The organism is Solitalea koreensis (assembly GCF_900182575.1).
GTDB lineage: Bacteria > Bacteroidota > Bacteroidia > Sphingobacteriales > Sphingobacteriaceae > Solitalea > Solitalea koreensis.
Map to the genome: position 1 here is coordinate 173,015 of NZ_FXSZ01000004.1, position 57,671 is coordinate 230,685.

The 57,671-nt window shown below is 38.2% G+C and carries 48 protein-coding genes and 3 tRNA genes (2 of these 51 running past the window's edge); 33 read left to right on the plus strand and 18 right to left on the minus strand.

Annotated elements, in window-relative coordinates; translation table 11 throughout:
- The 13 genes from dcd to FN756_RS08100 all read left to right on the plus strand — a co-directional run.
- Nucleotides 1-295, plus strand: partial view of a dCTP deaminase gene (gene dcd, locus FN756_RS08040; protein WP_142603118.1) — the 3' portion only. Its footprint begins 242 nt before the window's first position; the window shows 295 of its 537 coding nt (coding positions 243-537); its start codon lies beyond the left edge, outside the window; the stop codon is at nucleotides 293-295.
- Between the two features lie 289 nt (nucleotides 296-584).
- Entirely contained in the window at nucleotides 585-3,317 is a 2,733-nt protein-coding gene (locus tag FN756_RS08045) for a TonB-dependent receptor plug domain-containing protein (RefSeq protein WP_142603119.1), read from the plus strand.
- A gap of 104 nt (nucleotides 3,318-3,421) precedes the next feature.
- A complete protein-coding gene (locus FN756_RS08050; RefSeq protein WP_394344415.1) occupies nucleotides 3,422-4,174 on the plus strand; it encodes a UDP-2,3-diacylglucosamine diphosphatase in 753 nt (250 codons plus the stop codon).
- Nucleotides 4,175-4,264: 90 nt separating this feature from the next.
- The gene (gene prfA, locus FN756_RS08055; RefSeq protein WP_142603124.1) at nucleotides 4,265-5,338 is read left to right on the plus strand and encodes a peptide chain release factor 1; all 1,074 of its coding nucleotides are present in this window, start codon (nucleotides 4,265-4,267) and stop codon (nucleotides 5,336-5,338) included.
- Between the two features lie 79 nt (nucleotides 5,339-5,417).
- Nucleotides 5,418-5,491 (plus strand) — tRNA-Asp (locus FN756_RS08060).
- Between the two features lie 111 nt (nucleotides 5,492-5,602).
- Nucleotides 5,603-5,676 (plus strand) — tRNA-Asp (locus FN756_RS08065).
- 110 nt (nucleotides 5,677-5,786) lie between these two features.
- Nucleotides 5,787-5,860, plus strand: a tRNA-Asp gene (locus FN756_RS08070).
- A 637-nt stretch (nucleotides 5,861-6,497) separates the two neighbouring features.
- A complete protein-coding gene (locus FN756_RS08075) occupies nucleotides 6,498-7,808 on the plus strand; it encodes an MFS transporter (RefSeq protein WP_142603126.1) in 1,311 nt (436 codons plus the stop codon).
- A gap of 62 nt (nucleotides 7,809-7,870) precedes the next feature.
- A complete protein-coding gene (locus FN756_RS08080; protein ID WP_246085447.1) occupies nucleotides 7,871-8,635 on the plus strand; it encodes an SDR family NAD(P)-dependent oxidoreductase in 765 nt (254 codons plus the stop codon).
- Between the two features lie 9 nt (nucleotides 8,636-8,644).
- Nucleotides 8,645-9,844: a mannonate dehydratase gene (uxuA, locus tag FN756_RS08085; protein WP_142603128.1), complete on the plus strand. Its 1,200-nt coding sequence runs from the start codon at nucleotides 8,645-8,647 to the stop codon at nucleotides 9,842-9,844.
- Nucleotides 9,845-9,889: 45 nt separating this feature from the next.
- Nucleotides 9,890-11,344 carry a glucuronate isomerase gene (uxaC, locus tag FN756_RS08090; protein ID WP_142603130.1) on the plus strand — a complete coding sequence of 485 codons (1,455 nt, stop codon included), beginning with the start codon at nucleotides 9,890-9,892 and terminating at the stop codon, nucleotides 11,342-11,344.
- Entirely contained in the window at nucleotides 11,293-12,309 is a 1,017-nt protein-coding gene (locus FN756_RS08095; RefSeq protein WP_142603132.1) for a sugar kinase, read from the plus strand. Before uxaC ends, FN756_RS08095 begins: the two co-directional genes overlap by 52 nt.
- Nucleotides 12,296-12,949 (plus strand): bifunctional 4-hydroxy-2-oxoglutarate aldolase/2-dehydro-3-deoxy-phosphogluconate aldolase, encoded by a 654-nt coding sequence (locus FN756_RS08100; protein WP_142603134.1) that lies wholly within the window; start codon nucleotides 12,296-12,298, stop codon nucleotides 12,947-12,949. The genes FN756_RS08095 and FN756_RS08100 overlap by 14 nt, the downstream gene beginning before the upstream one ends.
- Nucleotides 12,950-13,020: 71 nt before the next feature.
- Here the strand turns inward: FN756_RS08100 and FN756_RS08105 are convergent, their stop codons facing one another.
- Nucleotides 13,021-14,028 (minus strand): LacI family DNA-binding transcriptional regulator, encoded by a 1,008-nt coding sequence (locus FN756_RS08105; protein WP_142603136.1) that lies wholly within the window; start codon nucleotides 14,026-14,028, stop codon nucleotides 13,021-13,023.
- A 184-nt stretch (nucleotides 14,029-14,212) separates the two neighbouring features.
- Here FN756_RS08105 and FN756_RS08110 point away from each other — a divergent pair, with 184 nt between their 5' ends.
- Entirely contained in the window at nucleotides 14,213-17,560 is a 3,348-nt protein-coding gene (locus tag FN756_RS08110; protein WP_142603138.1) for a DUF5107 domain-containing protein, read from the plus strand.
- Between the two features lie 44 nt (nucleotides 17,561-17,604).
- Nucleotides 17,605-18,969 carry a sugar porter family MFS transporter gene (locus tag FN756_RS08115; RefSeq protein WP_142603140.1) on the plus strand — a complete coding sequence of 455 codons (1,365 nt, stop codon included), beginning with the start codon at nucleotides 17,605-17,607 and terminating at the stop codon, nucleotides 18,967-18,969.
- A gap of 538 nt (nucleotides 18,970-19,507) precedes the next feature.
- Here FN756_RS08115 and FN756_RS08120 read toward each other — a convergent pair.
- Complete coding sequence (locus FN756_RS08120) at nucleotides 19,508-20,359, minus strand: DUF2911 domain-containing protein (protein WP_142603142.1); 852 nt, start codon at nucleotides 20,357-20,359, stop codon at nucleotides 19,508-19,510.
- Nucleotides 20,360-20,696: 337 nt separating this feature from the next.
- On the opposite strand from FN756_RS08120, the gene FN756_RS08125 reads away from it, so the two are divergent.
- From FN756_RS08125 to groL, 3 genes are all read left to right on the plus strand, one after another.
- On the plus strand, nucleotides 20,697-20,948 hold the full coding sequence (locus FN756_RS08125) for a helix-turn-helix domain-containing protein (protein ID WP_142603144.1): 252 nt from the start codon (nucleotides 20,697-20,699) through the stop codon (nucleotides 20,946-20,948).
- Between the two features lie 199 nt (nucleotides 20,949-21,147).
- Complete coding sequence (locus FN756_RS08130; RefSeq protein ID WP_142603146.1) at nucleotides 21,148-21,423, plus strand: co-chaperone GroES; 276 nt, start codon at nucleotides 21,148-21,150, stop codon at nucleotides 21,421-21,423.
- A 117-nt stretch (nucleotides 21,424-21,540) separates the two neighbouring features.
- Nucleotides 21,541-23,178: a chaperonin GroEL gene (gene groL, locus FN756_RS08135; RefSeq protein WP_142603148.1), complete on the plus strand. Its 1,638-nt coding sequence runs from the start codon at nucleotides 21,541-21,543 to the stop codon at nucleotides 23,176-23,178.
- Nucleotides 23,179-23,351: 173 nt separating this feature from the next.
- Here groL and FN756_RS08140 read toward each other — a convergent pair whose 3' ends face one another.
- Complete coding sequence (locus FN756_RS08140) at nucleotides 23,352-23,978, minus strand: SGNH/GDSL hydrolase family protein (protein ID WP_142603150.1); 627 nt, start codon at nucleotides 23,976-23,978, stop codon at nucleotides 23,352-23,354.
- Nucleotides 23,979-24,022: 44 nt separating this feature from the next.
- Nucleotides 24,023-24,721, minus strand: coding sequence for a lipoyl(octanoyl) transferase LipB (gene lipB, locus FN756_RS08145; protein ID WP_142603152.1), 699 nt, complete (start codon nucleotides 24,719-24,721; stop codon nucleotides 24,023-24,025).
- 50 nt (nucleotides 24,722-24,771) lie between these two features.
- Here lipB and FN756_RS08150 point away from each other — a divergent pair, with 50 nt between their 5' ends.
- Nucleotides 24,772-25,137, plus strand: a complete 366-nt coding sequence (locus FN756_RS08150) for a YraN family protein (protein ID WP_142603154.1) — start codon at nucleotides 24,772-24,774, stop codon at nucleotides 25,135-25,137.
- A 1-nt stretch (nucleotide 25,138) separates the two neighbouring features.
- Here the strand turns inward: FN756_RS08150 and FN756_RS08155 are convergent, their stop codons facing one another.
- The 3 genes from FN756_RS08155 to rsfS all read right to left on the minus strand — a co-directional run bounded on the left by FN756_RS08155 (nucleotide 25,139) and on the right by rsfS (nucleotide 28,435).
- A complete protein-coding gene (locus tag FN756_RS08155) occupies nucleotides 25,139-25,834 on the minus strand; it encodes a LutC/YkgG family protein (RefSeq protein WP_142603156.1) in 696 nt (231 codons plus the stop codon).
- 86 nt (nucleotides 25,835-25,920) lie between these two features.
- On the minus strand, nucleotides 25,921-27,996 hold the full coding sequence (ftsH, locus tag FN756_RS08160) for an ATP-dependent zinc metalloprotease FtsH (protein WP_142603157.1): 2,076 nt from the start codon (nucleotides 27,994-27,996) through the stop codon (nucleotides 25,921-25,923).
- A 64-nt stretch (nucleotides 27,997-28,060) separates the two neighbouring features.
- Complete coding sequence (gene rsfS, locus FN756_RS08165; RefSeq protein WP_142603159.1) at nucleotides 28,061-28,435, minus strand: ribosome silencing factor; 375 nt, start codon at nucleotides 28,433-28,435, stop codon at nucleotides 28,061-28,063.
- Between the two features lie 50 nt (nucleotides 28,436-28,485).
- Here rsfS and FN756_RS08170 point away from each other — a divergent pair, with 50 nt between their 5' ends.
- The 5 genes from FN756_RS08170 (at nucleotide 28,486) to lpcA (ending at nucleotide 34,473) form a co-directional block, all read left to right on the plus strand.
- Complete coding sequence (locus FN756_RS08170; protein ID WP_142603161.1) at nucleotides 28,486-29,250, plus strand: biotin--[acetyl-CoA-carboxylase] ligase; 765 nt, start codon at nucleotides 28,486-28,488, stop codon at nucleotides 29,248-29,250.
- A gap of 97 nt (nucleotides 29,251-29,347) precedes the next feature.
- The gene (locus FN756_RS08175) at nucleotides 29,348-31,465 is read left to right on the plus strand and encodes a protein-disulfide reductase DsbD family protein (RefSeq protein WP_142603163.1); all 2,118 of its coding nucleotides are present in this window, start codon (nucleotides 29,348-29,350) and stop codon (nucleotides 31,463-31,465) included.
- Between the two features lie 79 nt (nucleotides 31,466-31,544).
- Nucleotides 31,545-32,519: a 6-phosphofructokinase gene (gene pfkA / locus FN756_RS08180; protein ID WP_142603165.1), complete on the plus strand. Its 975-nt coding sequence runs from the start codon at nucleotides 31,545-31,547 to the stop codon at nucleotides 32,517-32,519.
- 96 nt (nucleotides 32,520-32,615) lie between these two features.
- Nucleotides 32,616-33,836 carry a PQQ-dependent sugar dehydrogenase gene (locus FN756_RS08185; protein ID WP_246085448.1) on the plus strand — a complete coding sequence of 407 codons (1,221 nt, stop codon included), beginning with the start codon at nucleotides 32,616-32,618 and terminating at the stop codon, nucleotides 33,834-33,836.
- 64 nt (nucleotides 33,837-33,900) lie between these two features.
- Nucleotides 33,901-34,473, plus strand: coding sequence for a D-sedoheptulose 7-phosphate isomerase (lpcA, locus tag FN756_RS08190; RefSeq protein ID WP_185955226.1), 573 nt, complete (start codon nucleotides 33,901-33,903; stop codon nucleotides 34,471-34,473).
- Between the two features lie 26 nt (nucleotides 34,474-34,499).
- On the opposite strand, the gene FN756_RS08195 is transcribed toward lpcA, so the two are convergent.
- Nucleotides 34,500-37,082, minus strand: coding sequence for a phosphatidylglycerol lysyltransferase domain-containing protein (locus tag FN756_RS08195; protein ID WP_142603169.1), 2,583 nt, complete (start codon nucleotides 37,080-37,082; stop codon nucleotides 34,500-34,502).
- Between the two features lie 147 nt (nucleotides 37,083-37,229).
- On the opposite strand from FN756_RS08195, the gene FN756_RS08200 reads away from it, so the two are divergent.
- Complete coding sequence (locus FN756_RS08200) at nucleotides 37,230-38,771, plus strand: YifB family Mg chelatase-like AAA ATPase (protein ID WP_142603171.1); 1,542 nt, start codon at nucleotides 37,230-37,232, stop codon at nucleotides 38,769-38,771.
- 91 nt (nucleotides 38,772-38,862) lie between these two features.
- Here the strand turns inward: FN756_RS08200 and FN756_RS08205 are convergent, their stop codons facing one another.
- Genes FN756_RS08205 through FN756_RS08215 form a run of 3 tightly spaced genes read right to left on the minus strand, consistent with a single transcriptional unit; the run spans nucleotide 38,863 to nucleotide 43,122 of the window.
- Entirely contained in the window at nucleotides 38,863-39,768 is a 906-nt protein-coding gene (locus FN756_RS08205) for a carboxypeptidase-like regulatory domain-containing protein (protein ID WP_142603173.1), read from the minus strand.
- Between the two features lie 3 nt (nucleotides 39,769-39,771).
- Nucleotides 39,772-41,904, minus strand: a complete 2,133-nt coding sequence (locus FN756_RS08210) for a biosynthetic peptidoglycan transglycosylase (protein ID WP_246085449.1) — start codon at nucleotides 41,902-41,904, stop codon at nucleotides 39,772-39,774.
- A 3-nt stretch (nucleotides 41,905-41,907) separates the two neighbouring features.
- Nucleotides 41,908-43,122, minus strand: a complete 1,215-nt coding sequence (locus FN756_RS08215; protein ID WP_185955227.1) for a site-specific integrase — start codon at nucleotides 43,120-43,122, stop codon at nucleotides 41,908-41,910.
- A gap of 113 nt (nucleotides 43,123-43,235) precedes the next feature.
- Here FN756_RS08215 and FN756_RS08220 point away from each other — a divergent pair, with 113 nt between their 5' ends.
- Both FN756_RS08220 and FN756_RS08225 read left to right on the plus strand, forming a co-directional pair.
- Nucleotides 43,236-44,312 (plus strand): Mrp/NBP35 family ATP-binding protein, encoded by a 1,077-nt coding sequence (locus FN756_RS08220; protein WP_142603176.1) that lies wholly within the window; start codon nucleotides 43,236-43,238, stop codon nucleotides 44,310-44,312.
- A 46-nt stretch (nucleotides 44,313-44,358) separates the two neighbouring features.
- Nucleotides 44,359-44,649 carry a NifU family protein gene (locus FN756_RS08225; RefSeq protein ID WP_142603178.1) on the plus strand — a complete coding sequence of 97 codons (291 nt, stop codon included), beginning with the start codon at nucleotides 44,359-44,361 and terminating at the stop codon, nucleotides 44,647-44,649.
- Nucleotides 44,650-44,744: 95 nt separating this feature from the next.
- On the opposite strand, the gene def is transcribed toward FN756_RS08225, so the two are convergent.
- Together def and ruvX are read right to left on the minus strand one after the other, a co-directional pair.
- Complete coding sequence (gene def, locus FN756_RS08230) at nucleotides 44,745-45,323, minus strand: peptide deformylase (protein WP_142603180.1); 579 nt, start codon at nucleotides 45,321-45,323, stop codon at nucleotides 44,745-44,747.
- Nucleotides 45,324-45,402: 79 nt separating this feature from the next.
- The gene (gene ruvX / locus FN756_RS08235; protein ID WP_142603182.1) at nucleotides 45,403-45,825 is read right to left on the minus strand and encodes a Holliday junction resolvase RuvX; all 423 of its coding nucleotides are present in this window, start codon (nucleotides 45,823-45,825) and stop codon (nucleotides 45,403-45,405) included.
- 101 nt (nucleotides 45,826-45,926) lie between these two features.
- Between ruvX and FN756_RS08240 the strand changes: the two genes are divergently transcribed.
- The 3 genes from FN756_RS08240 to FN756_RS08250 are packed head-to-tail and all read left to right on the plus strand — an operon-like array spanning nucleotide 45,927 to nucleotide 48,964.
- Nucleotides 45,927-47,054 carry a DNA polymerase III subunit gene (locus tag FN756_RS08240; protein WP_142603184.1) on the plus strand — a complete coding sequence of 376 codons (1,128 nt, stop codon included), beginning with the start codon at nucleotides 45,927-45,929 and terminating at the stop codon, nucleotides 47,052-47,054.
- Nucleotides 47,055-47,088: 34 nt separating this feature from the next.
- Complete coding sequence (gene ricT / locus FN756_RS08245; protein ID WP_142603186.1) at nucleotides 47,089-48,489, plus strand: PSP1 domain-containing protein; 1,401 nt, start codon at nucleotides 47,089-47,091, stop codon at nucleotides 48,487-48,489.
- Between the two features lies 1 nt (nucleotide 48,490).
- Nucleotides 48,491-48,964 carry a gliding motility lipoprotein GldH gene (locus FN756_RS08250; protein WP_142603187.1) on the plus strand — a complete coding sequence of 158 codons (474 nt, stop codon included), beginning with the start codon at nucleotides 48,491-48,493 and terminating at the stop codon, nucleotides 48,962-48,964.
- A 71-nt stretch (nucleotides 48,965-49,035) separates the two neighbouring features.
- On the opposite strand, the gene FN756_RS08255 is transcribed toward FN756_RS08250, so the two are convergent.
- Together FN756_RS08255 and FN756_RS08260 are read right to left on the minus strand one after the other, a co-directional pair.
- The gene (locus FN756_RS08255) at nucleotides 49,036-50,331 is read right to left on the minus strand and encodes a UDP-N-acetylmuramoyl-tripeptide--D-alanyl-D-alanine ligase (protein ID WP_142603189.1); all 1,296 of its coding nucleotides are present in this window, start codon (nucleotides 50,329-50,331) and stop codon (nucleotides 49,036-49,038) included.
- An 80-nt stretch (nucleotides 50,332-50,411) separates the two neighbouring features.
- Nucleotides 50,412-51,872, minus strand: coding sequence for an SUMF1/EgtB/PvdO family nonheme iron enzyme (locus FN756_RS08260; RefSeq protein ID WP_142603430.1), 1,461 nt, complete (start codon nucleotides 51,870-51,872; stop codon nucleotides 50,412-50,414).
- Between the two features lie 295 nt (nucleotides 51,873-52,167).
- Here FN756_RS08260 and porV point away from each other — a divergent pair, with 295 nt between their 5' ends.
- Complete coding sequence (gene porV, locus FN756_RS08265) at nucleotides 52,168-53,349, plus strand: type IX secretion system outer membrane channel protein PorV (protein WP_142603191.1); 1,182 nt, start codon at nucleotides 52,168-52,170, stop codon at nucleotides 53,347-53,349.
- A 5-nt stretch (nucleotides 53,350-53,354) separates the two neighbouring features.
- Nucleotides 53,355-53,831: a 2-C-methyl-D-erythritol 2,4-cyclodiphosphate synthase gene (gene ispF / locus FN756_RS08270; protein ID WP_142603192.1), complete on the plus strand. Its 477-nt coding sequence runs from the start codon at nucleotides 53,355-53,357 to the stop codon at nucleotides 53,829-53,831.
- A gap of 72 nt (nucleotides 53,832-53,903) precedes the next feature.
- Here ispF and FN756_RS08275 read toward each other — a convergent pair whose 3' ends face one another.
- Both FN756_RS08275 and FN756_RS08280 read right to left on the minus strand, forming a co-directional pair.
- Nucleotides 53,904-54,698 carry a TrmH family RNA methyltransferase gene (locus tag FN756_RS08275; protein ID WP_185955228.1) on the minus strand — a complete coding sequence of 265 codons (795 nt, stop codon included), beginning with the start codon at nucleotides 54,696-54,698 and terminating at the stop codon, nucleotides 53,904-53,906.
- Nucleotides 54,699-54,766: 68 nt separating this feature from the next.
- Nucleotides 54,767-54,919 (minus strand): FeoB-associated Cys-rich membrane protein, encoded by a 153-nt coding sequence (locus tag FN756_RS08280; RefSeq protein ID WP_142603194.1) that lies wholly within the window; start codon nucleotides 54,917-54,919, stop codon nucleotides 54,767-54,769.
- Nucleotides 54,920-55,104: 185 nt separating this feature from the next.
- On the opposite strand from FN756_RS08280, the gene typA reads away from it, so the two are divergent.
- Entirely contained in the window at nucleotides 55,105-56,907 is a 1,803-nt protein-coding gene (gene typA / locus FN756_RS08285) for a translational GTPase TypA (RefSeq protein WP_142603196.1), read from the plus strand.
- A gap of 138 nt (nucleotides 56,908-57,045) precedes the next feature.
- Here the strand turns inward: typA and FN756_RS08290 are convergent, their stop codons facing one another.
- Nucleotides 57,046-57,671: the final stretch of a L,D-transpeptidase family protein gene (locus FN756_RS08290; RefSeq protein ID WP_185955229.1), read on the minus strand. Its footprint extends 988 nt past the window's final position; only the last 626 of its 1,614 coding nucleotides appear in the window; its start codon lies off the right edge, out of view; the stop codon is at nucleotides 57,046-57,048.

Genomic DNA, 57,671 nt, shown 5'->3' on the forward strand with positions numbered 1-57,671 from the left:
TACCGAAACTCATGCGCATGTGCCTTTTTTGGAAGGAAAGTCAAGTACGGGCCGCTTAGGGATCGATATTCATGCAACCGCCGGAAAAGGCGATGTGGGCTTTTGTAACACATGGACCTTGGAGATTTCATGTGCTCAACCTGTTCGTATATACGCAGGTATGCCCATTGGTCAACTTATTTATTTCGTTGTTGAAGGTGATATTGAAACCCTCTACAAGCATAAGTTGAATGCAAAATACAACGCCCGAACTGTACAGCCTGTAGAATCGATGATGTGGAAAAATCAGTTTTAAGAATTTAATAAATATATCTGATAGTCAGGCGTTTGCTCCTGTTATTTTACAGGGAATGCTTTCAAGCCTCTTTTAAATTTCGTAAATTTAAAAGAGGCTTTGTTTTTTATTCCTTTAGGCAGTGATAAAGCTTCTTTTTTAAATTTTGTAATACCGCGAATTGCTCTTTCTAAATCGGAACCGAATCTGTTTCAATGAAATTTTTTGGAGCGTAAGTGCGTAATGGTTTTACTGTAATTATTAGATGTAAAATATGGAATAGCTTTTACTGCTTATAACTTGTTAAGGCATGAAAAAAAATCTGATCTATACGATATTCTTGGGTCTGCTTATAATGCTGTTTTCTGCAACACTCCCTCCTGATAATGGCGAGCAGTTGATCAAAAAAATAATGGATAATCTTGCCAATTATCATGAAAAACTTCCTCAGGAAAAAATATACCTACATATTGATAAACCGTATTATGGAAGTGGTGATAACATCTACTTTAAAGCTTATTTGGTGCATGCCAACGATAATACCCCCTCAGAGCTAAGTAAAGTAATTTATGTAGATATGCTTAATGCAGAGGATAAGCCCGTTGAGCGTTTGATATTGAAAAAAGATCACGGTGATTTTAACGGAAGTATTCCTCTTTCTGATTCTATACCCGAGGGCATTTACCGTTTGCGTGCCTACACCAGCTGGATGCGTAATTTTGGAGAAGACTATTTTTATTCTACAAATATAAAAATTGGCAATGCCCGTCTTACCAATATTAAACCAATAATTGACTATGAGTTTGATAAAACTAAAAAGAATCAGGAAGTTACGGCTATAATAAAATTTAATAACGAGCGGGGTGAGCCAATTGTTGGTAAAGAAGTACAGTATGAAATTATTATGGTTGGCCGGAATGGACTTAAAGATAAGACCACTACTGATGCGCAAGGAACGATTGCTATAAGAGTTCAAAATACGAATCACGTTGATTTTCCGCATAAGCATATTAAAGCCACTATTAATTACGATGGATTACCGTTTACAAAAAACTTCTACATTCCTTACTTCGCACCGGATATAGATCTTCAGTTTTTCCCGGAAGGAGGAAGTTTGGTCAATGAATTACCTTGTGTTGTGGGGTTCAAAGCTGTGGATGTACAAGGTAAAGGCGCCGATGTTAAGGGCTATATTTCCGACGAACAGGGCAATAAAATTGTTGATTTTCAAAGCTCCCATTTAGGAATGGGGAAACTTGCTTTCGTTCCGAAAAAAGGCCATCAATACAAAGCCTTTATTAAAGATAAAGCCGAAAATGTACAAGAAGTTTTATTGCCAGAAGCTTTAGATAAAGGTTTGGTTTTAAGTGTTCGAAGCCAGACGGATGAACAGATCAGGGCTGTCATTATGGCAAATCCATCTTTTATTGAAGAAAAACAAAGAATTGTGGTAGTTGGTCTGTCGCATGGAGTGGTTCATTATGCGGCAAGTCAGCAAGTTAATGAGAGTGTTTACCAATTTACAATACCTAAAGAACAGTTTCCGACGGGTATTGCACAGATTACGGTGTTCAATTCCATTGGTCAGCCATTAGCAGAACGTTTGGTATTTATTAATCGGCATGATCAACTGGGTTTTTCCATTAGTACAGATAAGGCTAATTATCGTCCTCATGAAAACGTAAATATGAAGATCATTGTGCAGGACCCTCAGGGTAAACCTGTACAGGGGGATTTCTCGCTTGCTGTTACCGATAATAATGTTGTTCAAGTTAGGTCTGATGCAGCGTCTATTCTTTCCAATTTATTGTTTACTTCTGATTTGCAGGGACATATTGAAGATGCAGGGTATTATTTTGATGGGAAAGAACCAAATGCAGCAGAAGATCTTGATGTGCTATTGTTAACCCAGGGGTGGAGAAGGTACGAATGGTCCAATATTATTGCCGGGATTTTCCCTGAAACCCCGTATCCATTAGAATTAGGTTTGGTAATTGCCGGAAAGGTTAAAACAATCTCTGATGACCAACCGGCTAAAAATGCGGCTGTAACTTTGTTTACGACAAAAAACAAACAACTCTTCCAGGCAACAACTACCAATAACGATGGCGAATTTCAATTTACAGGGCTTGATTTTCCGGATAGTACACGGTTTATAATTCAGGCGAGAAATGAGAAAGGGGGGAAGGCTGTGGATATCGAAATTTTCGATTCTTTTCATGGAGCCTCCATCAAAAAGAGCCTTATCGCCGATAATATTGGAGTGGAGTTAAAAACCTATCTTAAAGCAAATAAGAAAGAATTTGATTTTCGCCGTGAAAAATTGGGATATAAAACGGTACTGTTAAGCGAAGTAGTTGTACACAGTACAAGGCTTCCTAATAATAATAATGCTGTTTTGAAAATTTATAGTACTCCGGATGCAGTTATAACTGCTGAAGATATTAGTAGGTCAAGTGCAATAATGACTGGCAACTTGCTCGATGCCATAAGAGGGCGTGTGGCAGGTGTTGATGTTACAGGCAATACGGTTACCATTAGAGGTGTTCATACTGTTTTTGGTAATACAAGTCCATTGGTTGTATTAGACGGAGCTGAAGTTGATGTAGGGTGGTTGAGGGCAGTTAATCCTATAGATGTTGAATCGATTGAATTTTTAAAAGGCCCTTCTGCCGCTATTTATGGCATGCGTGGATCTAATGGTGTTATTGCTATATATACTAAACGTGGTAATTTTCTTACAGGTGCTTATTCAAAAAAAGGAATGCTTAGTTTTTATCCAGAGGGATATCAGGTGGTTAAGGCATTTTACGAGCCTAAATATAATGTAGAGAAAGAACGTAAAGATAAGGCTCCGGATGCTCGAACGACCATCTACTGGAACGGTAATATTAAAACTGGTAAGAATGGTGAAGCCTTGGTTTCATTCTACACAGCCGACAGTCCGGCATCTTATACCTCAATAATTGAAGGTCTAACGGCCTCTGGTCAATTAGGCCGGGGAATAGCATCTATACGGGTTGATAATTCGTATTCTCCATAGTCTGCATTCGACCGCTCATGCTTTTATATACAAGAGGCAGCACGTATTTGCTGCCTCTCTTGTTATCTTATTTTTTACCTTTGCAGCAATCAATTTTTTTATCATTGCAAGGAAACAAGAAAATTTACTTCGCTTCTGATTTTCACTTGGGAGTTCCCACCTATCAAAAAAGCCGTGAACGCGAAGATCGTATCGTTCGATGGCTCGATTCAATTAGACATGACGCTCATGCAATTTATTTAGTAGGAGATATTTTTGATTTTTGGTTTGAATACAGTTCTGTAGTGCCCAGAGGATATGTTCGTTTGCTTGGTAAATTAGCTGAATTAAGCGATTCAGGAATTAAGCTTATCTTCTTCAAAGGGAATCACGATATGTGGATGTTTGATTATCTGCATAAAGAATTGAATGCTACCATTATTTCCAATGAATTAATTCTTGAATATGGCGGTAAACGCATTTATGTTCATCATGGAGATGGGTTGGGCCCTGGCGATGGCAAGTATAAGCTCTTAAAAAAGTTCTTTCGCAGTCCGTTTTGCCAATGGTTGTTTGCCCGAATTCACCCCAATTTAGGTATTGGAATCGCCGATAAATGGTCGCGTAATAGCCGCATTGCAAATGATCAAAAGGAAGAATTTTTAGGAGAAGAGAAAGAGTGGTTAGTTGTTTTTAGTAAAGAAGTGCTTCAGAAAGAGCATTTCGATTATTTCATTTTCGGTCACCGTCATTTACCGCTCGATATAAAACTTACTGAAAACAGTCGTTATGTTAACCTTGGTGAATGGATTCATTTTAATACTTACGCTGTGCTTGATGAATTTGGAGCACTGGAGCTGAAAACATTTGAAGGTTAAAAGAGTTAATGGTAATTGAATCCTTAAAGATTGAGGAAAATTGGTAACTTTGCACACTTTTACAATTAATACAAGTAAAAAGCATTCAATATGTTAGATAAATTAGAGGCAATCAAATCGCGTTGGAAGGATGTTGAAAATGAACTTTCAAGTCCTGATGTGATGAGTGATATGAAGCGCTTCGCAGCTTTAAATAAAGAATACAAAGATCTTACTCAAATAGTTACAAAGGCAGATGTTTACTCCAATGTAATGAGTAATATAGATGCTAATAAACAAATTTTAGCCACTGAAAAAGACGAAGAGTTTCGTGAAATGGCTAAGGTGGAGTTGGAAGAATTGTTGGTTCAGCGCGATGAGCTGGAAGAAGAAATTCGTGTGATGCTTATTCCTAAAGATCCTGAAGATGCGAAAAATGCAGTTTTGGAGATCAGAGGTGGAGCAGGCGGCGACGAGGCGAGTCTTTTTGCAGGCGATTTATACCGTATGTACTTGCGTTTTTGCGAGGCTAAAGGTTGGAAAACCGAATTGGTGGACGAAACTCCGGGTACTGCCGGTGGTTACAAAGAGGTGGTGATTAACGTGATCGGTGAAGACGTTTATGGTCAGCTGAAGTACGAGTCAGGTGTGCACCGTGTTCAGCGCGTTCCTGCCACCGAAACACAAGGTCGTGTGCATACTTCTGCAGCTTCAGTAGTCGTATTGCCCGAAGCTGATGAATTCGACGTACAGATCAATATGAATGATGTTCGTAAAGATTTATTCTGTTCATCCGGTCCGGGCGGACAGTCAGTAAATACAACGTATTCGGCCGTACGTTTAACGCACATTCCTACCGGAGTTGTTGCTCAATGTCAGGATGAAAAATCTCAGATCAAGAACTTTGAAAAGGCATTGGGTGTTCTTCGTTCCCGTATTTACGAAATGGAGCTTCAAAAGCACCTGGCAGAAACCGCTATGAAACGTAAAACGATGGTGTCAACGGGCGATCGTTCAGCTAAAATCCGTACCTATAATTATCCACAAGGCCGCGTTACAGAACATAGAATTGGTTTAACGATTTATAATTTAGGTGCAGTTATGGACGGCGATGTGCAGAATATCATTGATGCTCTGCAACTTGCGGAAAATGCCGAGCGCATGAAAGAAGGAACGGTTGCATAGTTTTAAAAGAGTCTTTAAATAATTTTGACTTTTAAAATAAAGACTCTATATTTGCATTCCCAAAAACAAATGGGGTAATGGATCGGTAGTTCAGCTGGTTAGAATGCCGCCCTGTCACGGCGGAGGTCGCGGGTTCGAGTCCCGTCCGGTCCGCAAAAAGTTTAAAAAAGATGTTTTTAAACTATGTTTAAAGGGTTTTTCAAAAGAGTGTATATAAGACTGTATATAGCTCGTCTTTGAAGGACTAAAAATAGTAAGTTTCTTGGATCGGTAGTTCAGCTGGTTAGAATGCCGCCCTGTCACGGCGGAGGTCGCGGGTTCGAGTCCCGTCCGGTCCGCTTAAAAGTTTAAAAAAGATGTTTTTAAACTATATCTAAAAGGTTTTTTAAAAGAGTGTATATAACTGTATATAACTCGTCTTTGAAGGACTAAAAATAGTAAGTTTCTTGGATCGGTAGTTCAGCTGGTTAGAATGCCGCCCTGTCACGGCGGAGGTCGCGGGTTCGAGTCCCGTCCGGTCCGCTCAAAATAGCCCTTAGATAGCTTCTAAGGGCTATTTTTATTTTAGTGTATATGATCTGTATATAGATTTTATTCAGCCATAGTTGTTGTATAAGCTCGACCGCTAAAGTTCTCTGGATTTAGCTAAGTCGCATGTTTTTAAAACATCGGGTAAGAAGAATGTTTGTGAACAAATCCGACCTACCCATCTCTCGGAAAACAGTTTGGGGATTTTTTATGAATAGCCCAGCCTTGCTGTAATCAATCCATCACTTCACCTCCGAAAGAAAAATAAAAAAATAATTTTCAAGTAAAGAACTTGTAGGTGCTTAGGTTATAAATACTTTGCGATTTGCTGATATAATCGTTCTTTGTCGCTGGGCCACAAAGCATTTTTTTCAACCATGTTTCCATTCTTGTCGATAATTATATAAGTAGGGACTATGGCAAAACCGTCCCTTCAGCAGATTACCATCTTAATAAAAATTCTCCCCTTATTAATTTTCTTAAAATTAGGAAAACGATTGAATTAATAGTTTCAAACGTTTGCGTAGCCTGATTTCACAACTTGCAGATTTTTTAACTTTTGATTTGTGCTTAATCCAACTTACTTTCATTTTATAAGGGTAGGTTATTACTTCACAACTAAAACGAGTTTATGCAAAATACAGGTAAATACAGATGGTCAATTTGTGCGCTGCTTTTCTTCGCTACAACCATCAATTATATGGATAGACAAATAATTGGCCTGTTGAAACCCGTATTGGAAATGGAGTTTAACTGGACAGAAAAGGACTATAGTTTTATTGTAATGGGCTTTACGGCATCTTATGCACTGGGGCTTTTGTGCTTTGGTCGTTTGGTCGACAAAATGGGTTCTAAAGTGGGTTATACCTTATCCATTGTTTTATGGAGCCTGGCAGCAATGGGTCACGCATTGGCTCGAAATACATTTGGTTTTTTTGTAGCAAGAGCATCATTGGGTGTAGGAGAAGCTGGTAATTTTCCATCAGCAATTAAGGCAGTTGCCGAATGGTTTCCCAAAAAAGAAAGAGCACTGGCTACCGGTATTTTTAATTCGGGCGCTAATATTGGTGCCATTGTGGCTCCAGCCATTATTCCGGTTATAGTGGCTCGTTTCGGCTGGCAGGAAGCGTTTATTTTTACAGGAGCGATTGGTTTTGTTTGGTTATTGTTTTGGTGGTTTTTATTTGAGATACCGCAAAAACACAAAAGCCTAAGTGAACAGGAATTACAACATATACAACAAGACGATGATGAAGTTGAAATGGTTGTGGAAACGAAAAAAATATCAATCAAGCGCTTGTTAAAAATGCCTCAAACCTGGGCCTTTGCAATTGGAAAGTTGCTTACTGATCCGGTGTGGTGGTTTTTTCTATTCTGGCTGCCATCTTATTTCGCTTCTTCGTTTGGATTAGATCTCAAAAAATCAGGTTTGCCTTTGATCATCATATATACAGCTGCTAGTGTAGGAAGCATTGCCGGAGGATATATGTCGTCTTACCTCATAAAAAGAGGTTGGAAGGTTGATCAAGCCCGTAAAAGGACCATGCTGTTTATTGCGCTTTGTGTGTTGCCTATTGTGACAGCACAGTTTACTCAGCAATTATGGGTAATTGTTGGCTTAATAAGTTTGGCTTCAGCGGCACATCAGGCATGGTCGGCTAATATTTTCACTACCGTTTCTGACTTTTTTCCAAAAGAAGCAATAAGCTCGGTTGTAGGTATTGGTGGAATGGCTGGCGCTATTGGCGGAATTGCTTTTCCCCTCCTTGTTGGAAGTTTATTGGATTATTATAAATCGATAGGAGCAATGAATACGGGATATAATATCTTATTTGTTATCTGTGGTTTAGCTTATTTGTTGGCATGGCTGGTATTATTTGTTGTTACGCCCAGATTAAGCAGCAAAAAGGAAGAGGTCCAAGTGTTAACAACAAGCTATTAGTTTACAATTAACCCAATCATTTGACTTGAACTAAGGCTGGTTAAAGTCTTTTAATTAGATATATGATGACAACAAATCCTTTTGATTTAACAGGTAAACTGGCATTAATAACAGGTGGAGGCACCGGGTTAGGAACGGGTATGGCGAAGGCCATGTGTAATGCTGGAGCCAAAGTAGTAATAACCGGCAGAAGAGAACCCGTTTTAGTGGATGCGGTGAAAGAGTTAGGTGAAAATGCTCACTTTATTGTTCATGATATGAATGAACTCGATACTATTCCTGGGCTTGTTGAAAAGGTGGAACAAACTTTTGGGCCGATTGATGTAGTGGTAAATAATGCAGGAATCAATATGAAAAAACCTGCTATAGAAGTTTCTGACGAAGATTTTAATCAAATTATTCATACAAATTTAAATGCGGTATTTGCCTTAACACGTGAGTGTGCAAAAAAAATGTTGCCGCGCAAGCAAGGTTCAATCATCATGATTTCGTCCATGACGGCTATGTACGGTATTGACCGTGTGGCGGCTTATTCGGCATCAAAATCAGCCGTGAAAGGAATGATTATGGGTTTGGCTTCCGAATTTTCACCATTTGGAGTACGCATTAATGCTATTGCTCCGGGGTTCATCGAATCACCAATGATGTTGAATGCAATGGATAATGATCCGCAAAGGAAAGCAAAGGTTTTAGGACGCACCCCCATGGGTACTTTCGGTAAAGCGGAGGATATTGGTTATACCGCGGTTTTCCTGGCTTCGAATGCTGCCCGATTTGTTACAGGTACTACCATTCCCGTTGATGGCGGTAACTCAATTGGTTTTTAATTTTTAAGTATGCAATCTTCAGAAAAAAATAATGTAAATACAGGATTAAAGAGGATGGAGCAAACCTGGCGATGGTTTGGACCGCAAGATCCTGTTTCCTTACAGCATGTTAGACAAGCTGGGGCTACAGGTATTGTTACCGCTTTACATCATATTTCTCATGGTGAAGTTTGGCCGGAGGAGGAGATTTTGAAGCGTAAGAAAGAAATTGAAGATAACGGGTTATCCTGGTCGGTGGTAGAAAGTGTGACTGTTCACGAAAGTATTAAGACTCGTACGGGAAACTATCAAGAGTATATTGAAAAATATAAAACTACGCTGCAAAACCTGGCAAAATGTGGAATCAATATAGTTACCTACAATTTTATGCCGGTGCTTGATTGGACCCGAACATCAATCAACTATGAGATGCCTAATGGCGCTAAAGCGCTGTATTTTAATTGGCTTGATTTGATTGTCTTTGATGTCCATATTCTTCAACGTAAAGATGCAGCAAACGATTATGATGACGAATTACTCGCAAAATCTTCTGCTCGTTTTAAAAACATGACAACAGAAGAGATTGAGCGATTAACCTCCGTTGTTTTGCTTGGTATTCCTGGCGAAGAGGAAATGACGCTGGAACTTCTTCGGAAATCCCTTACGGCCTATGAGCATATCGGGCAAGCTGAACTTCGTGAAAATCTTAAATATTTCCTTCAGGAAGTAAGTCCCATTGCTCAGAAATGTGGGGTAAAACTGGCCATTCACCCTGATGATCCTCCGTTCGATATTCTTGGGCTGCCGCGTGTGGTAAATTCTAGAGAAGATTTTGAGTTTATTTTACATGAGGTGAATATTCCTGCAAATGGAATATGTTTCTGTACCGGTTCATTAGGAGCCTCTTCTCAAAATAATCTACCTGAACTCGTAAAATACATTGCCGACCGCATTCATTTTGTGCATCTGCGAAATGTAAGTAAAGACCAGGAAGGTAATTTTTATGAAGCTGACCACCTGGGAGGTGATGTTAACATGTTTAAGGTGATGAAGGAACTGCTCATCATTCAGCAAAAAGTACAAGATTCAATCCCTTTTCGTTCTGATCACGGGCATCAAATGCTTGATGACTTACACAAGGTTACCAACCCCGGATATTCAGCCATCGGCCGGTTAAAAGGCCTTGCCGAATTAAGAGGATTGGAGTTGGGTGTTGTTAGTGCTATGTAGTCTTTTTAATCGTTTAAATCGACCTGAAAATTTTAAAACAGATCCATGAAAACATTTTTGCACGAAGATTTTTTACTTCCTAATAAAACAGCTCAAACACTCTATCATGAGTATGCGGCAAAGATGCCTATTGTCGATTACCATAATCACCTGTCTCCTGAAATTGCAGTCACTAACAGGCCTTTTGCAAACATGACTGATATATGGCTAAAAGGAGATCATTACAAGTGGAGAGCCATGCGAACAATGGGAGTAGCTGAAAAATATATCACCGGTAATGCAACTGACCATGAGAAATTTATGCAGTGGGCTAAAGTCGTGCCGCATACCATTCGCAATCCCTTGTTTCATTGGTCGCACATGGAATTAAAAAATCCGTTCGGGATAGATAAATTATTAAATGAAGGAAATGCAGAAACGATCTTTCAACATTGTAATAATTTATTGAAACAGCCGGAGTTTTCTCCCCGTGGATTATTAGATAAGTTTAATGTTGAAGTCATTGTAACTACCGACGATCCTTCGGATGATTTACAGTGGCACCGGCAAATGGCAAAAGAGCAGGATAAAGTGATAATGCTCCCCGCTTTTAGGTCAGATAAAATATTTCAGATAAATCAACGTGATTTTCAGGCATACCTTCAAAAACTGGGAAACGCAGCAGGTTTGGCCATTCATTCTTTGAATGATCTTTTTATCGCTTTGCAAAACCGTATCGATTTTTTTGCAGCACATGGTTGCTGCCTGGCTGACTATGGTTTAAGCGCCATTCCTTTTTGCAAAGATTATTCATTTACCAAAGCTGATCTTACCTTAAAGAAGATGATAGAAGGCAACTCTGTTCTTGCTGAGGAGGAGGTGTTAAATTATCAACTGGTGGTATTGCTTGAACTGTGTAAAATGTATCATCAAAAGCAATGGGTGCAGCAATTTCATTTGGGCGCACTCAGAAATGTGAATACACGTTTACTGAATTTACTAGGAGCTGATGCAGGTGTTGATGTTATAAGTAGCTCAGCACAGGTAGAAAGTTTAGCCTTTTTCCTTAATGAACTCGATCAAAATAATCAGCTTGCCAAAACAATTCTGTACAATCTTTCTCCTGCAGATAACGAACAGTTTGCCGCTTTGGCCGGAGCTTTTCAGGGAGATGGGATCCAAGGGAAAGTGCAATATGGAGCGGCCTGGTGGTTCTTAGATCAAAAAGACGGCATTGAAAAGCAATTGGATACGTTATCTAACATCGGTTTGTTAAGCTGTTTTGTGGGCATGCTTACTGATTCACGTAGTTTTCTTTCCTTTTCTCGTCATGAGTATTTCAGGAGAGTTTTGTGTGCTAAACTCGGTCAGGAGATGGAACAGGGAATTTTACCCAATGATATTTCCGGGATAGGGGAGTTAATAAAAAATATCAGTTATTTTAACGCAAAAAAATATTTCAATTTTAAATGTCCAACATCCAAGCTACACTCACCTTTGGTGAACTCTTATTCCGTATAAGTCCAGAGTTAGAGCAGCAAAATGCCGGTTTTTTTGTAGGTGGTGCCGAGCTAAATGTAGCGTCGGCATTAGGCCTCTGGGGGCAGGCTGTTTCCTATTGTACCGTTTTACCTGATAATATATTAACTCGGCAGGTTTTAGCCAAACTTAAAGAAATCGGAATAAATACGGATGCTATTATTTTGAGTGGAGATCGAATTGGAGCTTATTATCTCACTCAAGGCGCAGATGTAAAAAACCAGGGTGTAATTTATGACCGGGCACATTCTGCTTTTTCTCAATTGAAACCGGGCATGATCGATTGGGAAAATGTGTTACAAAATGTAGATTGGTTTCATTGGAGTGCGATCACTCCCGCATTGTCTCAAAATCATGCTGATGTATGCATGGAAGCTTTAGCCTATGCAAAGAGCAAGGGTATCACAACCTCCGTAGATTTAAATTACCGTTCAAAACTTTGGAACTATGGTGTTGAACCTATTGACGTAATACCCGGATTGGTGAGGCATTGTGATGTGGTAATGGGCAATATGTGGGCTGTAGAAAAAATGCTGGGTATATCGGTTGATTCAACAGTTTCATGTGAAAATCAAAATGAAGACGCTGTTTATTTGAAAGCAGGGGAGGATTCGGCCATAAAACTGAAACAGCAATTCCCAAATTGCAAAGCCGTGGCTTATACCTATCGTTTTTCAATGCATGAGAACACCCTTCGTTATTTTTCTTCACTGCACGCCGATCAGTATTATAGTTCGTCGGTTTATACATCTAATAAAATAGTTGATAGGGTAGGGACTGGAGATGCCTTTATGGCAGGATTAATAGTAGGGCTAAAAAATAAAACGCTTTATTCAGATACCTTAAAATTGGCAACGGCTTCGGCTTTTAGTAAGTTTTTTGTTCTGGGTGATTGCAATACAACTCCATTAAAAAATATTCAGCAATTGGTTTATGAAAACTCATGAAATGCAACAAGATACAGTTCAAGAACTTACTAAATCAAAGGTTTTGCCTTTATTTTATCATGAAGGCATAGAGGTCTGCAAGGGGTTGCTAACTGCTTGTTATAATGGAGGTGTGAAAGCTGTAGAGTTTACTAACAGAGGTAAAAATGCATTGGAGAATTTCGCTCTGCTTCGCACTTTTGCATTGGAACATTTTCCCGATATGATTATTGGGGTGGGAACCATTAAAAATAGGGCAGAAGCAGAATGTTTTTGGAAAGCAGGAGCAGCCTTTATAGTAAGTCCTGCATTGGATGAAGAAACGGGTGTTTTTTGTTTAGAAAAAGAACTGTTATGGATTCCTGGCTGCATGACTCCCAGCGAAATAAACAAAGCTGTTCAATTGGGTTGTAGCCTGATAAAATTATTCCCGGCCAATGTATTGGGTGCAGGCTTTTCGAAAGCCATGAAAGACATTTTTCCGGATACAAAATTTATCGTGACCGGTGGAATCGATGCAAAACTTATTGACATTGAAAAGTGGGTGAACAATAATGTTATTGCTGTTGGCTTGGGGAGTAGTTTAATTAAAAACGATTGGATAGCCGATAAAAGGTTTGATGAGATAACACGAACATTACGGGAGATTTGTATTCAATAATAAATCCGGATTATTAATAGCCCTGTGTCATGAACTGGAAGCGATTAAATTGCAAGTCCAGATTTAGATGGTTAATACTCAATAAGCTCACATTCTAAATTAATATTTTGATAGCCTTCCTCTTTTGGTCCATTCATTAACTTTAATAAGAGCACAATAGCCTGTTCTCCAATTTTATACGGTCGTTCATCCAGCGAGGCTAGTGGTTTTTCATCAAAATATTCAAACATTGGCAAATTGCCAAAACCAATGAACTCCATTTTTTTTTTATTGGTTGGTGATTGTTTCCTCAGAAACTGCATTGCGTCAAGCACCATATAGTCTTTAAAGCAAAGAACTGCGGTAGGCGGTTGATCCATCTGTAGTAGTTCTTTCATTGCTTTTTGGGTTCCGGCTTTTGTTAGGTCACATACTTTTATTAAGTCTGCATTGTAGGCAATATTATTTCTCAATAAGGCATCCTTATAACCTTCATAACGATGTTCACTGGTTAGTAAAGAATCGGGCCCTTTTAAATGGGCGATCCGCCTATGGCCTTGAGCTACCAAAAAATCAACTGCTTTAGCCGCTGCCTCATTACCATTACACGATACCCAGTTACGTAACATTACTCCTTTAGGTTGTCGAACAAAATATACTACCGGTATTCCTGCTTTTTCTAATGCATTAAAGTGATCGTATGACGTGGTTTCTTTGGAAACAGCAACGATAACACCATCAACCTGGGCACGTTGCATGATATCTACCAATTCTTTCTCTCTTGTTAAACTTTCATGTGATTGAGTGATAAATACATTGTAGTTGTTTTTCAATGCGTAATCTTCAATCCCGTTAACTGTAAGCGTAAAAAACTGGTCGATAAGTGTTGGCAAAATCACTCCGATAATCGATGATTTTTGCTTCCTTAACTGTATCGCTGCCTGGTTAGGCACATAATTGAGCTCCCTGGCCAGTTTCTGCACCCTCTCTTTGGTTGTCAAACCAATACTAGGGTGATTATGTAATGCTTTGGAAACGGTTGAAACGGAAATATTTAAATTTTTGGCAATTTCTTTAATGGTAGGTGCAGATCTCTTCATGGCCTTGTTTAAAGTACGAAAGATAACAATTTAAAAAAAATACGAAAACGTTTGAAATAGCCTATTCAAACGTTTTTGTAGCCTAATTCCACAATAACGGATTGATCAGGTTTTGATTTATGATTAATCAACTTACATTAAGGTAAATTTTAACCATTTAATAAGGATTCTAACAATTTGTTGTATGAGTGATCAAGTTAAAGTCTGGGAGGAGGATGTCCTAATTCCAACCTATCCTATTGGAAACCCTGAAAAGAACCCTATGTTTTTAGAAAAAAGGGTGTATCAGGGTAGTAGCGGTGTTGTTTATCCACATGCGGTAGTTGAAAAGATTTATGATGAGAAGACCGATAAAACATACAAAGGGGTGTTCCTGGAGAATGCTTATGTGAAAATCATGGTACTGCCCGAATTGGGAGGAAGGATTCAAATGGCGTATGATAAAGTAAAACAGCGCCATTTTATTTATTACAACCAGGTGATCAGGCCTGCTCTGGTGGGCTTAACCGGTCCTTGGATTTCCGGAGGTATTGAATTCAACTGGCCCCAGCACCACCGTCCCAGTACATTTGAACCAGTAGACTATACTATTGAGGAGAATAAAGATGGCAGCAAAACAGTATGGGTCAATGAAGTTGAGCGCATGTTCCGTACGAAGGGTATGGCCGGTTTTACACTTTACCCGGATAAGGCATATATTGAGATCAAAGGCAAGTTATACAATCGTACACCTTTTCCTCAAACCTTTTTATGGTGGGCCAATCCTGCAGTGAAAGTGAATGATCATTATCAATCTGTTTTTCCGCCAGATGTGTATGCTGTCTTTGACCATGGCAAGAGGGATGTGTCTTCATTTCCAATTGCAAAGGGAACCTACTACAAGGTGGATTATGCACCAGGGACCGACATTTCCCGATATAAGAACATACCGGTACCCACTTCGTATATGGCCATCACTTCAAAATATAATTTCATTGGGGGGTATGAGCATGATACTCAGGGTGGTTTATTACATATAGCAAATCATCATATTTCTCCAGGTAAGAAACAATGGACCTGGGGGCATAGCGAATTTGGACAAGCATGGGACCGGAACCTTACTGATGAAGACGGTCCATATATTGAACTGATGACAGGCGTATTCACGGATAACCAGCCTGATTTCTCCTGGCTGCAGCCTTATGAAGAAAAAACCTTTGTTCAATATTTTATGCCATATAGAGAAGTGGGTATGGTGAAGAACGCGACAAAGGAAGCTATCGCTGGACTGGAGATCAATCAAAAGGAGGTTACTATCAAACTTTATCTCACATCTCCATATAAGCAGGTGAAGGTTGCATTACTTCACTTGCAACAAGAATTGTATAGTGAAGTGATTAGCAGCTCACCAGAGCAACCGTACTTAAAAACAGTGGCACTGGCCAAGATGATAGCCCCGGAAAATATCAAACTTGTTATTACTAACCTGGAAAACAATAAAGTGCTGGTAAGTTATCAACAAGAGCAAGCCGTTGAGCAGGAAATTCCTTCTCCAGCCCAGGCAGCAAAGAAGCCGCAGGAAGTGGAGAATAATGAGCAATTATACCTGACCGGGTTGCATATTGAGCAGTACAGGCATGCAACTTTTGCTGCAACAGACTATTACGAGGAGGCACTCCGCAGGGATGATAAAGACATTAGATGTAATAATGCATTAGGATTATGGTTTCTACGCAAGGGACAATTTGCAAAGGCCGTACCTTATTTCAGAAAGGCAATTGCATCGCTAATACAGCGGAATCCCAATCCATATGATGGAGAGCCGTACTATAATTTAGCCTGGGCGTTGAAAATGCAAGGTAAAAACGAAGAGGCATTTGACTCTTTTTATAAAAGTGTTTGGAACGATGCATGGCAACATGCGGGCTTTTTAAATTTAGCAAGAATTGCCTGTATCAAAAGTGACTTTGAAGAAGCTCTGGAACTTATTGAAAAATCGCTGATTAGGAATTATCATAGTCATACGGCAAGGCATGTGAAGGTATTCATATTAAGAAAGCTGGGCAGAGTGGAAGAAGCCTCAGTTTTGATCGCTGAATCATTGTCAATTGATCCTTTCAACTTTGGATGTTTGTTTGAAAGGTACTTACTATTGTCCGCAGATGGTCAAACCATGGAAGCTGAATTTGCCTTGAATCAACTGTTGGAAGTGAGCCGCAATTGGGTGCATAATTTTATTGAATATGCATTTGACTATGCGCATGCGGGGTCATATGAAGAGGCCTCATTGTTGTTGCAGGTTCACCTCAGGAATAGCACAGAGCACTATCCAATGGTTCATTATTATTTAGGTTGGTTTGCTTACCAGCAAGGTCAGACGGAAGAGGCGATGGCTTGTTTTAAGCGGGCAGATTTACTGAAACCTGATTTTTGTTTCCCAAACCGAATAGAAGATGTTCCGGTGTTGCAGGCCGCCATCGCACTCAATCCAAAGGATGCAAAAGCCCCATACTATTTGGGCAATTTCTGGTATGATAAACGCCAATATCATGAAGCTATCGAGTGTTGGGAATACTCAGTACAGATCGATGATCGTTTTCCAACCGTGCACCGCAATCTTTCACTGGCTTATTACAACAAGTTGAAGGATCCTGAAAAAGCACTTGTTTCTTTAGAAAAAGCCTTCTCATTAGATCCTACTGATGCCAGGGTATTGATGGAGTTGGATCAATTACATAAGAAACTGAATACACCACATCAACAACGTTTAGAGCTTTTGGAAAATTATTTGCCAATAGTAGAGTTTCGTGATGATCTATACCTGGAAAGAGTGACACTTTGTAACCAACTGGGCAACTTCAGAAAAGCGAAAGATTTAATTGCTGCTTATACTTTTCATCCATGGGAAGGTGGCGAAGGAAAGGTTGTAGGTCAATATCTGATTTGTCATATTGAGCTGGCAAAACTGGCTTTAAATGCGGGAGATGTTAATGAGGCCCTAGAACTGTTAACGCAAGCAGAAAATTACCCGGTAAGCCTGGGTGAAGGGAAATTATATGGAGCCCAGGAAAATGATATTCATTATTTGAAGGGATTGGCTTACGAACAATTGAATGAGAAAAAGAAGGCTGAGGAATATTTTCAAAAAGCTACGGAAGGGATCAGCCAACCAGTTCAAGCTATATTTTATAACGATCCGCAACCCGATAAGCTCTTTTACCAGGGGCTTGCCTGGATGAAATTGGGTGAACATGAAAAGGCTGTAGGTATTTTCAATAGGCTGATCAGTTTTGGGTTGGATCATATCAATGATTCCATCAGTATAGATTACTTCGCAGTTTCGCTACCCGACTTGTTGGTATTTGATGCCGATTTAGATCTTCGTAACCGGATCCATTGCCTCTATTTAATGGGACTTGGTAATGTAGGTTTGGGCAATCATACCAAAAACGCTGAGGCCTGTCTTAATGAGGTGTTGAGCCTGGATGTCAATCATCAGGGTGCTGCTATCCATAAAAGGATGATCAATTTTATTTCCCTTGTCGAACAATAATAATGCTTGTCAAGTATTGATGTAATTAAAATAAATGTCATTATATGAACAATACGCTTTTACTAGATGAACAACCTGTTCGTTTCAATAACGCCTATATAATAGGTATTTCCTTTATATCCGCTTTAGGGGGATATTTGTTTGGATTTGACTTTGCCGTTATCTCAGGGGCACTTCCTTTTTTGCGAACCGAGTTTGCTTTAAATGCCTGGTGGGAAGGTTTTTTAACAGGATCCCTGGCTTTAGGTTGTATTGCCGGTTGCATTATTGCGGGATCCCTGGCTGACCGTTATGGGCGCAGGCCCGGATTGATGCTGGCTGCCGCTATTTTTGCTCTTTCTTCTCTGGGTATGGCATTTTCAGTCAGCCTGTCCATGTTTGTTGTTATGCGTTTTGCAGCAGGAATCGGGGTAGGAATGGCATCTATGTTAAGTCCAATGTATATTGCTGAAATCTCACCGGCTAGCATCAGGGGGCGGAATGTTGCCATTAACCAGTTGACCATAGTGATCGGTATTTTAATCACCAACCTGGTAAATTATTCATTATCTGACAATGGGTCTGAGGCTTGGCGTTGGATGTTTGGACTGGGTACCATACCTGCTTTGTTTTTCCTGGTAGGTGTCATTTGGTTGCCGGAAAGTCCGCGGTGGTTGGTAAAAGCAGGTAAGGATGCACAAGCACAAAAGGTACTAGGTAAAATAGGAAGTGAAGGTTTTGTAAGCGGAACCTTGTCTGATATAGAAGCATCTTTGCAAGGTGTAAAAAAGCAACCTTTTGCTGCGGTATTTAATAAAAGTGTTCGGCCGGCAGTTTTGCTGGGCATCACTCTGGCTGTGTTTCAGCAATTGTGCGGTATTAATGTTGTTTTTAATTATACTTCAACGATTTTCGAATCTGTTGGTGCAGACCTTGACAGGCAGCTTTTTGAAACGGTATCTATTGGTGTCGTGAATCTGATTTTTACACTTGTGGCCATGTGGCAGGTGGATAAGCTTGGCAGACGCCCATTGATGCTGTTTGGTTCTTTAGGGTTATCGGTTTTATATGTCGTGCTGTCTTTCGCATTACAGTTCCAGGCCAGCGCAGCATTGGTTTCTTTGTTCGTGTTGTTGGCTATTGCCACCTATGCAACCTCACTGGCGCCGGTTACCTGGGTGTTGATCTCTGAAATCTTCCCTAATAAAATACGTGGCATGGCTTCCTCTGTTGCAATTGTGTCTTTATGGAGTGCTTATTTTATCCTGGTGTTTACATTTCCAATCCTGGCTGAAAAACTGGGTACTTATGGACCTTTTTACTTGTACGCTTGTATTTGTTTGTTAGGTTTTCTGTTTGTCAAATCCAAGGTGAAAGAAACAAAAGGACAAACATTAGAAGAGTTGGAATCAACAATGGTGACACATTAATATATGAATATGCTGGTTTAATGGCTCTATATAGCGTTTGACGACGGGGTTAGGGAGTCATTAGACCGTTTTTACTTATATGACAATATTCATCTATTCCCGGTTTGGGATTATACCAGTTTCGCTTAAGCGAGCCATGGAAATTGCTCCAAACTAATTTGAAACTTAGACGGATGGATACGGAGATAACTCTGATGTCTCCGAATAAAACAATGTAAAAGAATGTTTACGCTGCAACGATTCTTGCAAGGTTTAGGGGTAAAGAACTGGATCAGTTAATTAATCGCCTTGTCGGGGAAAGGTCTTTTGGCGAAAAGCAGGAAGTCCACAAGTACAAGGAAGAACAAGGCTTGTATGATCTTTCATGGAATTACGAGAGGTTCAAAAGTCTAAAGAAACCGCTGTGTGCGAGAGTATACACGGTGGAGTGAGAGGGAGTAATCTCCCTCCCTGCTCGATTTTGGGCTAATCAGCTAATAAAAAAACGTCGTAGTACTTTGGTGTGCTGCGACGTTTTTAAATTTTATGAAATTTAGGGTTATTTCATTGTTTTGGCCTCAGCAATTAATTTGTTATTAAGTGTAACATAGTCATCGTTCTTGTCGGCGGCAGCTTTTGTTTTTGATACTTCTGCGGTTTCAATTGCGCCTTTATAATCCTTCAGCTTTAGTTGGATTTTGGCTTTAAGGTGATAGATCCAATAAGCATCAGGTTGAGTTTTTATTGCCTCATCGGCCCAAACAAGCGCTTGTTTCAGGTCTTTATTATTCTCGTAGTAATAATTCGCTGCCTGAAAATAAGGTTTTTTCTCACCCTTCATAGCTTCAGTAATGTTTGCCATGATTTTACTGTCAATTTCGGCAGTTACGGTAAAATACACCTCAACATTATCCCATCTTAAATCAATATCGGTTGAGCTAGGCTTAACATTATCGAACGTTATACTAAAGGTTTCAACGCTAGATGGTAGCTTGCGGGTTTTTGCTTTAAAACGCAGTACATCCTCTTCTTGTTTATATACTGTCCCCCAGTTTTTAACTCCTTTATTAATGATTATTTCCCATTCATTTTCACCTGGGATAGTGTATAATGCATATTCGCCGGCAGCAATAGCATTGCCGTTCAATTTTACATCTTCACCAAAAATAATTTTGGTGGCATTATTGGCTCCTGTTCTCCATACTTTGTTATAAGGCACTAAATCGCCGAAGATTTTTCTTCCTTTAACTCCAGGTCTTGAATAATCAATTTCAATGCTTGAAAGAGCGAAGTCTTGTCGGATTGATTGTGCAGGACTTGGTTGCGGCGTTTTAAGGCCTTGTGCTTTTGCAAAGTTTAAGCCGCATAGTACCAATGTTAATGTGGCTAGATTGAAAATTGTCCGTTTCATTTTAATGGCTGATTGTTTAGACTCTAAGTTAACAAATTTGATTTACTCCGTTTTGCTAATGTTCATTAAGAAATGATCGGATTTTTTAATAAATGCATAAGTATGAGAAACTCATTTCAATATGCATTTATGTAAAAGGTGGTAAATGTGGGGGAGATTATTAATGCTCAAATTTATTCAGAAAAACATGGATGTTAAAAAATAAAATTTCAAAATGTCTTTTTTGTAATTCTTTATTTTTAATTTATTGATAATCAAACTATGTATTCTTTAGATTATTGATATTTTTAAATTTTGTGCTATTTTCACGAAGTTTGAATAGTTAAATTTTAGTGAGATGAGTATGATCTTAACCGATTTCGAGTACCTTGAAGAGACAGATACTAAATTTAAAAAAACACTTGCAATGGAAATTAAGCGTGCAAGAGAATCAAAACGACTTACCCAAAAGGAATTTTATTCCGCAACGGGGATCAACATCGCCAGAATTGAAACAGGGAAACAACATATTTCAGTTAAAACACTAAGAGTAGTTTGTTATACGCTTGACATTTCTTTGGGAGGGCTATTTAACTGCGTAAGGTGTTAAGCTATCTTAACGTTTTTCCTAAACCGCTACCTGGTCGATCTGCGTTTCTTACTGTCAAATTTTCATCTAGCTCAAAACTTCTTTAATGCGGCCTGTCATAAAACTGACAAAATTTTCAAACAAGGCTGACATTCGGGAGGTGGCATGGTTAGTGATAAGCCTTGTGCAAACTTCAATAAAATTATAATATATATAGACTATGGCATTAAATATTAAACCTATCGGAGACAGAGTGGTTGTTGAACCAGCTCCTGCAGAAACAACTACTGCCGGAGGAATCATTATTCCGGATACCGCTAAAGAAAAGCCTCAAAAAGGAATTGTAGTAGCAGTTGGTGCAGGTAAAAAAGACGAGCCTATGACTGTAGCTGTAGGCGATACTGTGCTTTACGGTAAATATGCAGGTACCGAAGTTACCTTTGAAGGTAAAGAACTTCTAATTATGCGTGAATCTGATATCTACGCAGTTATCTAAATTTAGTATTGAAATATGAGTAGTGAGTAGATGCATTACAGTGCAAAATCCATCATTCTTAATACGCATATCGAAATTCTCCAATCAATTCTGAAAAATTTCAATTCGAAATAAAAAATGGCAAAATTAGTAAAATACAATGTTGACGCGCGTGATGCTTTAAAACGCGGTGTTGATACTTTAGCAAATGCAGTTAAAGTTACTTTGGGTCCTAAAGGCCGTAATGTAATTATTGATAAAAAATTCGGTGCTCCATCAATTACTAAAGATGGTGTTACGGTAGCGAAAGAAATTGATTTGAAAGACCCAATCGAAAATATGGGTGCTCAAATGGTGAAAGAAGTTGCTTCAAAAACTGCTGATATTGCAGGTGATGGTACTACTACTGCAACCGTTTTAGCTCAAGCAATTGTTACTGCAGGTGTTAAAAACGTAGCTGCTGGTGCTAATCCGATGGATTTAAAGCGTGGTATTGATAAAGCGGTTACAGCTGTTGTAGCAAGCTTAAAAGCTCAATCACAAGTTGTAGGTGACGATAACAAAAAGATTAAACAAGTTGCTACTATATCAGCAAACAATGACGAAGTAATTGGTTCATTGATCGCTGAGGCAATGGATAAAGTGAAAAAAGAAGGTGTTATTACTGTTGAAGAGGCAAAAGGTACAGATACTACTGTCGAGGTAGTTGAAGGTATGCAATTCGATCGCGGTTACCTTTCTCCATATTTTGTAACCAATCCAGAGAAAATGGAAGCAGAATTGGAAAATCCTTTCATCTTGATTTACGATAAGAAAATCTCTTCAATGAAAGAATTACTTCCGGTTTTGGAAAAAACAGTTCAAACTGGTCGTCCATTATTAATCATTGCTGAAGATCTTGAAGGCGAAGCTTTAGCTACATTGGTAGTTAATAAAATCCAAGGCCGCTTAAAAGTAGCTGCAGTTAAAGCTCCAGGTTTCGGCGATCGTCGTAAAGCGATGTTGGAAGATATTGCTATTCTTACTGGTGGTACTGTTGTTTCGGAAGAACGTGGTTACAAATTAGAAAATGCTGACCTTACTTACCTAGGACAAGCTGAGAAAGTAGTTATCGACAAAGACAACACTACAGTAATTAACGGTGGTGGTAAAAAAGATGACATTCACGCTCGTGTTGGTCAAATCAAAGCACAAATCGAAACTACCACATCTGATTACGATAAAGAAAAACTTCAAGAGCGTTTAGCTAAATTGGCTGGCGGAGTTGCAGTTCTTTATGTAGGTGCTGCTACAGAGGTTGAAATGAAAGAGAAAAAAGACCGTGTGGATGATGCATTACATGCTACTCGTGCCGCTGTTGAAGAAGGTATTATTGCTGGCGGTGGCGTTGCTTTAATTCGTGCTGTTGCTGCTTTAGAAAACCTTAAAGGCCTTACTGAAGATGAAACTACAGGTATCGCTATCATTAAGCGTGCTATTGAAGAGCCTCTTCGTCAAATTTGTGAAAATGCAGGTATTGAAGGTTCTATCGTAGTTCAAAAAGTAAAAGAAGGTCAAGCTGATTTTGGTTATAATGCTCGTGAAGATCGTTACGAAAACCTGATCGCTGCTGGAGTTATCGATCCAGCTAAAGTAACTCGTGTTGCTTTGGAAAATGCAGCTTCAATCGCTTCAATGTTATTAACTACTGAATGTGTTTTAGCTGACGAACCTGCTGAAGATGCTGGTCATTCTCATGCTGCACCAGGAATGGGCGGTATGGGCGGAATGATGTAAGGGTTCTCCTAAAGAGGCTATCTCAATAGTCGAACTAACCAGTTTTTGTCATGTTGAGCGGAGTCGAAACATCTGTTTCATAATGATGTTACAGGCTCTTCGACTCAGCCTTTGAGATAGTTCTTCAAAATAAAAAACTCCCTTTTGGCGATGAGCTTAAAGGGAGTTTTATTTTATTTCAATAACTTTTCTAATTCGGATTTAACGACAGGCTCTAATAATTCCGCCCATTTTTTGTACATCTTACCTGAAAAATGAAGATTGTCAGGAGCAATATAACTGTCATCAGCAGTTGCTAAATATGATGTTGGTGTAATGTTGATATAATGAACTCCAAAGTTTAAAGTCTCCTCTTTATTTACCGCATTAAATTTGTTGATAGCATCAGTAATGACTTGTTTATCCCGGCCGTCATTGGCAAAAGGAGCAACGCTCCAATCTGGTATGGAAAGAACAAATACTTGTTTTTTGTTTCCTCCGGAAAGTTTATTGGCAATACGCAACAAACGTCGGAAATCATGGCGATACGCATCGATACTTCGGCGTCTGTATTGATTATTTACGCCGATAAGTAAAGTTACGATATCAAATGTTTGTTCAGGCTTAGCTTGTTTGATATCGGCAATGAGCTCATCTGTAGTCCAGCCGGTAGTAGCTATTATTGATTTGAGGTTAAGATGAATACCTTGTTGATTCAGGAGATCAACCAATTGAACAGGATAGCGATCTTTTTCTTCAACAGCTTCACCAATAGTATATGAATCTCCAAGAGCAAGATAAGTAAAGGTGTGTTGAGTCATAGTTTAAAGCTAATAAAAGTGAATTTAGGAGAGAACGTATATTCTTAAACGAGTTTCATTTCAAAAAGCTCACAAAGTTTGGTCTTTAGTATTTCTTTAGTTTCGTTAATATCAACTTCCCGGCTGAGTTCTTTGTTAAGTGAAGTAACGGCTTTATCGCTAATTCCACAAGGAACGATATTGCCAAAATAATTCAAATCGGCATTGACGTTGAATGCGAATCCATGCATCGTAACCCAACGACTACAGCGTACACCCATTGCGCAAATTTTACGTGCAGTCCAGGGATTGTTAGCATCAATCCATACGCCGGTTTGTCCTTCTGAACGGCCAGCTTCAATGCCATACTCTTTTAAGGTTAGAATGATGGCTTCTTCCAAATAACGCAGGTATTTATGGATATCAGTGAAGAAATGATCCAGATCTAGAATTGGATATCCTACAATTTGTCCGGGGCCATGATAAGTAATATCACCGCCACGATTTATTTTATAATAGGTTGCATGTTTTTCTTCCAATCCCTGCTCATTTAATAGCAGATGTTCTGGTTTACCACTTTTGCCCAGCGTATAAACATGTGGATGTTCACAGAAAATCAAAAAGTCTTCAGTTGGTAATTGCGATTCAGGCTTCGTTCGATTTTCGGTTTTTATGCGAACTGTTTCAGAAAAGAGAGTTTCCTGACGTTCCCAAGCCTCTTTATAATCGATTAATCCCCAATCTTGAAATTGTACTTCTTTCATTTTCGTAAAAATAACTTAAAACTTATAACTTAATACTTTCAGTCTACTCTATGGCACAACACAATGAACTCGGAAAAGTTGGCGAGCAACTTGCTAAAGATCACCTTATCTCAAAAGGTTATGCTATTTTGCAACAAAATTTTAGATACCAACATGCTGAAATTGATTTAATTGCACAAAAGAAAACTGAATTAATATTTGTCGAAGTAAAAACACGCACCGGTAATTTCTTCGGTAATCCAGAAGATTTTGTGTCCTATCAAAAAGAAAAACTGTTTGAATTGGCTGCTAATGAATTTATTCAACGTTTAGGTCATGAAGGAGAATGCAGGTTTGATATTATCTCCATTACTTTTAATAAGCATGATGATTCATACAAATTGCATCATATTGAAGATGCTTTTTTTCCGAGATAACCTATTCTTGTTCCTGCTGATAGTCTTCTGTCTGCTCTAATTTGTTCTCAGGATTATCAATATCATCGATTAGAAAAACATAAAACTCTTTGGGGCCATGTGCTCCCAAAACCAGCGTTTTCTCAATGTCGGCAGTACGGCTAGGGCCGGTTGTTACAGTTATGTTAGATGGAAGGCGATCGCTGTACTTCTCTTTCACAAGCGCGAATCCGTCTTTTAAATCAAGCACTAATTGCGAAGTATAAGCCAGTACAATATGTACATGGGGATAAATACTTAACCTGCGACCGCTTTGTTGACCACTCGAAATTAATACACTCCCATTACGCGCAATCAAAGCTTCACAAAGGGTAATCCCTACTTCTGCTTTTTCAAAATTTTTATCATTCGCTATGAAAGGATACTCGTATTTGCGTAATAAACGTTGTAGTTTGGTGTCCCAGCAAATAATCTTCAACCAATCCTTTTCTTCTGCAAGGCCGATAATGTTTTCAATAAAATGAATCTCATCTTCACAAAATACAAAATTACCTGCCACTTTTGTCAGTTCCTCGGCAAACATTACCTCAAGCATTTCCTTGTTTTGGAGATAAAGAGGGCTTTCCTCATAGTTTGAATGTGGGTTATCTCGTTTTTCAAGTAAGGCCTTACGAATATTTTTGAGCATTCGCTCTCTTGGAGTAGTGGTTGGCTTCATTAAGATGATATTTTGTGTAAAAGTAATTGAACAACTTTAGAGTTAAAATAGTAAATAAAAAACGCCCTTGTTAGGGCGTTTTTTATTTATGCTTGTTGTTCTTCTTCTGAGTTAGGAATTTCTATTTCAAGAGCAACCGATGGAGGAATTACTTCAGGCTTTTCTTCTTCGGCGATTGCGCCATTTACATACTCATCATAAGTAGTTCTGTTCGTAAACGGACGTTTGCCTAATAATTCTTCAAGATCACTCTGGAATAGAATTTCTTTTTCTAATAGCTTTTGAGCAAGTTTTTCTAAGCCTTCACGTTTTTCGATTAATAGATCTTTGGTTCGGGTGTAGATTTTATCAATTAGATTTCTCACCTCTACATCAATCATTTCGGCCGTTTTGTCAGAGTATGGCTTGCTAAAGTTGTATTCTCCTTGCGGATCGTTGAATGAAACGTTACCAATTTTGTCGTTCATACCATAAATTGTTACCATGGCATAAGCTAATTTGGTGATACGTTCCAGGTCATTCTGTGCACCTGTTGATATCTTTCCGAAGCTAATATCTTCAGCAACACGTCCACCCATGGTCATACACATACCGTCGGTAAGTTGCTCGGTGGTGTATAGGTATTGCTCTTTTGGTAAATATTGAGCATAGCCAAGAGCTGCAACACCACGAGGTACAATTGATACTTTTACCAATGGATCAGCATGTTCAAGGAACCAGCCGGCAATGGCATGCCCCGCTTCATGATAAGCCACGATTCTTTTCTCTTCAGGAGAAATAATTTTATTTCGTTTTTCCAGTCCGCCGATTACACGATCAATAGCATCCTGGAAATCTTTCATGTCAATTTCCTTTTTGTTACGACGAGCAGCTATTAAGGCCGCCTCGTTACAAACGTTCATGATCTCAGCACCTGCAAAACCTGGGGTTTGAGCCGAAAGCTTTTTCGCATCCACATCGCTACCCATTTTTAATGGTTTTAGGTGAACTCTGAAAATTTCTTCACGACCGTTTAAGTCAGGTTTGTCAATTGAAATTTGACGGTCAAAACGTCCTGGGCGCATTAAGGCTGAATCCAGTACATCCGGACGGTTTGTCGCTGCCATGATAATGACTCCAGAATCTGTTGAGAAACCATCCATTTCAACCAAAAGCTGATTTAAGGTGTTCTCGCGCTCATCATTGCCACCCATGATTTGATTTTTGCCACGTGCACGGCCAATAGCATCGATCTCATCAATAAAGATAATACAAGGAGCTTTATCGCGAGCTTGACGGAATAAATCACGCACACGTGATGCGCCTACTCCTACAAACATCTCCACAAAATCAGAGCCGGAAAGGGAGAAGAAAGGCACTTGCGCTTCACCTGCAACGGCTTTAGCTAACAAAGTTTTTCCTGTTCCCGGGGCGCCAACTAAAAGTACACCCTTTGGAATTTTACCGCCAAGGCTGGTGTATTTTTTAGGATATTTCAGGAAGTCAACAACTTCCATTACTTCTAATTTGGCTTCTTCAAGGCCGGCAACATCGTTAAATGTGATATTGACTTGTGACTCTTTGTCAAAAAGAGTAGCCTTGGATTTGCCAATATTGAAAATTTGTCCGCCCGGACCGCCACCTCCGCCTGTCATTCGGCGCATGATAAAAATCCAGAAAACAGCAATTAACGCAATCGGCAAAATCCATTGAATTAAAAAACTCAACCAAGGACTTTCCTGTTTCTGTTTATCCTGAATTTTAACTTGGTCAGCTACCGGAAAATCTTTTTGTACTGATTCAATTTTATCTCTTACCCCTTTGTAATCAAAAGTGGTAAAAACATAATGAGGGCCAGTGTTTGATCCGAAAGTGCTGCGTGAACTTAGGTCTTTATACTTATCATTATTAAGTCGATCTTTTTTGATATATACATAAAACTCGTAAGCATTATTTCCGGTTTGGTATACATCAACTTTTTCAACGTCATGTGATTTTAGCATTTTGCTCTCAAAATCTTCATAGGAAGTATTGACAGGTGAATTGCCAGGATATAAAAGATTAAAGCCAATGATCATGGCCAAAATGATACCGTAGATCCATAATCCATTGAATTTTGGTGTTTTAGGAAGGATCTTTTTCGGCATTTTATCCTTTTTTGATTCCGAATTGTTCTCTCTCATTTAAATTAATATGCGATATGTAACGTTGAATTAAATAACTAATGTGAACGGTTTTTGTTTGAAGTTATGCGCTTTGGAAAGTTTTGATTTCTGCATCGCCCCATAATTCTTCTACACCATAAAAATAACGTTTTTCTTTGCGGAAAATATGTACAACAACGCTCACATAATCTAGCAATATCCAATCGGCTGTTCCAAACCCTTCCTTTTGCCAAGGTTCTTCTTTAAGAGCTTTGAACATTTCATGCTCTATTGAATCTGCAATAGCTCGTACCTGAGTGGTCGATTCCGCATCGCATATAATGAAATAGTCGGTAACTGAACTTTTTATGTTGCGTAGGTCTAGCCTAACAATGTCGTTCCCTTTTTTTTCCTGTATCCCGTGAATGATGATCTCAGACATAACTTGTGAGTCATCAGTTCTTCTGCTTTTTACCATCAAAAAAAACTAAATTTGAAACTTTAATCGCGTAAAATAAATACTAATAAATGCAATTTACTACTAATTCTGCATTATTTTTTGGTCAAAATCTTATCACACTTAGTGAGGTCGATTCTACAAATAATTATCTAAAGCAGCTTCTCGCAAATACTACGCCACTGCCCGAAGGTACTGCAATTATGGCAGAGAATCAATTTCAAGGCAGGGGACAGATGCAAAACAAATGGTTTGCCGAACCGGGTAAAAATCTCACCTTAAGTTTTTTAGCATGCCCAAGCTTTGTTACTGTAGGTGAGCAGTTTAATTTAAATAAAGCAGTGAGCCTTGGCGTGACAGATTTCGTAGGTTCAATATTAGGTAATCGTGTTAAAATAAAATGGCCTAATGATATTTTTTATGGAGATACGAAATTGGGAGGGATTCTTATCGAAAACTTTTTGTCCGGTTCATACCTCAAACAATCGGTAATCGGTATTGGACTCAATATTAATCAGGATCATTTTCCCGACGGAATTAACGCCATCTCTTTTAAAACTATAACGGGAAAAGACCATCAGCTCATTCCTTGTTTCAATGCATTAAGTTCTGCCCTTGAAGCGCGATATTTGCAACTGCGTTCAGGTAATCTGGCTTCTATCAATACTGATTATCTAGGTAGGTTGTTTAGGATAGGAGAAAGGCATCTTTACCGAAGCGTTGATGACGTTTTTGAAGGTGAAATTATTGGTATCAATTCTTTGGGGCAACTCCAAGTTTATGCGAATGAGGAGGTTAAAGAATTCTCCTTTAAAGAGATAGAGTTTGTATTGTAATCTAAATCTTACACAAAGGAGTTGAATTTTTATATATTTTGCAGCCGATTTAGCTTTTAAGCTATTTAAGGTTATTGAAACTAAACTTTAAACTTTAATGAAACGATTATTTCTTTTTTGTGCGATGCTATTTTCCAGCATCTCACTTTTTGCTCAAATTGAAAATCCGGTTAATTGGTCATATTCAAGTAAATCAGGTAGCGGGGATGAAGCAGTATTGATTCTTACTGCAAAGATTGATGGCGGATGGCATACATACTCTCAATTTATTGGGGATGGCGGTCCAGTGCCAACTTCTTTTAAATTTAAGCCGTCAAAAGATTACGAATTGATTGGTAAGGTAGTCGAGAAAACTACGCCTCATTCAGGGTTTGATAAAACTTTTAATATGAATATTGCTTCCTTTGAAGGTCAGGCGGTGTTCGAGCAAAAAGTTAAACTCAAAACGCCTAAAACTAAAATTTCGGGAACTCTTGAGTACATGGTTTGTAATGACCATCAGTGCTTACCTCCAGAAGAAGTTGAGTTTTCAATCAGTGTAACAGCTGATTTATCCGCATTCAAAGCAGCTCCTGCTCCACAACAAGCTGAAAATAATTCACAAAAGCCTGAGGTTGTTAAAACTGAAGAGGTTAAGCCGGAAGTAGCGAGCGTAAATACTGACACTGCACAAGTTGTTGCTGCAACTGCAGTAGTAAGTGATTCTTCAAAAACAGATACTAGTTCGACAGCTATCATTGCTCCTGTTGTACAAAAAACGGAAGAAGGTGGAAAGAAAAGTATGTGGGGTATCTTATTACAAGGATTTCTATTTGGTTTTGTAGCCTTATTGATGCCTTGTATTTTCCCAATGATACCTTTAACTGTAAGTTTCTTTACAAAACGCAGCGCTTCTCGTGCTGAAGGTATTAAGAAAGCAGTTATTTACGGTATCTCAATTATTGTTATTTACCTGGTTTTAGGCCTTGGTATTACTTTATTATTTGGATCGAGCAAATTGAATGAACTGGCAAGTGATGCCACGTTTAACCTTATTTTCTTTGCTATCCTTGTCGTTTTTGCAGCTTCATTTTTTGGAGCATTTGAACTTTCATTGCCAAGTTCATGGGCTACCAAAGCAGATGAAAAAGCTGACAAAGGTGGTTTAATCGGGATCTTCTTCATGGCAATGGCGCTTGCCTTGGCATCATTTTCATGTACAGGTCCATTGATTGGAACATTATTGGTAAGTGCTGCTAGCAAAGGTGAGTTATTAGGGCCATTTATGGGTATGCTTGGTTTCTCAGCTTCTTTAGCAATTCCATTTACTTTATTTGCAATTTTTCCTAACTGGCTAAGTACTTTACCTAAATCAGGTGGATGGTTAAATTCAGTAAAAGTTGTATTGGGCTTTATTGAATTGGCATTTGCCCTTAAGTTTTTGTCAAATGTTGATTTGGCTTACCACTGGGGAATTTTAGATCGTGAAGTTTTCTTAGTTCTTTGGATTGTGATTTTTGCCATGTTAGGATTTTATCTTTTAGGTAAACTTAAATTCTCTCATGATAGTGATGTTCAATTCATTTCTGTGCCTCGCTTGTTTTTAGCAATGCTTTCTTTGGCATTTTCAATTTATATGATACCAGGTCTATGGGGAGCGCCTTTGAAGTCAATTAGTGCTTTTGCGCCACCAATGGGTACTCAAGATTTCGATTTAACTACACTGTCGGCTGGAACAAGTGCTCAACCGGTACATTCTGTGAAAAAGTACGGTGATGTTTTCCATGCTCCACATGGTATTGATGCATTTTTTGATTATGAGGAAGGTTTAGCTTATGCAAAGAAAACAGGTAAACCAGTTATGCTTGACTTTACCGGTCATAGCTGCGTAAACTGTAGAAAAATGGAGGCTAATGTATGGTCTGATCCTGAAGTGTTGAAACGTATTAAAGAAAACTATGTGTTAATTTCTTTATATGTTGATGACCGTACAGCATTGCCTGAAAATGAGCAGTATACTTCTAAATTTAGCGGTAAGCAAATTACGACGGTTGGTAAAAAATGGAGCGATTTACAAGCTACTAAGTACAATACTAATTCGCAACCTTTATATGTGTTAATTGATAATAATGGGAATGAATTAGTAGCGCCACAAGGCTACAATCCTGATATTGCCAATTATGTGAATTTCTTAGATAAGGGTAATACAGCCTTTACTGCAGTAGCTAAAAAGTAGTTTTTAGAAATTTTATATATCTTAGCCTTTGAGTTAAGTGTACCCTGTACGCTTAATTCAAAGGTTTATTTTTTTATATATGATCAAGAAAATAGGAGTTTTTACATCAGGTGGCGATGCTCCTGGTATGAATGCCTGTATTAGGGCAGTAGTGAGAACGGCAATCTACCATAATATAGAAGTAGTTGGAATTATGCGCGGCTACGAGGGAATGATTAATGGAGAGTTTATACATCTTGAAACTGAGTCAGTAGCTAATATCATACAACGCGGCGGTACGATCTTAAAAACTGCACGCAGCAAGGATTTTATGACACCGGAAGGCCGGAAAAAAGCATACGATCAATTGAAAGCTAATGGAATTGATGCCATAGTTGCCATTGGTGGTAATGGTACATTTACCGGGGCTGCTGTTTTTGAAAAGGAGTATGGAATTCCGGCTATTGGTATCCCGGGTACAATTGATAACGATCTTTTAGGTACTGATTTTACCATTGGTTTTGATACCGCCATTAATACTGTAGTTGATGCAGTTGATGCTATTCGCGATACGGCTGAATCTCACGACCGTTTATTTTTAGTAGAAGTAATGGGCCGTGATTCAGGACAAATTGCTATGGCATCGGGTATTGGTTCTGGGGCAGAAGCCATTTTAATGCCTGAGGTAAAAGGTGATGCTGAAGAGTTGTTTGAACGTTTGGCAAAAGGTACTCGTAAAAAGTCATCCAAAATTGTGATTGTTGCTGAAGGTGACGAAGCTGGAGGCGCATTTGGATTGGCCGAACGCGTAAAAGAGCGTTTCCCTAACTATGATACAAGAGTTTCCGTACTTGGTCATATTCAACGAGGTGGTTCGCCAACCTGTCATGATCGTATGTTGGCAAGCCAGTTAGGGTTTACAGCCGTTGAAGCCTTACTTCAAGGTAAAAAAGGAGCAATGGTGGGTATAATAAATCAAGAAGTAGTTTATACTCCGTTCTCTGAAGCCATTAAAGATACCTCATCAAAACTTAATCCTAATGTATTAAGGATGATCGAAATTTTGTCATCATAGACAAAAGAACAAGGACTTTTCTTGGTCATTAGTCTTGAATCCTGGTTCGCTTTAAACGAGGCTGAGCATTTAAGTAGAAGCAATTATCTTATTGATATGAAACGTAAAATAATATTATTTGCGGTTGTGCTACTTATGAGTTCAGCCTTTTTTGTATACCTCAATAATCTTCAAAAAGGCGAAACGGCCAGCGGAACACAAATAGGTATTACTCTAAAAGTAGTGCTAATAGCTAAGGGACTTCAATCACCGGTTGAGATGGCTGTGCCCAAAGATGGTTCGGGCCGGATGTTCATTGTTGAGCAATTGGGCCGAGTCAGAATTATTCAAAATGGGAAGCTTCTTGTTGCCGCCTTTCTCGATCTGCAGGATAAAATTGTTCCGATGAATGATCGATACTCCGAACGTGGTCTTTTGGGTATTGCTTTCCATCCTGATTTCAAATCGAATAAAAAGTTTTACGTCTACTATAGTTCGCCGTCTGGTCATTCAGGGAGTAATCATAAAAGTGTGATTGCGGAATACAAAGAGTCGGTGGGTAATCCGAATCTGGCAGAAAGCAGTGGCAGAATTGTATTTGAAATAGAAGAACCCGAAGCCAATCACAATGGAGGGCACATGGCTTTCGGGCACGATGGCTATTTATATGTGGGTTTAGGAGATGGAGGAGGTGCAGGAGATGAGCATGGCGAGTTAGGAAATGGACAGAACCTGCAAACATTGTTAGGTAAAATCATCCGAATCGATGTAAACACTTCTATAGGCTACAATGTTCCCGCTGATAATCCTTTTATAGGTAAAAATGCCCGGCCAGAAATTTGGGCCTACGGTCTGCGTAATCCTTGGAAATTTTCATTCGATCGTGTGAACGGACGTTTGTTCTGCGCGGATGTTGGGCAAGATAAATATGAAGAAGTAGATCTTATTGAAAAAGGGAAAAATTATGGCTGGCGAATCATGGAGGGTTTACATTGTTACAATCCATCCAACAATTGTAACCAGTCGGGTTTAACTAAACCTATTTATGAATATGATCATCAAACCGGGATAAGTATTATCGGCGGTTATGTTTACAGAGGTAAAGCAATTCCTGACCTAATGGGCAAGTATATTTTCGGCGATTGGACCGGACCGGTTTTCGCCCTTGAAAAAGAAGCAGGAATATATACTGTAACGCAGCTGTCGCTGATGGGTAAACCTAAAGACACACGCATTTTAAGTTTTGGAGAAGATGAAATCGGAGAACTCTATTTACTCACCAGCGATGATACTCAGCCATTAAGTGCCAAAGGGGCTGTTTACAAAATTATTCGATGAATTAAGAAAGGCTTCTAAGTAATAAAAAACTTAATTTTGTCTATAACAAATTACAATTATCGCTTTGGACAAGATAAAAAACCATTTCGAAGAGGCTCTTGATGTATTGAGCGAATTCGTTTCTAATGAGAAAAACTTTGAAACAATTGTTAAAGCCGGTTTTTTAATGACCGAGGCTTTAATGACCGGTCACAAGATTATTTCTTGTGGAAATGGAGGCTCTATGTGCGATGCAATGCATTTTGCTGAAGAACTTTCGGGGCGATATCGTAATGACCGCAAAGCGTTAGCTGCAATTTCAATTTCTGATCCTTCACATATGAGTTGTGTCGGAAATGATTATGGTTATCCTTTTGTATTTTCAAGGTACCTGGAAGCACTGGGGAATAAAGGAGATGTGTTACTGGCAATCAGCACCAGTGGGAACTCTGAAAATGTGATTAATGCCATCAAAGTGGCAAAAGTTAAAGGTATTTCTGTTATAGGTTTAACCGGAAAAGACGGAGGTAAAATGGTCGACTTGTGTGATGTTGAAATTCGTGCTCCGTATTCTCAATTTGCTGATCGTGCTCAAGAGATTCACATTAAAGTGATCCACTCTTTAATCGATTATGTTGAAAGAAATGTAATTGTGTAGTCAACAGGTTTTGGAGATGTAAAAACTCAGGGCTTCATTACTTTTGATAAGGCCCTGGGCAATTGAAGTAAATCATAGCTATGCTCATATACCAGGTACTTATCCTTCCACATCGGATCAAACTTCTCCTTAAAATCTCGTAGGCCCTTATACTGACGAAACTGCTGAATTTTTTCATAGGCAAATTTGATCGTTTGCTCAGGTAAATCTTTCGCTTTTTCAATACCCGACATTGGTGCCAGGCCTAAGTTGAGTGAGGAATATTGTTTGCTTTTGCAATAATTAATCAGCTCAATAATGAGTACATCCATATTCCCTCCCGGCGCGTCATTGGTTTTGCGAATCAAATCATAGGTTGCTTCTCCTTTTACATAATCTGGAATGATGTTGAGGAAAGCAACTACTTTTTCTTCAGAATTCTCAAGCGTAATGATGGTTTGGTTTTTGAGCTCATCCCAGTCAAACATTCCTTGTGAAAAAATCAATTCTTCTCGTTCCATTGTTTCTAACCACTCATCAGAAACAAGTTTTAATTTCTGCAAAACACCATCTTTTACCGGTGCTTCATAAATGGTAGTCTTATACCCCTTGTTTAATACGCTATTTACGGCGTTTCGTAGTGATTTCCGGGCTTTCCCTTCAAGCGTAAATGCTTCAAGGTCAAGAATGGCCTCTTGCCCGATGAGGAGTGACTTTTTTCCTAACGATTGAAATGGGCCCAAATGCAATTCATCAACTCTGTAATAGGCGGGCTTTAATCCGTTTGTTTTACAAAAACGCTCAAATTCATTAAGTATTGATGTTTTGATATCACTATTATTTTCGCACACAGGTTCTTCAAGCACAATAGCGAAGCCATTGGCTATGCGATAGGCAACAAAGCCTTCATGCTTTAAGCTAAAAAAGAAAAGTTTATCAGAGTACGTTTTGAAATAGTCAACAGCTGAATCTCCGAATTTAAAAATGAGTTGCTGTGCCTTTCTATATTCGTTCTCATCAATTTTTGTGCTTAAAATAAAGGGTCTGAGGAAAGCATAACAAACTAAAGTAATAGCGGCCACTCCTAAAAGATTAATGCTGTCGAGAAAGAAATGAGCAAACTTAGTATGGGGAGTTATTCCCTCTGCGTTCAATAGAATGAAATTATCAAAAGTACTTAGTATGGATTGCTGAAGGCTAAAATCAATACCGAAATGCTTTTTATCAAGGAAGTAAAACCCGATTACTCCATAAATAACTACTGACAAAAAAGTAAACAGGGTAGTTTGTAAACTTATATTCTGAAGTTTTCGATTGCCGATTATATAATATTGTTCTTTTGTAAGCATCAACGCCACTAATACTGAAAATGCGATAATAGCTTCTTCATAATCAATAGCTTTGGTAAGATGTCCGAACAAAGAAAGTACGCTCAAAACGACAGCAAAATACCAGGCATTTTTTAATCCTTTTAATAAAAAGGTCGACGTTATGATAAGTAATAGCCCAAAAATTAATACTAAATAATTGGAAGCATTGATGGTATCCATCGGTAGCCAGTTTTTTAGTAAATGAACCCTGTCTTTTAAAGCAGGGGTAAGTACCGAAATGATGTTCACTATGCCTAATGCAAAAATGAGAATAGCCGGAAAAATTCGTAGCAATACGTTTCCTTTGGTGAGCAAAAAAATTAAAGTTCCTGCCAATAAAGGCAACCAAAATTCAAACAGACGATATAATAATGTGATCGATAAAGCCTGAGCAGGAGTATAGCCGTATCTGCTAAGAATAAATGTTACAGAAATTTCTATTGCACCCATGCCCCTTAGAAATGGAGAAATAATAAGAAAAAGAGTGGCGATTATGTATCCAACTATTGCAGCTTCTAAATTAGGAGTTACGCCAATGGCTAACATCGCAACGTATAAATGTACTATTCCAACAAACTCTATGAGTACGGAGATGAATATGGTGTTGAACAAGTTCGACTTGGAGAAATGTTCAAGAACAGTTTCTTGCCACATCACTTCTAATTCAGGGCTATATTTTAGAGCGAGTTTATAAAGCCATCCTTTCTTCATGAACGAATATGTGGATCCTCCTAAAATAAGAAGTAGGGCAGCCAATCCGCTGAAAGCGCCAATTTCATTGCCGGCTAGTTTATGGTTTAAAAAGAGATAGATTAATACGGGTAAGGCCACAATTAATACCGAAAGTATTCCGATAAAGCCATAGATATAAGAAGCGAAATTGATCTTGGTGTGGCTTACATTGTTATTCTCAATTTCTTTTGTGAAGAAGGCTAATGAAGTTACTCCGCCTCCCGGTAAAAAAATACTAATGAGGTTACGTTTTAAAAAAAGTTTTAGGGAGAGAAAGAATGGGACGTTAGTCCCTACCGTTTTAAAGCTATAAACATACATGGTCGCTTGTAGTAAGAGGTAAACAATGGTGAAAAGTATACCTAAAATCAAGTACTGCCAATTACTTGAATGCAATGTAACGCCTACGTCACGTAATTCTCCATGTTCATGTTTTATGAAATAGATGGCTAGTAAAATGAATAAAAAGCCTAAAATTTCTTTCCAATAGAACGTGTTGTTGCGAAATTTTTCACGAAAGCGATTCATCAGAGGTTAATTAAAATTGATGTAAAACTGTTTAATAGAAATGAAGTTAACATGAATAAAACAGCATGAATATCTAATTTACAAAACTCTGTCTTTTAATTTCTCTTTAATTTATTTACCTTTTACTTAAATACATCTATCGTACTTATGCTTGTAAAAACTTATGGAAGCGCCGTTTATGGGGTTCAAGCTATTACAATTACTGTTGAAGTTAACGTTTCGGGTGGAACAAAGTATTTTATTGTTGGCTTGCCCGATAATGCAGTTAAAGAGAGCTATCAGCGAATTGAAGCGGCACTTAAAAACACAGAGTTTCATATGCCACGCATGAAAATAGTGGTGAATATGGCTCCTGCTGATATTAAAAAAGAAGGTTCAGCCTATGATCTAACTATTGCCACGGGTATTCTTGCTGCTTCAGGGCAAATAGTTGAGCCCGAACTTGTTGGAAAATACATTATTATGGGTGAATTATCGCTCGACGGTAGTTTACAAGCCATCAAAGGCGCTTTACCTATTGCCATTCAAGCCCGTCAAGAAGGTTTTAAAGGTTTTATTCTTCCAAAAGAAAATGCCAGAGAGGCAGCCATTGTTAGCGGACTCGAAGTTTATGGAGTGGAGAGCATTGCCGAAGTGGTAAAGCTGTTAAACGGAGAATCTGATTTGGTGCCAACTATTGTTAATACCCGGGAAGAATTTCTTCAGAATATCAATAATTATGAGTTTGATTTTTCCGATGTAAAAGGACAAGAAAATATTAAACGTTCTTTGGAAATAGCCGCCGCCGGTGGGCATAACCTTATTTTAATTGGTCCGCCGGGAGCCGGTAAAACGATGTTGGCTAAGCGCTTGCCAACTATTCTTCCTCCGCTTAGTTTGCATGAAGCACTTGAAACCACAAAAATTCATTCGGTTGCCGGTAAGCTACAGGCCTCCGACGCACTGTTAACAATCCGCCCATTTCGATCCCCACATCATACTGTTTCAGATGTTGCCTTGGTTGGAGGAGGAGGGAATCCGCAGCCTGGTGAAATTTCTTTAGCTCATAATGGGGTACTTTTTTTAGATGAATTGCCTGAGTTTAAGCGTACGGTTTTGGAGGTAATGCGTCAACCATTGGAGGAACGCCGCGTAACCATTTCAAGGGCAAAGATCTCGGTGGATTATCCTTCAAGCTTTATGCTGGTGGCTTCAATGAATCCTTGCCCATGTGGCTATTACAATCATCCCGAAAAAGAATGCGTTTGCGCTCCCGGTGTTGTTCAAAAGTACCTTAGCCGTATCTCCGGACCATTACTTGATCGCATTGATATCCATGTGGAGGTTACTCCAGTTTCTTTTAATGAACTTTCCGATGAACGAAAATCAGAGCGCAGTTCCATTATACGCGAGCGGGTTATCAAGGCTCGTGAAATACAATCAATACGCTTTAATGAAGAAAAAGAAGTGTACTGTAATGCGCAAATGAGTTCAAGAATGGTGCGACAGATTTGCAAAATCTCAGATTCAGGACAATTGCTGCTCAAAACAGCAATGGAGCGATTGGGGCTTTCTGCTCGTGCCTATGATCGTATTCTTAAAGTTTCAAGAACGATCGCTGATCTTTCTGAAAGTGATTCGATTTTGGAAGAACATTTAGCGGAGGCTATACAGTTTAGAAGTTTAGACAGAGAGGGTTGGGCAGGATAAAATGACCCTGCCTAAAGAAATTTAATGGGCAGGGTTATTTGTTGTTATAAATCTATATGGACTGAAAATTTTCGTTCTATTTCAATAGCCATTATTTATCGGCAATGATTTCAACACCAATCATATAAGAGTATTTTTCCTGACGTTTCCAAATGTCACCTGAATACTTATACCAAGAGTAAATTGGTGCAATCTCTTCACGCTTTTCATATCCTATAGCAGGGGCCGGATAATGTTTCAAAATAATTTTTTTATCGTCGTCAGTAGTTGCTGAGGTTGTAACTTCCCCTGCATAGTATTGTGTTGGTAGAATTTCCAGAACCACAAAAAAACCATTCCAAGGCACGTCTAAATTATATTGGGAAACATCAACAGTAACCCATGCGCCGTTTTTAACGGCATGGCCAATGATAGCATCTTTTAATAGTTCTTTTCCGGGATAATCATGACTATCGTCTTTATGCAATAATTTTACCCGGAAAGGAGCGTCTATAACTCCGTTTTCGCATTGCTTGATATAAAATTTAACCGCTTTAATGGTGCCGGTCATGTTATTGTCATTGGGGAAGTACAAAGCATGGTCTAATTCCGGATAGGGACAAAATTTGCCATAACTTGAATTTTTAAGTGTGCCGAGATAGACCTTTTTGGCTTTAGCTGCGGTTACGACGACGTCCTTAAGTTCATATATTGCCGGTGCTATTCCAATAATATTGACTTCTCTCGACAATGATTTAATTGCAATAGTTGACGAATTGTAGCCCAATGCAGAAACTACCAAAGCCTGATCTTCTAAAGCAGCAGGAATCTTAATTTCAAAATCTCCAAGTTTTGATGTGGAGTAAATTAATTTAGAGTTTGTAATAGTTAATGTTGCATTGGCAATAGAACGATTTTCATTATTTTTTTCAACTACTTTACCTTTTATGGTAATCTGGGCGTTTGCAGCCTGTGTAACCCATAAAAAAAGTAATGTTAAGTAAACTATTCTTTTCATTGGCTATTGTTTTTTTAATTGTTCTTCTTTCCGCCTTTTGCGACGTTCAGCTTTTGTTTCTTTAGGTTGTTCGGAATCAGATTTTTCAATAGTCTGGGTTTTAATTATTTCTTGTGTTTGTTTTTTAGGTTCTAATTCTAATTCTACAGGAGCCGGATGGTCTTGTAATATTTGTTGTTGGGAGTCATTTTCATCCCCCTCTTCATTCATGGTACTATCACTCAAAACAGTGGTCTTAATTACATAATTTCGAGCCGGACCTCTTAATTCCACGTTGTACATGTCCGCCTTGTCGCTTTCGGTAATTTGGCCACGTTTCAACATTAAGCCGCTAATTAAGTTAAAATAGTATCCGCTGATACGCGGTTTTAAACTTCCATCGGGAAAGAATTGGCGTCCATATCGTTTAGGGCTAGGAATAATGCTTGCTAAGAACATTGATTCGCCAAGATTTAATTCCGCGGGTGTTTTTGCAAAGTAAAACTTTGAAGCTTCCCCAACACCATACACGTTCGGCGCCCACTCAATGATGTTAAGATACACTTCGAACATACGTTCTTTACTTGTTAGTCGCAAATTTTCAATTAGCCAAACAATCAACATTTCTTCAACTTTTCGAGCAACTGTTTTTTGACGGCTCAGATAAACATTTTTGACAAGCTGCATTGAAATTGTACTGCCTCCGCGTTTAAAACTTTTTGCTTTATAATTAGTAGCAATCGATTTGCGGAATGCTTCTTCATAAAATCCTTTATGACTGAAAAAGGCTGCATCTTCAGCTGTTAATATAGAATTTTTTAAATATGGAGAAATGTTTGCGTAGCTTGTAAAGTTTGGATTTGAAGGGCCAATCATGATGTTACGCATAGGTTTGCCATACTCATAAGGCGTATATACAAATGGCTGATTGATTTTTTGAAGATTGGTTTTGCCAAATGCTGTGATTCTGAAATCTTGTTTATCAAGGCGAGAATCTAAGCGAACAGAGTCAGGATTCGTCTCATCTAAGTAAAAATTAAAAGTATATTTTAATTTGCCACTTACCTTTATTCCTTCTAATGATTCAAACATGCCTGTAGGGAAGGAGTCAAAAAAATCTTGTCCGTTTATCCAATCGGTTTTCAGGTTAAGCTGGTAATTTTTGGTTGGTCGCAACGTGTACTTTATATATGGATGGGCTTCCAGTTTTTTCAGATGAATAGTCGATAAACTGTCGAGGGCAATGTAATTCTTTCCAATGATCATCGCCGCATCGATTGAGCCATATTCAATTTTAATATCATTGGAAGCAATTTTAGGATGATTTATTAGAAGATTTCTAATCGACCAAGCTCCTGTAATTGTAAGATTATCTCTTCTATAATCAATATCATCCATTCGGGTGGCAATTGTATCAAAGTTCATTTTGATACCATATTTCTGTTGCAAGTAAGGGAACTCCACTTTCTTGCCCTCTGCATAAAATTTAACATCAAGCTCATTTGAACCCGGGTTAACTTTGCCATTCAGATGCCAAGTGGCTTCTCCTTTATTTAATATAAAAGTAGAACTAAGCTTTTTATTGTCAATCAGAATTTCTTTGGCTAAAACATCCGTATGGGCACTATCGTCGGTTATCGAAGCATTAAAGTTTTTCACTGAAAGATTATTTGGAATTTTATTTAAGGCTGAGTTAAGAATACGATTGGCTAGTTTACCCAGGTCGAGTTCATGTTTTACTGTTGTGTCTTGTTTTTTATCTTTTAATAAAAAATCAAAATTCTTAACCCCTTTCCTGCTCACTAAATTGAATATTCCGTCATTCAGTATTACTTCTGAAAGTTTTACATTGCCGGTAAGTAAGGGTAGAATTCGTACGCCAACTTTAAGGTCATGAATATGTAGCAGTGTATCTTTGCCAATTGGCACAACACTGATTGCATTCATTTGGACGGTACTTAAACCGGTAAAGTGAGGATTGTTTATTTTGATATCCAGATCGTTTTCGCGACGCTCTTTGGCAATCACTTTAGCAATTGTACTTTGTAGTATTGACTCACGTTTGTTATAAGCGATGACGGCTGCCACACAGGCTACTAAAAATAAAAAAAACAGGATGATAAACATCCAACGATATCTCTTGAAAAATACTCTCAAAACTTAAAAATTTTTCTTGTTCCAGCAATCAATCATTTCAAAGTCTTTCATAGGGTTACTGAAATAACTGTACTCCAGAAGTGCGTTGATGGTTTTTTGGCCAAGTACTTGAACTAGAAGCTCAGGACGCATTCCTGCTCGCAAAGATAGTGCTGCAAAGGTATATCTTGCTGTATCGGTAGTAATTAATTCGTGTTTAGGCTTGGTTTTTTGGATAATCTCTTCGCCTTTATAGATATTGATTTTTACAGGCGCATTGATTCCTGCCATTTTACCCAGGGTTTTAAGATGTTTATTAGCATAAACATTTTGAACTAATGGGAAACAATATCCTTTTTCTGGTTTATATTTTTGGAGTATATGTCTGGCATAGTTATTTAACGGAAGACGGGTTTTGATATATGTGTACTGATTGATGATAATTATCCGATCTTCAATCACATCATCTACTTTTAATTTTATAATTTCTGAATACTTAAGTCCCGTAAAGCAGCCGAATGCAAAAATATCGCGCACAATAGCCAGCTCCTTATTAAGGCTAAGATTGATATTGTATAAACGTTCCAGCTCTTCATCTGTGAGTGAAAGCTTTAAGGCATCTATGGTTTTTGTTCCAAAGCTTTCAAAATCACTGTTTTTGATCAAATTTTTTGAAGATGCATAATAAAGAAAAGCTTTGAGTGATTTAATTTTTTTGCTGATCGTGTTATTGGTGTTATTGAGCGTACGCTCTAAAAAATTAACAAATTCAGCATAGAATTGCGCCGTAAGGTTTTCAAAATTGAGTCGGAAATCAGCAGCATCTTCAAACAGTTTAAGGTCTTTAATGAGTGTTTCGTATACGAAAACAGTACTTTCTTTTTTTGTTTTTTTGGATTCTTCGATAAATAGCGCGAGTTCCTCAAAAAAATGGCTTCCGGTTTTGAAAAGATCGTTATAAAAAGCCTCTTTGATTTCTTGAATACCGGCATCTTTACGGCTTTTGAGTATATGCTGGCAGGCATTCAATAGCTTTATTTTTTGAACCGATAAAATATGATTCATTTTTTCAGTTTGGCCATTCATTTCAGCAACTTTTTGCTCTTTGGTATTCCAATGTTCTGCCTTCACTTTTAATCCTGTGAAATGCTTAAACCGTTTGCCCTTGTGCTGGAATATGAGGTATATAGGTAATAAGTTATCAATATCTTTCATTTCTGGACGCACACAAAAGTTCATTGTAGCCATTGTTAGTCAGGATTAAGGTTGTAGTTTGGGGAGTTTAAACAAAGAACAATTTATCACGTTTTTTAGTTAGTTTTGGCCAATTTTATAAACATATTAACATTCTTATGTATACAAGTGAACAAGTTTTGGCGGCTCTGAGCCATGTGGAAGAACCTGATCTGAAAAAAGACCTTGTTACCCTTAAAATGATCGAGGATATTAAAGTTGAAAATAAGAAGATCAGTTTCTCGGTTATTCTTACTACACCAGCTTGTCCTTTGAAAGAAATGATAAAAAATGCATGTACCAATGCCATTCATCATTTTGTTGATAAAGATGCTGAAGTAGTTATTAATATGACATCCAGAGTAACTACTAAGGGCACAAATACTTTTCCAAATATTAAGAACATTATCGCTGTAGCTTCAGGTAAAGGTGGCGTTGGAAAATCAACGGTTGCTGTGAATTTAGCCTTAAGTCTGGGAAAAAAGGGGGCAAAAGTAGGATTGATTGATGCTGATATTTATGGCCCGTCACTACCTATCATGTTTCATTTGGAAGGAGAGCGGCCAAGCATTGCCGTTGTTGAAGGGAAAAACAAAATACTTCCTATTGAGAAGTACGGAATAAAACTGCTTTCTATTGGTTTTTTTGCAGATCCTAATCAGGCTATTCCATGGAGAGGACCAATGGTGTCGTCAGCTATTAAGCAATTATTTAATGATGCGGAGTGGGGTGAACTTGACTATTTAATAGTCGATATGCCTCCGGGAACGGGTGATGTGCATATCACTGTAGCGCAGGGGTTCCCGGTTGCCGGGGCAGTAATTGTTACGACTCCTCAAAACGTTGCCTTGGCCGATGCGAAGAAAGGAGCAGGTATGTTTCGAATGGAAGGCGTAAAAGTGCCCATTTTAGGCGTGATTGAAAATATGTCGTATTTTACTCCTGCTGAATTACCGAATAACAAATATTATATTTTTGGACAAGACGGCGGTAAAAAACTAGCGGAACAATTTGATGTTCCATTTTTAGGGGAAATTCCGTTGGTTAAAGCGGTAAGTGAGGGAGGCGACTCTGGAGAGCCGATCTCCTTGAATCAAAATCACCCTCTTTCTCATGCATTCCTAGATATCGCAGAGAAAGTAGCTCAGCAAGTGGCTATACAAAATGCTGTGGCAAACAAAGAATTAGTAGGATAATAATTTTTATTATCTTTGTATTTAGTCTAAACAAGAGTTTGATAAAATGAGTAACGCAGAATTGTTAACAAGAGTTGAAGGTGCATTGGATCAAATCCGCCCATATTTAGAGGCTGATGGTGGAAATGTGGAGGTGTTGGAGTTAACAGGCGATCATGTGCTTAGGTTAAAACTAGTTGGTGCATGTGGCTCATGTCCGATGAGTATCATGACCTTGAAAGCAGGCATAGAACAAGCTGTAATACGGGAAGTTCCAGAAATTACTTTAGTTGAAGCGGTGAATATTACTGATATGGATGATCCCAATGCTGTAATGCCTCAACAAATGCAAAATTAATATAGCCAGCTGAGCGAATATAAACAAGAAGAGCCCGATTCTATTGAATAGGGCTCTTCTTGTTTATGCCTGGTCTTTATTCTTGATCACTTAAACTATCTCCCTTTTTTTCTTGCAGGAAACTTCATTTTATAATCAACTTTAATTGTTCCTTTTGAAATAGCATCCAATCGGCCTTTAATCATCGCTTTTTTCAGTGGAGAAAGGTAATCAGTAAACAATTTACCTTCAATATGATCATACTCGTGCTGAATTATACGAGCGGCAATTCCAGAATAATCTTCGGTATGTTCTACCCAGTTTTCGTCAAAATAATTAATCTTAAGGTTTGCATGACGAGAAACATCTTCTCTGACTTCCGGAATGCTTAAACAGCCTTCGTTAAAAGCCCATTTTTCACCATCTTGATCTATTATTTGTGCGTTGATAAATACCTTTTTAAAGCCTTTTAGTCTTTCGCCTTCTTCCCCCTCTTCTTCGAATGGGTTTGCATCAATAATAAATAAACGAATGGAAAGCCCAATCTGTGGTGCGGCCAAACCTACGCCATGTGCATTGTACATGGTCTGAAACATGTTGCTGATCAGCTCGGATAAGTTTGGATAATTTTTATCGATTGGTAAGGCTACTTTTTTTAAAACAGGGTCGCCGTAGGCGATAATAGGTAATATCATTTTAAAATTTAACTATCATGTTAGAACTAGAAAGCACGCTTTCCTAATAATTGCTGCAAAAGTACATAAAACTAGGGAATTAGAAGCCAAACGAGCGTTTATCAAGATAGGTTTGTAAAATAATTACTGCGCTAACAGTATCAACAAGGCCTTTTTTTTCTCGATCGGATTTTTTTAAACCACATTGGGCAATGCTGTGACTGGCCATTTTGGAGGTAAAACGCTCGTCAATTCGCTCAATTTTTATTTGAGGAAACTGCTTTTTCAACATGTTAATGAAAGCTTCCACATGTCGGGTTGATTCTGAAGGAGAACTGTCCATTTGTTTAGGTTCTCCAACAATGAAATGAGTAACCTCTTCTTTCGAAAGGTAATCTTTTAAAAATGAAGGAGCATCTTTAGGATGAATCGTCATCAAACCGGTTGCAATAATTTGTAAGGGATCAGTAACTGCAATGCCAAGGCGTTTGGTGCCGAAATCGAATGCCATTAATCTTGCCATAGATTTTTTTACAAAAATGCTAAATTATCGGAATACAATGTCTTTTATCATATTCATAATGTTGTTAGGAAATAGAACTTAGATTTTAGAACTTTACCAACATGCAATTCAAAGACATTGTAGGGAATAAAACCGTAAAAGAACAGTTAATTCGGTCGGCAGCTGAGAATAGGATCAGTCATGCACAGTTATTTTTAGGTCCTGAAGGTTCCGGAAGTTTGGCCTTGGCTGTTGCTTACGCGCAATATATCGCTTGCGAAAACAAACAGGCTGATGATTCATGTGGCGAATGTTCATCGTGTCGCAAATATACTAAGCTCATACACCCTGATCTTCATTTCTCGTATCCATTTATTGCCAATAAAACCAATAAAGTGGAAACCTGCGTTGATGTAATTGAAGAATGGCGCAAAGCCATTGCCGCAGAGCCCTATTTAACCCTTAATAATTGGCTCGGATACCTGGATGTAGAAAATAAACAGCCTAATATTAACATTGCTGAATGCCATTCTATTATTCAAAAGTTAAGTTTAAAACCATTTGAATCAGAATTTAAGGTCCTAATCATGTGGTTGCCTGAATTTTTAGGTTCAGAGGGTAATTCGCTGCTTAAAGTAATAGAAGAACCATCTCATAAGACATTATTTCTGCTCGTTGCTGAAAACCGTGAGCAAATACTGAATACCATACTGTCTCGTACTCAATTAATCAAAATTAACAAGCTCTCAAAGAATGATATTGCCGATTATTTCATAGAAAAATTCAACTGTGATAAATCCAAGGCCGGTAAAATTGCATACTTGGCAAATGGTAATATGGCTACGGCACTGGATGTGTTTAACGAAGAGGAAAGTGAAGAAACAGGATCATTTGCTGATTGGATGCGATTATGCTATAAAGGTGATGGCCCAGCAATGGTAAAATGGGTGGAAGGTTTTTCAAAAATTGGCAGAGAGAAACAAAAAAACTTTTTACGTTACGGATTAAATATCATTCGCGACTGTTTATTGGTGAACAGTAACTCCAATAATTTAATTCATTTAGAAGGAGCAGAGCTGGATTTTGTTCAAAAGTTCTCAAATTTGATTAACTTGAACAACGGAGGTAGCCTTATTAGAACTTTTGAAGAGGCTATCTACCATATTGAACGCAATGCTAACCCTAAAATCTTATTTTTAGATGTATCTTTGCAAATTAACCGTTATCTAAAGCAACAATCGGCGGCTTAAATTAAACGCTGATTTCAATATATAAATAGAAAATATGGGATGTAGTTCTTGCTCTTCAGGCGGATGTTCACCTGCCGGTTGCAAAAGCAACGGTTCGTGTCTGACCGATGGAGGATGCAGTAGATTAGATGTTTACGACTGGCTGTCAGATATGGACATGCCGGCTAATTATAAGCCTTTTAATATTGTAGAAGTTCGATTTAAAGGTTCTAGAAAGGATTTTTATATCAACACCAATAATGTTTATCTCGAAGCAGGTGAGCTGGTTGTTGTTGAAGGAAATCAAGGGGGGTATGACATCGGGCATATTACGCTGACCGGGGAGTTGGTGCGTATGCAAATGAAAAAGAAGGGTGTAAAAGACGATGCTGAGTTAAAAAAGATTCTTCGCAAAGCAACTCCTGCAGATGTCGAAAAATGGACGGCCTCAAAATTACTTGAGAATGAAACCATGCACAAGGCTCGTAAATTAGCCTTGGAACTTAATTTGAGTATGAAGCTTAGTGATGTTGATTATCAAGGTGACCGTTCGAAAGCTACTTTCTATTACACTGCAGATGATCGCGTGGATTTTCGTGAATTGATTAAAAGGATGGCCGAGTCTTTTAAGATTCGTATTGAAATGCGTCAGATTGGTATGCGCCAGGAAGCAAGCCGTTTAGGCGGAATTGGTTCTTGTGGGCGTGAACTTTGTTGTTCAACTTGGTTAACAGATTTCAAAACCGTATCAACGGCTGCCGCCCGTTATCAAAATCTTTCTTTAAATACACTGAAACTCGCCGGTCAATGTGGAAAACTGAAATGCTGTCTTAATTATGAATTAGATAGTTATATTGATGCATTGAAAGATATTCCAGAGAATGTTGATAGGCTAGAAACAGAAAAAGGATATGCTAAACTTCAAAAGACTGACATTTTCAAAAAAGTAATGTGGTTTAGTTTCATTGGCCAAGAAAACTGGATTCCTTTAGACGTTAATAAGGTTAAAGAAATCGTTCAGATGAATAAGATGGGTAAAAAACCTGCCGATCTGAAAGAAATGGAATTGGTCGTAAGCGCACCAAAAGTTGCAGTACATGACTATGAAAACGTAGTCGGTCAGGATTCGCTAACCCGACTTGATGAACGTAACAAGAAGAAGAAAAAGAAACGCAGTAAAGGTAAGGGTGGAAAAGATGTAAAAACTGCGGAAGGGCAAGTTGAAAATCCTGTGGTTGTAAAACCTCAAAATACGCCAAGACCTCAGCAAAGTACGCCAAGGCCCCTGCAGAGTACGACACCTAAGCCTCAACAAAATACAGCAAAACAACCTGGACAAGCATCCGCAAATTCAAGTGAATCTGCTGTAAATAATCGATCGCGGAGGCCACAAAACAGAAATCGTTCTCGTAATAATAACAATAGCAAACCAAATAGTAATAATAAGACAGAATAGTATGTCATTTCGTTTCTTTAAAGCTTTTTCATTGATTTTAATCACATCAATAATTAGTGTTTCATGTTCGGATTCAGCTGTTTTCGATGATAACAAGAATATTGATAGAAAAGGTTGGTCTTTTCATGATAAAGCTGATTTTAACGTTAAAATTGAAACACCGGGTATTTACAATGTGTTTTTGAACCTTAGGCATACTGATGATTATCGTTATTCAAATATTTTCCTGCTGATGTCTGTTCAAGCGCCTGGTCAGAAAGAAGTTGAAAAACGAAGGATTGAAGTGAAATTAGCAGAACAGGACGGTCATTGGCTAGGCAATGGATCTGGTAATTTATATGCTCGTAGAGTGTTTTTAACAGATAAAATTAATTTCTTAAGGCCAGGGGAATATCATTTTGAATTAGAGCAAAATATGAGAGATGAACCCCTTTTAGAAATTGCAGACATAGGAATTCGGATTGAAAAGAAATAAACAGGAGGATTCCAGATATCTTTTAACAATATTCCATAAAAAAGTCCCGTGATAATTTCACGGGACTTTTTTTATAAGTAATCTATCAATGTTTCTAGTTTCATTCCCCGAGAACCTTTTACTAAAATAAGCTGGTTAATTGGAGGATGAGATTTGATTGCATCAAGAGCTTCATTGGTCGTTTCAAAGTAGTTGAATGACTCGTTTTTCTTTACAGCATAAAAATCTTTTCCAATAAGGTAAACATTTTTAAAACCGTTAACTAAAAGTTGATCAATTATTTTTCGATGCTCTTCCTTGCTGTATACTCCCAATTCAAACATATCAGCTAATATTAGCATTTTATCGCTTCCTTCAGTTTTAGCAAAATTGCCAATTGCGGCTTGCATACTGCTAGGGTTGGCATTGTAATAATCGCAGATTAAGACATTCTTTTCGGTGTGTTTAACTTGTGATCTGTTATTTGTTGGGATGTAACTTTCAATCCCTGTCTTAATTTCCTTTTCAGTTAGTTCAAAATAGTGTCCAATACAAATGGCTGCAAGTATATTTTCAAAGTTATAGTCACCAACAAGGTTAGATTGAACTTTTTGCCAGTCGTTGGATGTGCTATCTTTCCATTCCAATGTCACTTCTTCTCCTGGTAATGTTCGTCCTGAAACATAATTATCATTGTTTTTGCCATAAAAAACAATGTTTTTTAATTCAGATCCCATTTCTACCAGATTAGCACTGTCGCGGTTAATAAAAGCAATTCCTTCATTTTTCTTTAAGTGGTCAAAAAGTTCTTTTTTCCCTTTTTTTACGCCTTCTTCACCACCAAAACCTTCAAGATGAGCTCTTCCTACATTGGTAATAATGCCATAATTAGGATTGGCAATAGCGCTTAGGCTTGCAATTTCACCTTGATGATTGGCTCCCATTTCTATGATTGCCAATTCAATGCTAGGGTCGATTGACAAAATTGTAAGAGGAACCCCAATGTGATTATTTAGATTTCCTAGTGTAGCATAAGTTTTAAACTTTTGAGAAAGAACCGAGTTAAGGAGCTCTTTTGAGGTAGTTTTACCGTTTGAACCGGTTATTCCAATAAAGGGAATGTTTAACTGGCTTCGGTGGTAGTGCGCTAAGTCTTGTAAGGTTTGTAATACATCCTCTACCAAGATATAATGGTCATCCACCTTATACTGTTTGTCGTCAATTATTGCATAAGAAGCACCTTGCTGAATAGCTTGGTTTGCAAATTCATTTGCGTTAAAATTGTCTCCTTTGAGTGCAAAAAAAATACATCCCGCAGTGATTTTTCTTGTATCAGTAGAAATAAGTGGATGTTTTTTATAAAGCTCGTAAAGTTTTGGAATGGTCATGCTGGAAAAATAAGAGCTAAATATAAACAAAAAAGGCTTTCCAATGCAGGAAAGCCTTTTTTGTTATAAATTAATTCTTCTTATTTAGATTTGAAAGAAGGTTTGTTTTTGGTTTTACCTATAGAAGGAGGGCCAACACGACCCATTGCACAACGGAATCCGATTTCAGCTGAAGCTGAATCTTGAGCCAAAAAGCGACGAGATCCAGGTGTTAACCAGTATGCACGGTCGTTCCAAGAACCACCTTTGTAAACACGTGATTTATTTGTAATCAATGAAGTAGCTGGGTATCCGTACATTTCCATTGGGTCATCCTGACCACGTACATCATCCTTCTTAACGATATGTTTACCATCAACAGTTATTTTTACCGTATCAGGAATACGAGGAATGCGACCTAAACTGTCTTTTTTAACATAGTTGCCATTTTTTTCTTTGGCCTTGATTTTAAATTCATTACCACGGAATGGATTTAAATCACTAACATCTTCGAATGAAAGAGGGCGATAAACGTCTTGCACCCATTCGTTCACATTTCCGGCCATATTGTATAAGCCAAAATCATTAGGCAAATAACTTTTTACAGGGGCAGTAATGTCAGCATCATCATTTAAATAGCCGGCAACACCACTATTGTCACCTTTTCCACGTTTGAAGTTAGCCAAAAATAAACCCTGAGTTTTTCCATGTGCACTACGTTGAGTTAAGCCATTCCAAGGATAAATCTTTCTTTCTTGAATGTTTTCGTATTTAACATTCCCTTTTAGAGAAAGAGCTGCATATTCCCACTCTGCTTCCGTAGGTAAACGATATTCGCCAGGGAGCATAATGCCATCAGACATACGCACCGGACGAGTTTTATTAGCTGCTCCTGGATCCAGATTTTTCACTCCTTTGCCAACCAAACCTTCATACTGCCCAGCATAGTAAGAATCAGTGGTGAAATTATCAGCACCGGCCTGGTTAGTATTAGGTTTCATAATTCCTTTACTGATCAGAATCTGCTCATTTGCGCGATCTGTTCTCCAAATGCAATAGGCTTGAGCCTGATCCCAACTAACACCTACAACCGGGTAGTCTTGAAAAGCGGGGTGGCGTAAATAATTATCGACATAAGGCTCATTATACGCAAGAGGGTTTCTCCAAACCAATGTGTCTGGCAAAGCTTGCTGGTAAACCTGAGGGTTATTTTTGTAAACGCGGCCCAACCAGTATAAATACTCTAACCAATCAATGTTGGCTACCTCAGTTTCATCCATATAAAACGAAGTAACAGTTACTCTTCTTTCAGAGTTGTTGTTTTCATAGGCCAAATCTTGTTCAATAGATCCCATTACAAAAGTACCACCTTCAATGGGAACTAAGCCTGGCCCGATTTTGTCATTTTTGTAGGGCACTTTTTGAAAACCACCGTTTTTTGAGTCGTTGTAATTCCATCCTGTAGTTGAAGATTTACTTTTGTTGAGTTTACTGCAACCCGTAAATGCTATTGGCAACGTTAGGACCGACGCCAGTATCAGGAGTTTAGTAGATTTTTTCATCATCACTTATGCAAATTGGTTTTGATTTAAAAGGATTCAAATCTATGATTTAAATTGGTAGTATAAATTTTCTTATTCAATTATACTGTTTTTTGCTGAAAATGGTTGCAGTAATAGTAAAAGTTATATTTTAGTCTTTTATCAAAAGTATTTTACTTTTATTGCAACTTATTTCATGGACGCTCTTGGTTGAATTAATGATGTTTACTTCAGGTATATATAATTAAAGTTGCGAATTATGTGTGTTGATTATAAGTGGGTTAAGTCACAGCAATCTATGGGCCAGTATTAAGATATGGTTAAATTATTAAAACAAATAGTTTTTTTCGGGACGGGTGTTTTTTGTTCGCTCATTAGTGTTGCAAATGCTCAAACTATTGATGGAGGAACTCAGCCGGATGGTAAAGCTCGTAATTCAATTACAACTGCAGTTCCTTTTTTGCTAATTTCACCTGATTCTCGAGCAGGAGCAATGGGAGATGTTGGTGCTGCAACTACTGCAGATGTAAGTTCAATGCACTGGAATCCGGCTAAATATGCTTTTGCAAAAGATGGGTCTGGGGTAGGTATAAACTATAGTCCATGGTTAAGGTCTCTGGGCGTCAATGATATTAACTTGGCCTATATTTCTGGTTATCATCGTTTTGATGATCAGCAGACCCTCGCCGGTTCGCTTCGTTTCTTCTCACTTGGAGATATTACATTTACTGATAATTCAGGGAACCCTTTTCAGCAAATTAATCCTAGTGAATATGCAATTGACGCTGCTTACATTCGAAAATTAAGTAATCTGTTTTCAATCGCAATGGCGGCTCGTTACATTCACTCAAATCTTGGTTCAGGTAATTTTAACGGAAATGAGATAAGCCCAGGAAATGCTTTCGCTGCAGATGTTGCCGTTTATTATAATAAAAACACTATTTTTTTGAATACAGATGCCAACTTGGCTTGGGGGGTAAATATTTCTAATATTGGGACCAAAATGCAATATGGTGTTCATAAGAATTTTATTCCGACTAATTTGAAAATTGGAGGATCATCAACATTTAATTTTGATGAGAAGAACTCTCTGGCCATTGCACTTGATTTCAATAAACTTTTGGTTCCTACCAATCCAATTTATGATAGTGAAGGGAATATAGTTGCAGGTAAGGATCCTGATAAAACGGTTCCCGCGGCTATTTTTGGATCGTTTACAGATGCTCCTGGCGGTTTTAAAGAAGAGCTAAATGAGGTGAGCATTGCAATGGGATTGGAATATTGGTTTAATCATTTGATTGCCCTTCGCACAGGGTATTTTTACGAAAATCCTCAAAAAGGGGACAGGCGTTATTTTACCTTAGGAGCAGGTATTCAATACAACTCCATTAATTTTGATTTCTCCTATTTAGTACCGGGAGCTACTAAAAATCCACTTGATAAAACCGTAAGGTTCTCAGTTTTATTTAATTTTGGAAAAGATAAAACTGGTAAATAATAGAAATGAAGATAAAAGTAGGCTTTGGCTTTGATGTCCATCAGTTAGTTGATGGACATCCTTTTTTTATGGGAGGAGTGCATTTGGAAGCTCAAAAGGGGGCTTTTGGCCATTCGGATGCAGATGTGTTATTGCATGCAATTTGTGATGCCTTATTGGGTGCGGCTAATCTTCGCGATATTGGATTTCATTTTTCTAATAAAGATGAGCGTTGGAAAGGCATCAGTAGTCTTGTTTTACTCAAGGAATGCGTTAAAATGTTGACAGAGAAAGGATGGACAGTTGGTAACATTGATGCAATGATCTGTTTAGAAGCACCCAAAATAAATCCACATATACCTGCCATGCAAAAAAATATTGCTGAAGCGATTGGGATTGAAGTTGAAGATGTTTCTATTAAAGCAACAACAAATGAAACGATGGGATTTATTGGAAGACAAGAAGGAGTGGTAGCTTACGCCGTTGTGCTGATAAATAAATAATGATATGATGACTGAATGAGAGAAGGGTCGAATATTCGAATACATCATTCGGTCATTCAGTCGTTCTCTCATTTAGTCATTATGAAACCCTCTTTGTCTCATCGCTTCAAACGCTAAAATAGCTGTAGAGGTAGAGACATTAAGCGAATCAATTTGACCACGCATCGGGATTTTGATTTGTTGATCAGCTTCATTTAACCATTTTTCGCTGAGACCTGTGGCTTCGGTTCCCATTACAATCGCGCAAGCAGAAGCAAGATCGGTTTCGTGATAAAACTCCTTGGCTGTGAGCGCAGCTGCATAACTTTTAATATTTTTTGTTTTCAACCAATGCAATACTTCTTCGCTGGTTGAGGCAACAATTTGCGTAGTAAATGCGCAGCCTACGCTTGATCGTATGGCATTGGGATTATAAATATCTGTTTTAGGGTCGCAAACAATTACGGCATCAACTTGGGCGGCATCGGCGGTACGAAGAATTGCGCCTAGATTTCCGGGTTTTTCTACCGCTTCTAAAATGATAAGGAAAGGAGTTTTATTTAATACCAATGTGTCGAGCGATAAATATTTAGGTTCAGCAACTATCACCAAGCCATCTGAACCCTCGCGGTATGCTATTTTGTCGAAAACATCTTTACTGATGTAAAAAATATCTCGTTGAGCTACTCCTTCTATTTTTTCATCTCCCCATATTTCAGGACAAACAAATAAGGTTCGGATTTTAAATCCTGCACTAATAGCTAAACCTAATTCGCGGTTTCCTTCAAAAACGATCAGGTTTTGGTTTCTTCGTTCAGAAGATTTTTCCTGAAGTTTAAGTACATTTTTAATTTTAGGGTTGTGGGTAGACGATATTAGATCGATCATGATTCAAGAAGTAATGCGCAAATGTAAGAAGGAAAAGGGAAGATAGGCACTGGGAATAGTATGGAAATCTATTTCTTTTCAATTTCAGAAAAATCCACACCACATTTACAGTTAGCCCCGCATTTCTTATTTTTAGGCCTTACTGTTCGGTAGAGAATTCTTCCCACATAAAGCAACGCTGCTAAAAATAAAATTCCGACTATAATTTCCTGAAAATTCATGTTGCAAAGTTATTGAGATTTAATCTAAACTAGAAACGACGGGGATAAACAATTGTAGCTTAATGTCATAAATTTCAAAGGATTTGTCATTGCACATGAAATAAAATCCTTATAATCTTATAATCAGTTTAATCCGTCATTAAAAAACACTACCTTTGCGGCTGATTTTAGAATACCCTATTTTCATGCAAAATATAAGAAACATTGCGATTATCGCACACGTTGACCACGGTAAAACTACTTTGGTTGACAAGATTTTACACACTTGCTCTCTTTTCCGTGATAACCAGGAAACTGGCGAGTTAATCCTTGACAATAACGACCTTGAACGTGAACGTGGTATTACCATTGTTTCTAAGAACGTTTCGGTAAACTATAAAGGAACTAAAATTAACATCATTGATACTCCTGGTCACGCCGACTTTGGTGGCGAGGTTGAGCGTGTGTTGAAGATGGCTGATGGTGTATTGCTATTGGTGGATGCTTTTGAAGGCCCAATGCCTCAAACGCGTTTCGTGACACAAAAAGCGCTTGCTTTAGGTTTGAAACCGATTGTGGTTATTAATAAGGTAGATAAAGAAAACTGCCGTCCTGATGAAGTACATGAAAATGTATTTGAATTATTCTTTAACCTTGAAGCTACTGAAGATCAGTTAGATTTCCCTGCTATTTACGGGTCGTCAAAACAAGGTTGGATGAGTACTGACTACACTAAAAAGACAGAAGATATTCTTCCGTTGTTAGATGCAGTTATTGAACACATTCCTGCTCCTCCTGTTTCTGAAGGTACGTTACAGATGCAAATCACCTCATTGGATTTCTCTAAATTCGTAGGTCGTATTGCAGTAGGTCGTATTGCACGTGGAACCATCTCTGAAAACCAACCTGTAACATTAATGAAAAAGGATGGTAAACTAGTGCGTTCACGTGTTAAGGAACTTTATACTTTTGAAGGTTTAGGTAAAGTGAGAGTTGAATCGGTTAAAGCCGGTGATATTTGTGCTGTTGTTGGTATTGAAGGTTTTGATATAGGTGATACTATCGCTGATTTTGAAAATCCTGAAGCATTACCGGTAATGCATATCGATGAACCTACCATGAACATGTTGTTTACTATTAACAACTCTCCATTCTTTGGTAAAGAAGGTAAATTCGTTACCTCTCGTCACTTAATTGAGCGTTTGGAGAAGGAAATGGAGAAAAACCTTGCATTAAAGGTTGAGCCTACTGCTTCTAATGATGCATACTTGGTATTCGGTCGTGGTATTCTTCACTTATCGGTATTGATTGAAACCATGCGTCGTGAAGGTTACGAGCTGCAGGTTGGTCAGCCACAGGTAATCATTAAAGAAATTGATGGTGTTAAATGTGAGCCAATTGAAACGTTGATCGTTGACGTTCCAGCTGAAACAGCAGGTAAAGTAATTGAATTGGCAACTATGCGTAAAGGCGAGTTGTTAATTATGGAACCTAAAGGCGATTTACAACACTTAGAGTTTGAAATACCTTCACGTGGTATCATCGGTTTGCGTAACAGCGTTTTAACGGCTACTGCCGGTGAAGCAATTATGGCGCACCGTTTCAAATCATACGAGCCTTGGAAGGGTGATATTTCTCAACGTTCAGCAGGCGTATTGATTTCTATGGATAAAGGTTCATCTACTGCTTATCGTATCGATAAATTGCAAGATCGTGGTACGTTTTTCGTTGATCCGGGAGAAGAAGTATACGAGGGTATGATTATAGGTGAGCACAGCCGTGATTCAGATTTAACTGTAAACATTACTGAAGGTAAGCAGTTGACCAACTTCCGTACTACTTCAAAAGATGATGCAACTCGAATTGCTCCGGCAATTAAGTTTTCACTAGAAGAGGCTATGGAATATATTCAAGCTGATGAGTATGTTGAAGTAACCCCTCAAAGTATGCGTCTGCGCAAAATCATTTTGAGAGAAAATGAGCGTCAGGTTGCTGCTAAGAAAAAATAATAGTCTTTAATATTCAGATTATAATAATATAAGAAGCCGGCTAGTTATTAGTCGGCTTTTTTGTGTTTACGCTTTTCTTTTCTTAAACTCATCAATATGTTTTAGTCCTTAAAGTCGTGTTTAGTTTTGAAGATTGTTTTATTTGGATGTGTCTTCGTCGCTCTGAAGAAAAAGTTGTTTGGCTAACTTTGCATCGTGGCCATAAATATCAGCTCTGAAATTTAATCGATTATTTTCATCTACCCAGGCCGTGAGGTAATTTATAAATACCGGTACCATTTTTTTTAGAATTACAACCTTTTCCTCTCCATTATACATGGTTTCTTTTATTTTTTCGTCGGTCCATGAAGTATCGGCTTTTAGAAGAAATTGCGCTAGTTTTAATGGTTCCTCTATTCGGATGCAGCCATGACTAAACATTCGATTCGTTTGATTGAACAGGCCTTTCTCCGGAGTGTCATGTAAATAGATATTATATTCATTGGGAAAGATAAATTTTACATACCCTAAGGCATTTTTCGCTCCGGGTTTTTGTCGAATTGAATATGGAAATCTGGATTCTTGATATTTACTCCAGGTAATACTGGCAGGATTCATCACTTTTTCTCCACTTCTGATCTCCATGTTATGATGTGCGATATAACTTGGCTTTTTTATCATTTCAGGGATTATTTCTGATTTTATTATACTTTGAGGGATGTTCCAATAAGGGCTGAACACAATATATTTCATATTACTGGTAAACGAAATTGTATTAGTGCCTG

Excerpts from the sequence above, each read along its gene's own strand:
- FN756_RS08045 (WP_142603119.1), top strand. The coding sequence starts at position 585 with ATGAAAAAAAATCTGATCTATACGATATTCTTGGGTCTGCTTATAATG.
- prfA (WP_142603124.1), top strand. The coding sequence starts at position 4,265 with ATGTTAGATAAATTAGAGGCAATCAAATCGCGTTGGAAGGATGTTGAA.
- FN756_RS08075 (WP_142603126.1), top strand. The coding sequence starts at position 6,498 with ATGCAAAATACAGGTAAATACAGATGGTCAATTTGTGCGCTGCTTTTC.
- FN756_RS08080 (WP_246085447.1), top strand. The coding sequence starts at position 7,871 with ATGATGACAACAAATCCTTTTGATTTAACAGGTAAACTGGCATTAATA.
- uxuA (WP_142603128.1), top strand. The coding sequence starts at position 8,645 with ATGCAATCTTCAGAAAAAAATAATGTAAATACAGGATTAAAGAGGATG.
- uxaC (WP_142603130.1), top strand. The coding sequence starts at position 9,890 with ATGAAAACATTTTTGCACGAAGATTTTTTACTTCCTAATAAAACAGCT.
- FN756_RS08095 (WP_142603132.1), top strand. The coding sequence starts at position 11,293 with ATGTCCAACATCCAAGCTACACTCACCTTTGGTGAACTCTTATTCCGT.
- FN756_RS08100 (WP_142603134.1), top strand. The coding sequence starts at position 12,296 with ATGAAAACTCATGAAATGCAACAAGATACAGTTCAAGAACTTACTAAA.
- FN756_RS08105 (WP_142603136.1), bottom strand. The coding sequence starts at position 14,028 with ATGAAGAGATCTGCACCTACCATTAAAGAAATTGCCAAAAATTTAAAT.
- FN756_RS08110 (WP_142603138.1), top strand. The coding sequence starts at position 14,213 with ATGAGTGATCAAGTTAAAGTCTGGGAGGAGGATGTCCTAATTCCAACC.
- FN756_RS08115 (WP_142603140.1), top strand. The coding sequence starts at position 17,605 with ATGAACAATACGCTTTTACTAGATGAACAACCTGTTCGTTTCAATAAC.
- FN756_RS08120 (WP_142603142.1), bottom strand. The coding sequence starts at position 20,359 with ATGAAACGGACAATTTTCAATCTAGCCACATTAACATTGGTACTATGC.
- FN756_RS08125 (WP_142603144.1), top strand. The coding sequence starts at position 20,697 with ATGAGTATGATCTTAACCGATTTCGAGTACCTTGAAGAGACAGATACT.
- FN756_RS08130 (WP_142603146.1), top strand. The coding sequence starts at position 21,148 with ATGGCATTAAATATTAAACCTATCGGAGACAGAGTGGTTGTTGAACCA.
- groL (WP_142603148.1), top strand. The coding sequence starts at position 21,541 with ATGGCAAAATTAGTAAAATACAATGTTGACGCGCGTGATGCTTTAAAA.
- FN756_RS08140 (WP_142603150.1), bottom strand. The coding sequence starts at position 23,978 with ATGACTCAACACACCTTTACTTATCTTGCTCTTGGAGATTCATATACT.
- lipB (WP_142603152.1), bottom strand. The coding sequence starts at position 24,721 with ATGAAAGAAGTACAATTTCAAGATTGGGGATTAATCGATTATAAAGAG.
- FN756_RS08150 (WP_142603154.1), top strand. The coding sequence starts at position 24,772 with ATGGCACAACACAATGAACTCGGAAAAGTTGGCGAGCAACTTGCTAAA.
- FN756_RS08155 (WP_142603156.1), bottom strand. The coding sequence starts at position 25,834 with ATGAAGCCAACCACTACTCCAAGAGAGCGAATGCTCAAAAATATTCGT.
- ftsH (WP_142603157.1), bottom strand. The coding sequence starts at position 27,996 with ATGAGAGAGAACAATTCGGAATCAAAAAAGGATAAAATGCCGAAAAAG.
- rsfS (WP_142603159.1), bottom strand. The coding sequence starts at position 28,435 with ATGGTAAAAAGCAGAAGAACTGATGACTCACAAGTTATGTCTGAGATC.
- FN756_RS08170 (WP_142603161.1), top strand. The coding sequence starts at position 28,486 with ATGCAATTTACTACTAATTCTGCATTATTTTTTGGTCAAAATCTTATC.
- FN756_RS08175 (WP_142603163.1), top strand. The coding sequence starts at position 29,348 with ATGAAACGATTATTTCTTTTTTGTGCGATGCTATTTTCCAGCATCTCA.
- pfkA (WP_142603165.1), top strand. The coding sequence starts at position 31,545 with ATGATCAAGAAAATAGGAGTTTTTACATCAGGTGGCGATGCTCCTGGT.
- FN756_RS08185 (WP_246085448.1), top strand. The coding sequence starts at position 32,616 with ATGAAACGTAAAATAATATTATTTGCGGTTGTGCTACTTATGAGTTCA.
- FN756_RS08195 (WP_142603169.1), bottom strand. The coding sequence starts at position 37,082 with ATGAATCGCTTTCGTGAAAAATTTCGCAACAACACGTTCTATTGGAAA.
- FN756_RS08200 (WP_142603171.1), top strand. The coding sequence starts at position 37,230 with ATGCTTGTAAAAACTTATGGAAGCGCCGTTTATGGGGTTCAAGCTATT.
- FN756_RS08205 (WP_142603173.1), bottom strand. The coding sequence starts at position 39,768 with ATGAAAAGAATAGTTTACTTAACATTACTTTTTTTATGGGTTACACAG.
- FN756_RS08215 (WP_185955227.1), bottom strand. The coding sequence starts at position 43,122 with ATGAACTTTTGTGTGCGTCCAGAAATGAAAGATATTGATAACTTATTA.
- FN756_RS08220 (WP_142603176.1), top strand. The coding sequence starts at position 43,236 with ATGTATACAAGTGAACAAGTTTTGGCGGCTCTGAGCCATGTGGAAGAA.
- FN756_RS08225 (WP_142603178.1), top strand. The coding sequence starts at position 44,359 with ATGAGTAACGCAGAATTGTTAACAAGAGTTGAAGGTGCATTGGATCAA.
- def (WP_142603180.1), bottom strand. The coding sequence starts at position 45,323 with ATGATATTACCTATTATCGCCTACGGCGACCCTGTTTTAAAAAAAGTA.
- ruvX (WP_142603182.1), bottom strand. The coding sequence starts at position 45,825 with ATGGCAAGATTAATGGCATTCGATTTCGGCACCAAACGCCTTGGCATT.
- FN756_RS08240 (WP_142603184.1), top strand. The coding sequence starts at position 45,927 with ATGCAATTCAAAGACATTGTAGGGAATAAAACCGTAAAAGAACAGTTA.
- ricT (WP_142603186.1), top strand. The coding sequence starts at position 47,089 with ATGGGATGTAGTTCTTGCTCTTCAGGCGGATGTTCACCTGCCGGTTGC.
- FN756_RS08250 (WP_142603187.1), top strand. The coding sequence starts at position 48,491 with ATGTCATTTCGTTTCTTTAAAGCTTTTTCATTGATTTTAATCACATCA.
- FN756_RS08255 (WP_142603189.1), bottom strand. The coding sequence starts at position 50,331 with ATGACCATTCCAAAACTTTACGAGCTTTATAAAAAACATCCACTTATT.
- FN756_RS08260 (WP_142603430.1), bottom strand. The coding sequence starts at position 51,872 with ATGAAAAAATCTACTAAACTCCTGATACTGGCGTCGGTCCTAACGTTG.
- porV (WP_142603191.1), top strand. The coding sequence starts at position 52,168 with ATGGTTAAATTATTAAAACAAATAGTTTTTTTCGGGACGGGTGTTTTT.
- ispF (WP_142603192.1), top strand. The coding sequence starts at position 53,355 with ATGAAGATAAAAGTAGGCTTTGGCTTTGATGTCCATCAGTTAGTTGAT.
- FN756_RS08275 (WP_185955228.1), bottom strand. The coding sequence starts at position 54,698 with ATGATCGATCTAATATCGTCTACCCACAACCCTAAAATTAAAAATGTA.
- FN756_RS08280 (WP_142603194.1), bottom strand. The coding sequence starts at position 54,919 with ATGAATTTTCAGGAAATTATAGTCGGAATTTTATTTTTAGCAGCGTTG.
- typA (WP_142603196.1), top strand. The coding sequence starts at position 55,105 with ATGCAAAATATAAGAAACATTGCGATTATCGCACACGTTGACCACGGT.